41 protein-coding genes, 1 tRNA gene, 1 pseudogene and 1 riboswitch (1 of these 44 only partly in view) are annotated in these 50,855 nt (G+C 72.6%); of the genes and pseudogenes, 18 read left to right on the top strand and 25 right to left on the bottom strand.

All coding sequences use genetic code 11. The features are described from left to right. The first annotated feature begins 120 nt into the window (after positions 1 to 120). Together dxs and IE313_RS27940 are read left to right on the top strand one after the other, a co-directional pair. A complete protein-coding gene (dxs, locus tag IE313_RS27945) occupies positions 121 to 2,034 on the top strand; it encodes a 1-deoxy-D-xylulose-5-phosphate synthase (protein WP_229925015.1) in 1,914 nt (637 codons plus the stop codon). After that, the gene (locus tag IE313_RS27940; protein WP_189937036.1) at positions 2,031 to 3,473 is read left to right on the top strand and encodes an aspartate aminotransferase family protein; all 1,443 of its coding nucleotides are present in this window, start codon (positions 2,031 to 2,033) and stop codon (positions 3,471 to 3,473) included. Before dxs ends, IE313_RS27940 begins: the two co-directional genes overlap by 4 nt. A 28-nt stretch (positions 3,474 to 3,501) precedes the next feature. Here the strand turns inward: IE313_RS27940 and IE313_RS27935 are convergent, their stop codons facing one another. The 3 genes from IE313_RS27935 to IE313_RS27925 all read right to left on the bottom strand — a co-directional run bounded on the left by IE313_RS27935 (position 3,502) and on the right by IE313_RS27925 (position 5,290). Beyond that, positions 3,502 to 3,669: a DUF6126 family protein gene (locus IE313_RS27935; protein ID WP_189937034.1), complete on the bottom strand. Its 168-nt coding sequence runs from the start codon at positions 3,667 to 3,669 to the stop codon at positions 3,502 to 3,504. After that, positions 3,662 to 4,279 (bottom strand): helix-turn-helix domain-containing protein, encoded by a 618-nt coding sequence (locus IE313_RS27930; protein ID WP_189937032.1) that lies wholly within the window; start codon positions 4,277 to 4,279, stop codon positions 3,662 to 3,664. Before IE313_RS27930 ends, IE313_RS27935 begins: the two co-directional genes overlap by 8 nt. A 213-nt stretch (positions 4,280 to 4,492) precedes the next feature. Beyond that, positions 4,493 to 5,290: a tyrosine-protein phosphatase gene (locus IE313_RS27925; protein WP_189937031.1), complete on the bottom strand. Its 798-nt coding sequence runs from the start codon at positions 5,288 to 5,290 to the stop codon at positions 4,493 to 4,495. 479 nt (positions 5,291 to 5,769) lie between these two features. Next, positions 5,770 to 5,926: riboswitch (cyclic di-AMP (ydaO/yuaA leader) on the top strand. 2 nt (positions 5,927 to 5,928) lie between these two features. On the opposite strand from IE313_RS27925, the gene IE313_RS27920 reads away from it, so the two are divergent. Next, on the top strand, positions 5,929 to 6,771 hold the full coding sequence (locus tag IE313_RS27920) for a M23 family metallopeptidase (protein ID WP_189937030.1): 843 nt from the start codon (positions 5,929 to 5,931) through the stop codon (positions 6,769 to 6,771). Positions 6,772 to 7,084: 313 nt separating this feature from the next. Next, on the top strand, positions 7,085 to 7,888 hold the full coding sequence (locus IE313_RS27915; protein WP_229925014.1) for an SGNH/GDSL hydrolase family protein: 804 nt from the start codon (positions 7,085 to 7,087) through the stop codon (positions 7,886 to 7,888). Positions 7,889 to 8,135: 247 nt separating this feature from the next. Here the strand turns inward: IE313_RS27915 and IE313_RS27910 are convergent, their stop codons facing one another. Both IE313_RS27910 and IE313_RS27905 read right to left on the bottom strand, forming a co-directional pair. After that, positions 8,136 to 8,762 carry a TetR/AcrR family transcriptional regulator gene (locus tag IE313_RS27910; protein ID WP_189937028.1) on the bottom strand — a complete coding sequence of 209 codons (627 nt, stop codon included), beginning with the start codon at positions 8,760 to 8,762 and terminating at the stop codon, positions 8,136 to 8,138. A 126-nt stretch (positions 8,763 to 8,888) separates the two neighbouring features. Then, the gene (locus IE313_RS27905) at positions 8,889 to 9,506 is read right to left on the bottom strand and encodes a carboxymuconolactone decarboxylase family protein (protein WP_189937027.1); all 618 of its coding nucleotides are present in this window, start codon (positions 9,504 to 9,506) and stop codon (positions 8,889 to 8,891) included. A gap of 298 nt (positions 9,507 to 9,804) precedes the next feature. On the opposite strand from IE313_RS27905, the gene IE313_RS27900 reads away from it, so the two are divergent. The 5 genes from IE313_RS27900 (at position 9,805) to IE313_RS27880 (ending at position 17,114) form a co-directional block, all read left to right on the top strand. Beyond that, entirely contained in the window at positions 9,805 to 11,010 is a 1,206-nt protein-coding gene (locus IE313_RS27900; protein WP_189937025.1) for an MBL fold metallo-hydrolase, read from the top strand. Positions 11,011 to 11,668: 658 nt separating this feature from the next. Beyond that, complete coding sequence (locus IE313_RS35620; protein ID WP_229925013.1) at positions 11,669 to 14,071, top strand: sensor histidine kinase; 2,403 nt, start codon at positions 11,669 to 11,671, stop codon at positions 14,069 to 14,071. Positions 14,072 to 14,173: 102 nt separating this feature from the next. Then, positions 14,174 to 14,608, top strand: coding sequence for a roadblock/LC7 domain-containing protein (locus IE313_RS27890; protein ID WP_189937023.1), 435 nt, complete (start codon positions 14,174 to 14,176; stop codon positions 14,606 to 14,608). Positions 14,609 to 15,004: 396 nt separating this feature from the next. Beyond that, positions 15,005 to 15,364 carry an MmcQ/YjbR family DNA-binding protein gene (locus IE313_RS27885; protein WP_189937022.1) on the top strand — a complete coding sequence of 120 codons (360 nt, stop codon included), beginning with the start codon at positions 15,005 to 15,007 and terminating at the stop codon, positions 15,362 to 15,364. A 112-nt stretch (positions 15,365 to 15,476) separates the two neighbouring features. Continuing rightward, positions 15,477 to 17,114, top strand: a complete 1,638-nt coding sequence (locus IE313_RS27880; RefSeq protein WP_189937020.1) for an MFS transporter — start codon at positions 15,477 to 15,479, stop codon at positions 17,112 to 17,114. On the opposite strand, the gene IE313_RS27875 is transcribed toward IE313_RS27880, so the two are convergent. Both IE313_RS27875 and IE313_RS27870 read right to left on the bottom strand, forming a co-directional pair. Next, positions 17,080 to 17,991 carry a transketolase family protein gene (locus IE313_RS27875; protein WP_189937018.1) on the bottom strand — a complete coding sequence of 304 codons (912 nt, stop codon included), beginning with the start codon at positions 17,989 to 17,991 and terminating at the stop codon, positions 17,080 to 17,082. The two genes, IE313_RS27880 and IE313_RS27875, sit on opposite strands and share 35 nt — an antisense overlap. Positions 17,992 to 18,152: 161 nt before the next feature. Further along, on the bottom strand, positions 18,153 to 18,866 hold the full coding sequence (locus IE313_RS27870) for a thiamine pyrophosphate-binding protein (RefSeq protein WP_189937017.1): 714 nt from the start codon (positions 18,864 to 18,866) through the stop codon (positions 18,153 to 18,155). Positions 18,867 to 19,015: 149 nt separating this feature from the next. Between IE313_RS27870 and IE313_RS27865 the strand changes: the two genes are divergently transcribed. Next, positions 19,016 to 19,089 (top strand) — tRNA-Pro (locus IE313_RS27865). A 638-nt stretch (positions 19,090 to 19,727) separates the two neighbouring features. Here IE313_RS27865 and IE313_RS27860 read toward each other — a convergent pair. From IE313_RS27860 to IE313_RS27835, 6 genes are read right to left on the bottom strand one after another with little or no spacing between them, the layout of a single operon-like run. Then, positions 19,728 to 21,092 carry an MFS transporter gene (locus tag IE313_RS27860; RefSeq protein ID WP_189937015.1) on the bottom strand — a complete coding sequence of 455 codons (1,365 nt, stop codon included), beginning with the start codon at positions 21,090 to 21,092 and terminating at the stop codon, positions 19,728 to 19,730. Between the two features lie 50 nt (positions 21,093 to 21,142). Continuing rightward, entirely contained in the window at positions 21,143 to 22,825 is a 1,683-nt protein-coding gene (locus IE313_RS27855) for a thiamine pyrophosphate-binding protein (RefSeq protein ID WP_189937013.1), read from the bottom strand. After that, on the bottom strand, positions 22,822 to 24,342 hold the full coding sequence (locus IE313_RS27850; protein ID WP_189937011.1) for an aldehyde dehydrogenase family protein: 1,521 nt from the start codon (positions 24,340 to 24,342) through the stop codon (positions 22,822 to 22,824). Before IE313_RS27850 ends, IE313_RS27855 begins: the two co-directional genes overlap by 4 nt. Next, a complete protein-coding gene (locus tag IE313_RS27845; RefSeq protein ID WP_189937010.1) occupies positions 24,339 to 25,217 on the bottom strand; it encodes a fumarylacetoacetate hydrolase family protein in 879 nt (292 codons plus the stop codon). Before IE313_RS27845 ends, IE313_RS27850 begins: the two co-directional genes overlap by 4 nt. Then, positions 25,214 to 26,326, bottom strand: coding sequence for a cupin domain-containing protein (locus IE313_RS27840; protein ID WP_189937008.1), 1,113 nt, complete (start codon positions 26,324 to 26,326; stop codon positions 25,214 to 25,216). Before IE313_RS27840 ends, IE313_RS27845 begins: the two co-directional genes overlap by 4 nt. Further along, positions 26,323 to 27,561, bottom strand: coding sequence for an FAD-dependent oxidoreductase (locus IE313_RS27835; protein ID WP_189937005.1), 1,239 nt, complete (start codon positions 27,559 to 27,561; stop codon positions 26,323 to 26,325). Before IE313_RS27835 ends, IE313_RS27840 begins: the two co-directional genes overlap by 4 nt. A 69-nt stretch (positions 27,562 to 27,630) precedes the next feature. Here IE313_RS27835 and IE313_RS27830 point away from each other — a divergent pair, with 69 nt between their 5' ends. Then, positions 27,631 to 28,401 (top strand): IclR family transcriptional regulator, encoded by a 771-nt coding sequence (locus tag IE313_RS27830; RefSeq protein WP_189937001.1) that lies wholly within the window; start codon positions 27,631 to 27,633, stop codon positions 28,399 to 28,401. Between the two features lie 336 nt (positions 28,402 to 28,737). Here IE313_RS27830 and IE313_RS27825 read toward each other — a convergent pair whose 3' ends face one another. From IE313_RS27825 to IE313_RS27800, 6 genes are all read right to left on the bottom strand, one after another. Further along, on the bottom strand, positions 28,738 to 29,379 hold the full coding sequence (locus IE313_RS27825; protein WP_189937000.1) for a GNAT family N-acetyltransferase: 642 nt from the start codon (positions 29,377 to 29,379) through the stop codon (positions 28,738 to 28,740). Between the two features lie 373 nt (positions 29,380 to 29,752). Beyond that, complete coding sequence (locus tag IE313_RS27820) at positions 29,753 to 33,166, bottom strand: protein kinase domain-containing protein (protein WP_229925012.1); 3,414 nt, start codon at positions 33,164 to 33,166, stop codon at positions 29,753 to 29,755. Between the two features lie 395 nt (positions 33,167 to 33,561). Next, positions 33,562 to 34,527 carry an aa3-type cytochrome oxidase subunit II gene (gene ctaC / locus IE313_RS27815; protein WP_189936996.1) on the bottom strand — a complete coding sequence of 322 codons (966 nt, stop codon included), beginning with the start codon at positions 34,525 to 34,527 and terminating at the stop codon, positions 33,562 to 33,564. Between the two features lie 758 nt (positions 34,528 to 35,285). After that, entirely contained in the window at positions 35,286 to 36,110 is an 825-nt protein-coding gene (locus tag IE313_RS27810; protein ID WP_229925011.1) for an enoyl-CoA hydratase/isomerase family protein, read from the bottom strand. A 399-nt stretch (positions 36,111 to 36,509) separates the two neighbouring features. Further along, positions 36,510 to 37,421 carry an alpha/beta hydrolase gene (locus tag IE313_RS27805; protein ID WP_189936992.1) on the bottom strand — a complete coding sequence of 304 codons (912 nt, stop codon included), beginning with the start codon at positions 37,419 to 37,421 and terminating at the stop codon, positions 36,510 to 36,512. Positions 37,422 to 37,601: 180 nt separating this feature from the next. Next, positions 37,602 to 38,456: an enoyl-CoA hydratase/isomerase family protein gene (locus tag IE313_RS27800; protein WP_189936990.1), complete on the bottom strand. Its 855-nt coding sequence runs from the start codon at positions 38,454 to 38,456 to the stop codon at positions 37,602 to 37,604. Between the two features lie 198 nt (positions 38,457 to 38,654). On the opposite strand from IE313_RS27800, the gene IE313_RS27795 reads away from it, so the two are divergent. Further along, positions 38,655 to 39,107: a winged helix-turn-helix transcriptional regulator gene (locus tag IE313_RS27795; RefSeq protein WP_189936988.1), complete on the top strand. Its 453-nt coding sequence runs from the start codon at positions 38,655 to 38,657 to the stop codon at positions 39,105 to 39,107. 435 nt (positions 39,108 to 39,542) lie between these two features. Here the strand turns inward: IE313_RS27795 and IE313_RS27790 are convergent, their stop codons facing one another. Together IE313_RS27790 and IE313_RS27785 are read right to left on the bottom strand one after the other, a co-directional pair. Next, on the bottom strand, positions 39,543 to 39,683 hold the full coding sequence (locus IE313_RS27790; protein ID WP_189936986.1) for a hypothetical protein: 141 nt from the start codon (positions 39,681 to 39,683) through the stop codon (positions 39,543 to 39,545). Positions 39,684 to 39,927: 244 nt separating this feature from the next. Beyond that, the gene (locus IE313_RS27785; protein WP_229925010.1) at positions 39,928 to 40,311 is read right to left on the bottom strand and encodes a winged helix-turn-helix transcriptional regulator; all 384 of its coding nucleotides are present in this window, start codon (positions 40,309 to 40,311) and stop codon (positions 39,928 to 39,930) included. 87 nt (positions 40,312 to 40,398) lie between these two features. Between IE313_RS27785 and IE313_RS27780 the strand changes: the two genes are divergently transcribed. Further along, the gene (locus tag IE313_RS27780; protein ID WP_189936983.1) at positions 40,399 to 41,046 is read left to right on the top strand and encodes an NAD(P)-dependent oxidoreductase; all 648 of its coding nucleotides are present in this window, start codon (positions 40,399 to 40,401) and stop codon (positions 41,044 to 41,046) included. Positions 41,047 to 41,203: 157 nt separating this feature from the next. On the opposite strand, the gene IE313_RS27775 is transcribed toward IE313_RS27780, so the two are convergent. Further along, entirely contained in the window at positions 41,204 to 42,139 is a 936-nt protein-coding gene (locus IE313_RS27775) for a LysR family transcriptional regulator (protein ID WP_189936981.1), read from the bottom strand. A 101-nt stretch (positions 42,140 to 42,240) separates the two neighbouring features. Here IE313_RS27775 and IE313_RS27770 point away from each other — a divergent pair, with 101 nt between their 5' ends. Both IE313_RS27770 and IE313_RS36495 read left to right on the top strand, forming a co-directional pair. Continuing rightward, positions 42,241 to 43,329 carry an alcohol dehydrogenase catalytic domain-containing protein gene (locus IE313_RS27770; protein WP_189936979.1) on the top strand — a complete coding sequence of 363 codons (1,089 nt, stop codon included), beginning with the start codon at positions 42,241 to 42,243 and terminating at the stop codon, positions 43,327 to 43,329. Then, positions 43,320 to 43,575: pseudogene (locus IE313_RS36495) on the top strand (hypothetical protein); the annotation flags it as partial. The gene IE313_RS27770 and the pseudogene IE313_RS36495, both read left to right, overlap by 10 nt. Before the next feature lie 397 nt (positions 43,576 to 43,972). On the opposite strand, the gene IE313_RS27765 reads toward IE313_RS36495, so the two are convergent. Next, the gene (locus tag IE313_RS27765) at positions 43,973 to 44,842 is read right to left on the bottom strand and encodes an SDR family NAD(P)-dependent oxidoreductase (RefSeq protein ID WP_189936977.1); all 870 of its coding nucleotides are present in this window, start codon (positions 44,840 to 44,842) and stop codon (positions 43,973 to 43,975) included. 122 nt (positions 44,843 to 44,964) lie between these two features. Between IE313_RS27765 and IE313_RS36070 the strand changes: the two genes are divergently transcribed. Beyond that, positions 44,965 to 45,516, top strand: a complete 552-nt coding sequence (locus IE313_RS36070; protein WP_268256791.1) for a TetR/AcrR family transcriptional regulator — start codon at positions 44,965 to 44,967, stop codon at positions 45,514 to 45,516. 264 nt (positions 45,517 to 45,780) lie between these two features. Here the strand turns inward: IE313_RS36070 and IE313_RS35610 are convergent, their stop codons facing one another. Then, the gene (locus IE313_RS35610; protein WP_229925009.1) at positions 45,781 to 46,122 is read right to left on the bottom strand and encodes an RICIN domain-containing protein; all 342 of its coding nucleotides are present in this window, start codon (positions 46,120 to 46,122) and stop codon (positions 45,781 to 45,783) included. Next, positions 46,119 to 46,838 carry a glycoside hydrolase family 5 protein gene (locus IE313_RS35605; protein ID WP_229925008.1) on the bottom strand — a complete coding sequence of 240 codons (720 nt, stop codon included), beginning with the start codon at positions 46,836 to 46,838 and terminating at the stop codon, positions 46,119 to 46,121. Before IE313_RS35605 ends, IE313_RS35610 begins: the two co-directional genes overlap by 4 nt. Positions 46,839 to 48,326: 1,488 nt before the next feature. Here IE313_RS35605 and IE313_RS27750 point away from each other — a divergent pair. Together IE313_RS27750 and IE313_RS27745 are read left to right on the top strand one after the other, a co-directional pair. Next, positions 48,327 to 49,298 carry a glycoside hydrolase family 6 protein gene (locus IE313_RS27750; RefSeq protein ID WP_189936975.1) on the top strand — a complete coding sequence of 324 codons (972 nt, stop codon included), beginning with the start codon at positions 48,327 to 48,329 and terminating at the stop codon, positions 49,296 to 49,298. A 678-nt stretch (positions 49,299 to 49,976) separates the two neighbouring features. Then, a protein-coding gene (locus tag IE313_RS27745; protein WP_189936973.1) for an alpha/beta hydrolase family protein crosses the window boundary here: on the top strand, positions 49,977 to 50,855 show its 5' portion. The gene runs 75 nt beyond the window's last position; only the first 879 of its 954 coding nucleotides appear in the window; the start codon lies at positions 49,977 to 49,979; the stop codon falls past the right edge of the window.

Raw genomic sequence — 50,855 nt, 5'->3', positions numbered from 1 at the left:
GAGGCGATGAAGATCGCCGAGCAGATGGAGAAGGACGGCATCGCCTCGGGGGAGCCCGCCGTCACCGTGAGCTGACCACAGGAACGGAAATCCGAGCAGGCACAGAGAGGGGGCCCGAGCATGACGATTCTGGAGGGCATCCGGGGGCCGCGCGATCTGAAGGCGCTGTCCGAGGAGGAACTCGGCGTACTGTCCGGGGAGATCCGCGAGTTCCTGGTGCAGGCGGTCGCCAGGACCGGAGGGCACCTCGGACCCAACCTGGGCGTGGTCGAGCTGACCATCGCCCTGCACAGGGTCTTCGACTCACCCGTCGACCGCATCCTGTGGGACACGGGCCACCAGAGCTACGTCCACAAACTCCTCACCGGCCGGCAGGACTTCTCCAAGCTGCGCGGCAAGGGCGGTCTGTCCGGCTACCCCTCGCGCGAGGAGTCCGAGCACGACGTCATCGAGAACAGCCACGCCTCCACCGCCCTGGGCTGGGCGGACGGTCTCGCCAAGGCGCGCGAGGTGCGCGGCGGGAGCGGCCATGTCGTCGCCGTGATCGGCGACGGCGCGCTGACCGGAGGCATGGCCTGGGAGGCGCTGAACAACATCGCCGCGGCCAAGGACCGCCCCCTGATCATCGTCGTCAACGACAACGAACGCTCCTACGCACCCACCATCGGCGGCCTCGCCCACCACCTCGCCACCCTGCGCATCACCGACGGCTACGAGAAGGTGCTGGCCTGGGGCAAGGACGTGCTGCAACGCACCCCGGTGGTGGGTCAGCCGCTCTACGACTCGCTGCACGGTGCCAAGAAGGGCTTCAAGGACGCATTCGCCCCGCAGGGCATGTTCGAGGACCTGGGCCTCAAGTACCTCGGTCCGATCGACGGCCACGACACCGCCGCCGTCGAGTCGGCGCTCAGGCGCGCCAAGCGCTTCCACGGCCCGGTCCTGGTGCACTGCCTCACCGAGAAGGGCCGCGGCTACGAACCCGCGCTCGCCGACGAGGCCGACCGCTTCCACACCGTCGGCGTCATGGACCCGCTCACCTGCGAGCCGCTGAAACCCGCCGGCGGTCCCTCCTGGACGTCGGTGTTCGGCGACGAGATCGCCCGGCTCGGTGCCGAGCGCGAGGACATCGTGGCGGTCACCGCGGCGATGCTCGACCCGGTGGGGCTCACCGAGTTCGCCGAGCGGTTCCCGGACCGGGTGTGGGACGTCGGGATCGCGGAGCAGCACGCCGCCGTCTCCGCGGCGGGCCTGGCCACCGGCGGTCTGCACCCGGTGGTGGCCGTCTACGCCACCTTCCTCAACCGTGCCTTCGACCAGCTACTGATGGACGTCGCGCTGCACAGGTGCGGTGTCACCTTCGTCCTGGACCGGGCAGGTGTCACCGGAGTCGACGGGCCCTCGCACAACGGCATGTGGGACATGTCGGTCCTCCAGGTGGTGCCCGGCCTGCGGATCGCCGCCCCGCGCGACGCCGACCAGTTGCGCGCCCTGCTGCGCGAGGCAGTCGACGTGGACGACGCCCCGACCGTGCTGAGGTTCCCGAAGGAGTCGGTGGGTCCCTCGATCGCCGCCGTCGACCGGATCGGCGGCCTCGACGTGCTGCACCGCGCGGAGCGGCCCGAGGTGCTGCTGGTCGCCGTGGGCGTGATGGCTCCGGTGTGCCTCCAGGTGGCCGAGCTGCTTCAGGCCCGGGGCCTGGGCTGCACGGTCGTCGACCCGCGGTGGGTCAAACCCGTCGACCCGGCCCTCGTCCCGCTGGCCGCCGAGCACCGCATCGTGGCCGTCGTCGAGGACAACAGCCGGGCCGCGGGCGTCGGCGCCGCGGTGGCGCTGGCGCTCGGCGACGCCGAGGTCGACGTCCCCGTGCGGCGGTTCGGCATCCCCGAGCAGTTCCTCGCGCACGCCAAGCGCGGCGAGGTGCTTGCCGACATCGGGCTCACGCCCGTCGAGATCGCCGGCCGGATCGGCGGGACACCCGCCGCCCCGGAAAGGCAGGCAGCAGGCCGGCCGGCAGCCAAGGAGAAACAGGCATGACCACCCCACCACCGGCCCACGAGACCGACGACCGCGCACCCGGGCGGACCGGCGGCGGCGAGTCGTTCGACCTCGGCAGGCTCCTCGCCGAGCGCGGCGCCGAACGCTACGACCTGCATGCCCGCTACCTCAACCACCAACTGCCGCGGATGCTCCACACCATCGGCTTCGACAAGGTCTACGAGCGGGCCGAGGGCGCGTACTTCTGGGACACCGACGGCAACGACTACCTGGACATGCTCGCCGGGTTCGGCGTGATGGGCCTGGGCCGCCACCACCCCGTCGTCCGCAAGGCCCTGCACGACGTGCTCGACGCCTCGCTCGCCGACCTGACCCGCTTCGACTGCCAGCCGCTGCCCGGGCTGCTGGCCGAGAAGCTGCTCACCCACAGCCCCCACCTGGAGCGGGTGTTCTTCGGCAACAGCGGTACGGAGGCCGTCGAGACCGCGCTGAAGTTCGCCCGCTACGCCACCGGCAGGCCCAGGGTGCTGTACTGCACGCACGCCTTCCACGGGCTCACCACGGGCTCCCTGTCGGTCAACGGCGAGAGCGGCTTCCGCGACGGGTTCGCACCCCTGCTGCCCGACACGCCGATACCGCTGGGTGATCTCGACGCACTGGCGAAGGAGCTCAGGAAGGGAGACGTCGCCGCCCTGATCGTGGAGCCGATCCAGGGCAAGGGCGTGCACGAGACACCGCCGGGCTACCTCAGGGCCGCCCAGGAGCTGCTGCACCGGCACAAGGCACTGCTCATCGCCGACGAGGTGCAGACCGGTCTCGGCCGTACCGGGGACTTCTACGCCTATCAGCACGAGGACGGCGTGGAACCGGACCTGGTGTGCGTGGCCAAGGCGCTCTCCGGCGGCTACGTGCCGGTCAGCGCCACGCTCGGCAAGGAGTGGATCTTCAGGAAGGTCTACTCGTCGATGGACCGCGTGCTGGTCCACTCGGCGAGCTTCGGGGCCAACGCCCAGGCCATGGCGGCCGGGCTCGCGGTGCTCACGGTGATGGAGGACGAGCAGGTCGTCGCGAACGCCAGGGCCACCGGTGACCTGCTGAAGTCCCGCCTCGGCGCGCTCGTCGACCGCTACGAGCTGCTCAGCGACGTGCGGGGCCGGGGCCTGATGGTCGGTATCGAGTTCGGCAGGCCCACCTCCCTGAAGCTGCGCAGCCGCTGGACGATGCTCCAGGCGGCCCGCAAGGGCCTCTTCGCCCAGATGGTCGTGGTGCCGCTGCTGCAGAGGCACCGGATCCTCACCCAGGTCTCCGGTGACCACCTGGAGGTCATCAAGCTGATCCCCCCGCTGATCGTGGGGGAGGAGGAGGTGGACCGCTTCGTGACCGCCTTCACCGCCGTGATGGACGACGCGCACAGCGGCGGCGGGCTCATGTGGGACTTCGGCAGGACGCTCGTCAAGCAGGCCATGGCCAACCGGTAGCGGTGGCGGCCGCCCGCCCGGGTGGCCGTCAGCCCTTGCCGCCGATGGTGAAGAGGAGGAAGAGGAAGGCCGCCAGGATGTGCCCGGCGCACACGTAGATCAGCACGCGCACCCAGATCCCCCGGGGGATGCGGTCCTCGATCGGGTGGGTCGGGTCGACGAGGGAGCCCGTGGCGTCCCGTTCGCGGTCAGGCATGTCCGCCTCCTGGATGTCGGCCGCCGGCCGTGTCACCGAGGCACAGCGCCTCGGCCGGGCTCTGCAGCAGTGTGTGGACGAAGAGCAGTTCCGCCCCGCCCGGGTCCGCGGCGGCCAGTCGGTGTGGTGTGAGCGAGTCGAAGTGGGCGCTGTCCCCGGGCGCCAGTACGTGCTCGGTGTCGCCGAGGCGCAGCCGCAACCGGCCCTGGAGCGCGTACAGCCACTCCTCACCCGGGTGCACCCGGACGATGTCGCCCTGGGAGCCGTGCGGGATGCGCAGGCGCAGCGCCTGCATCCCGCGACCGGGCGCGCCGGCCTGCCAGTAGGTCCAGCCCCCGGTGCGGCGCGGACCGGCCTCGGCACCGCGGACGACGGCGCCGGGCCCCGGTGCCGTCTCGCCGAGCAGCTCCGAGACGGTGGTGCCGTAGGAGCGCGCGAGGGTGAGCAGCAGGGGCAGCGAGGGCTGGCGCCGTCCGGTCTCCAGCCGTGACAGGTGGGCCGGGGAGAGACCGGCCGTCCGGGCCGCGGCCTCCAGGGTCAGGCCCGCGCGGCGGCGCAGCTCTCGCAGCCGCACCGCGACGGAGGGCATCGTCTCGTCGGCGGGACTCATACCCCTGATGGAGCCAGACGGGGTGCCTTGGAGGCAAGTTCTTTGCCTCCAAGGCAAATCCTTTGAGGGTCTCCGTAGGGCCGCGCGGTGGACTCGGGTGGACTCGGGCGGGCGGTTACCCCGCCCGGGCCCGGCCGGGCGGCTGCGCGGAGGCGGGAACGGGGGGCTCCGCCCGGGCCCGGGCCGGGGACGGGCGGGCTCGCGTGGGCAGGATCAGTCGAGCAGCTTCGCCCGGAGGCTCTCGCGCAGTTCGGGGGTGACGCCCAGACCGTCCGCGAGGTAGCGCTCCACGCTGCCCCAGTTCTTCTCCATCTCGTCGAAGGCGGCCGCCAGGTACTCGGCGCGGGCGTCGAAGAGCGGGCTGAGCAGCTCCATGACCTCGGGGGACATCGCGTCCGGCGAGGAACTGCTGCGGTGCACCTTGTAACGGCGGTGCGCGGCGTTCGACTTCAGGTAGTCCGCCTCGATCGCGTCCCGCTCCACCCCCAGTGCCAGCAGGGTCACCGCGATCGACAGACCGGCGCGGTCCTTGCCCGCCGCACAGTGCATCAGCGCGGGCACGCTGCCGTCCGCCAGGGCGCGCAGCACCCGGCCGTGGTCCTGGGTGCGGGTCCTGACGATCATGCGGTACGAGGCGAGCATCCGGCCCGCGGCCCTGCCGCCGGCCAGCAGGCCGCGCAGCTCGTCCAGGCTGCCCTCGCGGACCATCGTCCAGAACTCGGCGCCGTGCGCGGGGTCCGTCAGCGGGATGCTCACGTTGCGCACCCCGTCCAGCGGTACGTCGAGGCCCTCCAGCTCGCGGTCGGCGGCATTGCGGAAGTCGAAGATCGTGGACAGGCCCAGCGAGGCCAGGAAGCGCGCGTCGTCCTCGGTGGCATGCGCCAGGTGGCCGCTGCGGAACAACCGCCCGTACGCCACGCGCCGGCCGTCGACGGTCGGCAGCCCTCCCACGTCGCGGAAATTGCGCACACCGGACAGCTCGGGCTCGGTCGACGGGACCTGCTGCGTCACGGGTGCTCCTCCCGGTCGTACCGCCGGCGCTGCTCGCCGGCAGGGCGCGCTGCCGACGATACGGCACGGGTCCGCCACGATCGAGAGAGCCGATCTTCCCCGCCGAACGCGCAGTGGGCCACCTGGTGATGCCCGAGCGGATTCGCCTGTATGTCCGTTGATGGGGTGTCTGTGGATATCAGAGGTATTTGTCGAACTGGCCCGAGAATGGGGCTGTCTGGCCCTGACGGTCGTGAGCAGGATCATAATCGTGACGGTGGGTGGCCGGCAGCGGTGGGCCGACTCCCCACCGGTTGACGCCTGTTGGGAGCCCGGTGGAGATCATCGCGCCACGGAGCGTCACCGCGAACCGTGCGATGGATCTAGGAAACCGGTCCACACCGGCCCATCGCGGCAGATGGCCGCTTGTGGTCGCCGATCCGGTTCGCTTAGCGTCACGCTCACTCCGGGCGGACGCCGAGTCCTGCCACCGCCCGGGAACCGCACACCCACCCATGCCTGGCAGGAGCGGGGGAACCGCACGCAGTTCGCCGGTCCGGGAGTTCCGGAACGGCTAGGGGTGAAGCCGCACAGCGCGGCCGGGCATCTCCAGTCCGAACCCGACAGCTCACCTCGTAGGCGCCGGAGAGGAATGTCCCATGCCCGCGAAGGGTAAGCACCGTCGTCCCAAGTCCCAGCGTCTGACCCGCAAGCTCGCCGTCGCAGGAACCGGCAGCGCCGCGCTCGCACTGCCCCTGATGGCCGCCACCGGCGCCCACGCGGCCGCCCCGGTGGCCGCCCACACGCAGCAGGCGGACGCCAAGAAGCACGCGCACGGCACGTACACGGTCAAGCCGCACGACACCCTGTCCAAGATCGCTCACGAGAAGCACGTGCGCGGCGGCTGGAAGCACCTGTACCGCATCAACCACAAGGTCATCGGCGACGACCCGGCGCTGATCCACCCCGGCCAGAAGCTGGTGCTCGGCGGCGCGTCCGCCGCCGCGGCGGACGGCAGGGCGTCCGGTGCCAAGGCTCCCGCCGCCCAGTCCTCCGCCGGCAAGGCCACCGACGCAGCCGCCCCGAGCACCGGCTCCGGCTACACGCTGCCGGTCGAGGGCGCGACGCTGGGCACGCCGTGGCACCAGGCGGGCAGCATGTGGTCCAGCGGCTACCACACCGGTCAGGACTTCATCGTGCCGACCGGTACCTCCGTGCACGCCGTGGCCGACGGCACCGTCGTCACCGCGGGCTGGGGCGGCGCCTACGGCAACCAGGTCGTGATCAAGCACAGCGACGGCAAGTACTCCCAGTACGCGCACATGTCGGCGCTGAAGGTCACGGCGGGGCAGACGGTGAAGGAGGGGCAGGAGATCGGCATCTCCGGCGCGACGGGCAACGTGACGGGACCGCACCTGCACTTCGAGATCCGCACGACGCCCGACTACGGCTCCGACATAGACCCGGTGGCGTACTTGCGCTCGCACGGCGTCAACGTCTGACCGGCGGTCCCGGGACGTCCGGGACCGGAAGAACCCCGGGGCCCCGCGTGGTCCCCGGGTCCGCGGACTCCATGACTGCGGACTCCCCGAGCAGGGGCCCACCAGGGGACGGTGGGCCCCTGCTCTGCTCTTCGTTGCCCGTTGCCCGTTGCCCGTTGCCTGTTTGCCCCGACCGGCCGTCTGCCGTCGGCCGTGTCGCGTCCGGTGCTCGCGGGCCGCGGCCGGGGCGTACGGCACGGTGGCGCATCTCACCTGCCGTCAACCCCTGGCTACGGTCGCGTAGGTCGGGGGACGAGGCGGAGGATGATGCGACGTGGCAGAGACGTCGACATCTTTCAGACCTTCCGGTACCGGGGTGATCCGCTCCTACGCGGCCCTCGGCGACAGCTTCACCGAGGGCGTGGGGGACCCGGGACCCGGCGGCCGCTTCATCGGCTGGGCCGACCGGCTGGCGGTCATGCTCGACGAGCGTGTGCCGGGACACGGCCTTCGGTACGCCAATCTCGCCGTGCGCGGCAAGCTCCTGGACCAGATCGTCGCGGACCAGGTTCCGCGGGCCAGGGAACTCGCCCCCGACCTCGTGACCTTCTGCGCGGGCGGCAACGACATCATCCGCCCCGGCACCGACCCGGACGACGTCGCCGAGCGCTTCGAGAAGGCCGTCGCCGAGCTGGCCTCCGCGGTCGGCACGGTCATGGTGACCACCGGGTTCGACACCCGGGGCGTGCCCGTCCTGCGCCGGCTGCGCGGCAAGATCGCCACCTACAACGGCCATGTCCGCGCCATAGCCGACCGGTACGGATGCCCCGTCCTCGACCTGTGGTCGTTCAAGTCCGTCCAGGACCGGCGGGCCTGGGTCGACGACCGGCTGCACCTGTCGACCGAGGGCCATGTCCGGGTGGCGCTGCGGGCGGGCCAGATCCTCGGCCTGGAGGTGCCGGGCGACCCGGACCGGCCCTGGCCCCCGCAGCCGCCGCGCGGCGTCATCGAACTGCGCCGCGACGACCTCCACTGGGCGCGCGAGTACCTGGTGCCGTGGATAGGGCGCCGCCTGCGCGGCGAGTCGTCGGGAGACCACGCGAGGGCGAAGCGGCCGGACCTGCTGCCGCTTCCGTAGGCGACCTGCGGGGCGGTACCGGACGGGGACGGCGCGGGCGCGGACGACGGCTGCGCGGTCCCGGACGACGGCCCGGGACAGAGGGGCGGCGGCGGGCGGCGGAGGGTATGCGGACACGCGACGGGCGAGCGGGGCGGGCGCGCAGCGGGACGGCGGCGTGCGCCGCGGGCGCTCGGGTGGCGGCCTGCGCCGGACCGGGGCCGGGCGCACGGGGCCGGCGGCACGGGCCCGGCCCCGGTCCGGCGGCTCAGCGCCTGGCGGCCGCGGCCGTGAGCGCCGTGCGGTCCAGGTCCAGCTCCCTGGCGAGGGCCTCGTCCGCCCACTGGCGCACCCGCGCCTGCGACAGCGCGCCGCCGTAGGCCGTCACCTGCACGGCGAGACCGTCCAGCAGGGCCGTCAGCCGCTGCGCGGCGATCGTGGGGTCCGGGCAGCGGAACTCGCCCGCCGCCACGCCCTGGGCGATCACCTCCGTCAGGGCGGCCTTCCACTGCCGGTCCAGGTCCCGGGCCACGGCCCGCAGGGCGGGCTCGCGCAGCGCCGCCGCCCACGCCTCGATCCACAGCCGCCAGCCATCGGCGGGCCGGATCGGCGCGTACCAGCGCACCGCTGCCCGCAGCCGCCGCACCGCGGTGGTGCGCCGCCGCATCAGCCTGCCGAGCCGTTCCAGGTCCCGCTCCGCCGCGTGCGCGAACGCCGCGGCGACCAGCTTCTCCTTGGTCGAGAAGTGGTACAGCACGAGTGCGTTGCTGACACCGAGGGCCGCGGCGATGTCACCGATGCGCACGGAGTCCACCCCGCGCGCCTCGATCTGCTCCACGGTGGCGCACAGCAGCTCCTGGCGCCGCTCCGCCACACTCAACCGCTCTCTCGCCACCCGGTCACCCTAGTTGCTTGGCGGTGACCCCAGGTAGCCGAGCCCGCGCCCCCGCCGCCCCGGGTCGGGACGGGCGGGAACCGCGGGGCGGGACCTGGCCCGGGGAGCGCGGGGTCGGGACCGCGGTCATCCGGCGGTGCCCCGCCCGGAGCCCGCGGACGGGCCGCCGCCCGCGGCTGCGCCTGCGCCCGCGGCGCGGTCCCGCAGGTCGCAGGTGTCCTTGAAGCCCTGGCTGGTCAGCCCGAGCGCCGCGTTCGTCCGCGAGCGCAGGTTCTCCACCGCGACCATCGCCGTGAGCTCGACGAACGCCGGCTCGCCGAGCCGCCCGCGCAGCCGGTCCGCCAGCTCGTCCGTCACCTGCGGCGGCGTGGCGCTCACGGCCTCCGCGTAGGCCATGACGTCGCGCTCCAGCGGCGAGTACGCCTCGCTGTCCCGCCACACCGGCACCGAGCGAAGCTTCTCGGGAGCAATTCCCCTGCCGTGGCCGACCCAGTACCCGAAGTCCATGCACCAGGAGCAGCCGATCGCCGCCGCCGACGCCATCTCCGCGAGCGTCTTGAGGTCCGGATCGAGCCTGTTCCACTTCCCGAGGGACTGCTCGAAACGGAGCTGGCTCCAGAGCACCCGCGGGTTGTGCGCCATGGCCTTGCCGGGGTCGAGGACCTTTCCGTAGGCGCGCCGCGAGTACCACTCCATGATGCGGAAGAAGACGGTGCGGCGCGGAGTGAGCGATATGCGGGCCATGAAGGTCCACCTCCTGGGCATACGGTGCGTTGTCACCGTTACGACGGACCTGGCCGCCGTGGATGTGACATCCGCCGGGACGGTGCGGCGTCCGCCGGGACGCGGGCCGGACATCCACCGCCCCCGGGTGTCCGCTCACCCGGCACAGGAACCTCCGCACCGAGGCGCTGTCACCCGAGCAACACATAATGGAAGTACCGCTGCCGTGCGGACGCCGCAGGCGACGAGCGGCGGCGCACAGGAGGTCCGCAATGGACGAGTTCCCCCCGAGGGCCGTTCCGATCGATCAGGAGGCGCTGTGACCGGTTCCCGTTCCCTGAGCTCCGGGCTACGCGCGCTGAGGCCCGCCGCCTTCGGCGCGGATCCGGCCGGTTCCCGGCTCGAGCGCATCCGCAGCTCGCCCAACTTCGCGGACGGCTCGTTCCGCAATCCCGTCGGAGCGCGGACCCGCCCCTCCGCTTCGGTCCTGGAGCTGGCGCGTACCTATGTCGACAAGGAGAAGCGGTCCCGCCGCGCGCCCCGCGGCCCGGTGCCCGTGCACGACGGCACGGCCGCCGCCCTCGCCGCCCCGCCGGTGTCGGGCCTGCGGCTGACGTGGATGGGCCACTCCAGCGTTCTCGCCGAGATCGACGGAGGCCGGGTGCTCTTCGACCCGGTCTGGGGCGATCGCTGCTCACCGTTCTCGTTCATCGGCCCCAAACGGCTGCACCCGGTGCCGCTGCCGCTGGCCGCGCTGGGCCCGGTGGACGCCGTGGTGATCTCGCACGACCACTACGACCACCTGGACCTGCCCACAATAAAGGCGCTGGCCGGCACCGGCACGGTCTTCGCGGTGCCGCTCGGGGTGGGTGCGCACCTGGAGCGCTGGGGGGTGCCCGAGGACCGGCTGCGGGAACTGGACTGGCAGGAGTCCACCAAGGTCGCGGGCCTGACGCTCACCGCCACCCCGGCCCGGCACTTCTGCGGCCGCGGCCTGCGCAACCAGCAGCACGCCCTCTGGGCGTCGTGGACCGTCGTGGGCGACGAGCACCGGATCTACCACAGCGGCGACACGGGCTACTTCCCCGGCTTCAGGGACATCGGCGCCGAACAGGGCCCCTTCGACGCCACCATGATCCAGATCGGCGCCTACAGCGAGTTCTGGCCCGACATCCACATGACGCCGCAGGAGGGGATGCAGGCGCACCTCGACCTCCAGGGCGGCCACCCGGCCGGTGTCATGCTGCCGATCCACTGGGGCACCTTCAATCTGGCGCCGCACCCGTGGGCCGAGCCGGGCGAGGGCACGCTCGCGGCGGCGCGTGCGGCCGGCGCACGTGCGGCGCTGCCGCGGCCGGGTGAGCCCTTCGAGCCCACTGCCGCGGGGCTGCCGTCCGAGCCCTGGTGGCGGAAGGTCGCCAAGGCGCCGGAAGGCGGCTGGCCCACCACCGAGGGCGCCCCGGACCGGGCGGGCAGCCCGACCGAGGGCACCGGCGAGCCGGAGGCGGCCCCGGCCGTCGGCTGAGCGGAGGCGGATCCCGGTCCGCTCCCGCGGACCGGACCGGAAGCGGACCCCGGCCCGGGTCCGCGGCGCGGCCGGGAACCCGGGTCTGCGGGGGCGGCGCCAGGAGCCGGTCCGCGGTGCGGTTGCGCGGCATGGTCCGCGGTGCGGTTGCGAGGCATGCTGCCCGGTGTGGGGAGCGGGGCTCGGCACGGGGTGCGGTAGTGAGGACTGGCCCGCGGCGGGGCTGCGGGTCCCGGCCTGCACGACCCGGGCTGCGGGTCCCGGCCCGTACGACCTGGGCCGCGGACCGGGCGGGTGTGCGCCTTCGGGGCGCAGGCGTGCGCCTCCCGGGGTGGGGAGGCACGCATTTCGAGGCCCTTGTCGACCTGTGTTGCCTCTGATGCGCAGGATGCCGCCGTTTTCGATGATGCCTTCGATACGGGCATCGGCCTGATGTACGAGGACTCATACCACAGGGGGGCGTTATGCACCGGACTTCGTGAACAGTGCGCCATGGGAGCGGCACATCCAACTACCGTGAGTGGTCGCCGGATTGCGCAGGGTCGCACAGCGTGCCTGCCTGCCGGCACAGACGGCGCAGTACGCCCGCACTGCGCCGTGCGAGCACCGATGCTCCGCCACCGCCGACCTGGCGTGGACCACTCACAGAAGGACCGCGATGCCGCACGTTCCCGCCCCGGCCCGACCCGCCGACCGCCGTGAGGGCGGCGGCAGGCACGGCAGGCCCGGTTGGCGCGCCGGAAGGCCGCCCCTGGCCATACGCGCCCGCCTGCTCTGCCTCGCCGTGCTGCCGGCCACTGCCGTCGCGCTCGGCGGCCTTCTCGTCGCCCTGGCCGCCGCCCGTGCCACAGGGAGCGGCGGCGCACTCCGGGGCGTGCTCATCGGGGCGGCCGCCGTGACCCTGGCCGCGCCGGCCGTCGCAGCGGTGGCCGCGCACCGGGTGGCGGCGGCCCTCACCGGCCGTATCGTCGCGCTGCGCCGGGTCACCGCGCGCGGCCAGGCCGAGCTGCACGAGCTGGTCGAGTCGCTGCGGCACGGCGCTTCCCCGTCCGCTCCCGCGCCGTCCGGGACGGCCCTGCCGGGCCGCTCGATCGACGAGCTCGACCGGCTGGCCGGGGAACTGGATCGCGCACACGGCGCCGCCCTCGCCGCCGTGCTGCGGGCCGCCCGGACTGCCCGCACCGCGGGGGGCGGCCCCGGCACCAACGGCGCGGACGGAGCACCGGCCGACCGCGGTACGAGGGCCCTGCCCGGCGCGGTCGGCGGCAGGGCGCCGGTGGCCGCCGACGCGGCGCAGCTCGCGCACACCGTCGACGTCTCCGTCCACCTGGCCCGGCGCATGCAGTCCCTCCTGCACCGGGAGATCTCGGTCCTCGACACCCTGGAGCACGACATCGAGGACCCCGACCTGCTCGGCGGCCTCTTCCAGGTGGACCACCTGGCCACGCGGATGCGGCGGCACGCCGAGAACCTCGCCGTGCTCGGCGGCGCCGCTCCCCGCCGCCGGTGGAGCAGGCCGGTGCCCGTCGTCGAGGTGCTGCGCTCGGCCGTGGCGGAGGTCGAACAGTACCCGCGGGTCATGCTGGTACCGCCGACGGACGGCTCGGTGCGCGGTCACGCCGTCGCCGACGTGGCCCACCTGCTCGCCGAACTCGTCGAGAACGCCACGGTGTTCTCCGCGCCCGGCACCCCCGTCCTGCTGCGCGTCGCCGCCGTCACCGCCGGCCTCGCCATCGAGGTGGAGGACCGCGGCCTCGGCATGCCCGCTCCCGAGCAGGTCAGGATGAACCTGCTGCTCTCCGACCCCGTACGTGCCGACGCGACCCGGCTGCTGCGCAGCGGACGCACCGGCCTCTACGTGGTCTCCAGGCTGGCCCGCAGGCACGGCATCTCGGTCCGCCTGCAGAGCAACATCTACGGCGGTATCCAGGCCGTCCTGGTCCTGCCGTGCGCCCTCCTGGGCACGGAGTCACCCCGGGCGGCCGGGCCCAGGGCCGTCCAGGACCCGCTGACGGCCGCGCCGGCCGCGCCGGCCGTCACCGGTGGCGGCACGGGCACGTCCGGGCCCGGCCCCCGGCGTGGCGGGGCCGGGCAGGGCGGAGCAGGGCAGGCGGATGCCGACCGGGCCGCGCACACGCGTACCGGCGTTCCGGCGGCGGACGACACCGCGCGCGAACACGGCGCCGAGGCATCCGCACCGCTGCACGGCGCAGCGCCGTCACAGGGACCGGCGCGCGGGGGCTCGGGAACGGCGGCGCGTCCCCGCGCCACGTCCGAGGCCGTGTCGACGTCCGGGGTTGCGGCTACGTCCGGGGTTCCGTCGGCGTCCGGGGCCGTGTCGACGTTCGGGGTTGCGGCTACGTCCGGGGTTGCGTCGGCGTCCGGGGCTGCGGCCGCGCGCGCGGCTGTGTCGGCGTCCGGGGCTGCGGCTGCGTTCGCGGCCACCTGCGCGGCTGTGTCGACGTCCGAGGCTGCGTCCGCGTCTCTGTCCGCACCCGTACCCGTATCGCCGTCCACGCCGGTGTCCGGGTCCGCACCCGCACCCGTATCGCCTTCCACGCCGGAGTCCGGGGCCGTGCCCGCGTCCGGGTCTACACGCGGGTCCCTGCCCGCGTCCGTGCCCGCGCCCGCCCCTGCGCCCGCATGCGTGTACGGAGCCGCGCCCGGGCACCGGCCGGGGCCTGTTCCGAGGTCGGCCGGGCCTGTGCCGGGGCCGGAGGAGGGCGCGCAGGGGCCCGTCGGGTGGCAGCAGGGTCCCGTGCCGCCGGCGCCGACCGCACCGCCGCCGGCGCCCGCACGGGGGCCGGCGGTCCCCGCCTCCGGCCCGGCCGGAGGGGGGACCACGGGCGAGAGCCGCCCCGGCCACCCGCGGTTGCCCCGGCGCCGAGCCCAGGAGCACCTGGCACCGCAGTTGCGGAGCGGGCCGTCCGATCGGTCGGCCACCGTGGGCGGTACCGGGCCCAACCCGGAGCTGATGGCCGCCTTCCGGCGGGGCATCGGCCTCGGCACGGCGCGCAGGGAGGCCGGCCGGCCCTCCGGCGCGCGGTCGGACGGGGCCTGACGGCCCGTCCACCCCCTTTCCCGCACCGCGGTCAGCGAGCCCCCTGCCGCCCCTTCCCCGCCCACCCGCTCACGCGGTCCTTCGCACCCGAGGAGTTCCCCCATGCCGAGCGACGCGCCGACCGGCCGTACCCGTGCCCTCGACCGGCTGATGGCCGACCTGGTCCAGCGTGTGCCGCACACCCGCAGTGCGGTGCTGCTGTCCTCGGACGGGCTGGTGAAGGCCGCGCACGGGATCGACACCGACCGCGCCGACCACCTGGCCGCGGTGGCCTGCGGGCTCTACTGGCTCGGCCGCGGCGCGGGCACGCGGCTCTGCGGCGGCGACACGGTCCGCCAGGTGGTCGTGGAGCTCGACTCCACGCTGCTCTTCGTCTCAACCGCCGACCCCGGCGCCTGCCTGGCCGTCCTCGCCGGGCAGGCGGCCGACCCCACCGCACTGGGATACGAGATGACGACCGTGGCCACCGCCGTCCGGCCGCACCTGGCGGCCCCACCGCGGCCGGCCGCCGCCCGGCCCGCGGCGGTGCGGCCGTGAGTGGTGCCGTCGTGAGCGGGTGGTCGTGAGTGGTGCGGTCGTGAGTGGTGCGGCCCTGGGCGTGGCGGCGGCACGGGCCCGGACCCGCAGCCCGGGGCCGCGGTGCGTCCTGGCGCCGGGCTTCCGGCCCGTTGCCTCGCCGGGTTCTGGCCCGCCCGCCGACGCCGCGCCGCCCATGCCGCCTCAGCCGCCTCCGCCGGGTCCTGGCCCGCCGGCACGTGCATGCGGCCCCCGCACAGGCGGCGCGGCCCCCGCATGGGCGGCGCGGCCCCGGCACGGTGCCCGCGCGCCGACCGGCCCCCGCAGCCCGGCATGACGCCGGTCCACGGCAGGGGCACAACCACCGGAACCTGCCTGGCAATGTCAATGTCAGTGGCGTTGGCTACGGTTCGTCGCATGCCAGACGCCGACGACGTACGCCATATCGCCCTCTCCCTGCCGGACACGGCGGAGAAGACGGCGTGGAGCATGCCCACCTTCCGGGTCGCGGGAAAGATGTTCGCCACCCTGCCCGAGGACGAGACGTCCATAGCGGTGCGCTGCCCCAAGGAGGAACGGGGCGAACTCGTCCTCGCCGAACCGGAGAAGTTCTGGGTCGCCGGTCACGAGGCCGGCTTCGCCTGGGTGCGGGTGCGCCTCGCGGCGCTGGAGAACCGGGCAGAGCTGCGCGACATCCTCGCCGACTCCTGGCGCCAGGCGGCCCCGCCCCGTCTGCTTGACGCCCACCCGGAGTTGGGCGTGCCGGGCAGCGCCTGAGGCCGGTGGTCCGGATGCGTTGTCAGTGCCGCATGGCATGATCCGCAGAGCAGGTGCAGAGCGCGGCACGCGCAGGGCGGCCGGGGCTCACGGGGGGAGGGCACCGCAGGTCATGACGGGACAGGGAGCGGCACACCGGGGGACACCGCGCCCGGACGATCCGGGCTCCGGCAGCACCCGGCCGGCCCGGGCCAGGACCGGCGGCGGGTCGCAGCCCGGGGGGCGGCCGGAAGGCAGTCGGCCGGGTGGCGGCCTGCCGGCAGGCAGGAGCTCCCGCACAAGCGGTGCCTCCGGCTCGCGGCGTGAGGAGCACGCCGACCACCCGAGGCGGCTCTGGTCGCGGGATTTCGGGCTGTTCTTCGCCGCACGCGCCCTGGCCAAGCTCGGGGAGACCATGCTGCCGGTGGCCCTCGCGGCGGGCCTGCTCGAACACGGCTACGGCGCAAGCGCGGTCGGCCTCGCGATGGCCTCCTCGGTGGCCTGCTTCGCCGGGCTCGTGATCTTCGGCGGCGTCCTCGCCGACCGGCTCGGCGCCCGCGGTCTGATGATCGGCGCGGATCTGGTCCGTCTGGTCAGCCAGTCGCTCGCGGCCGTCTTCTTCTTCACCGGCCATGTCGTCCTCTGGCAGGTCTGCGCCATCGGCGCGGTCAACGGCGCGGCCTCCGCCGTCTTCCAGCCCGGCGTGGCCAGCACCGTGCCCCGCCTCGCCGCCGACGTTCAGGCGGCCAACGGCGCCATACGCATCGCCGAGTCCACCTCCCAACTCGCGGGCCCGGCGCTCGCGGGCCTGCTGGTCGCGTTCGCCTCACCCGGCGGCGTCTTCGCCGCCCACGCCGCCACCTACGCCCTCAGCGCACTGTGCCTGATGCTGCTCCGGCTGCCTTCGACCGCGCCCGGCACCCCGGAGCGCACCACCGGGTTCCGGGCGGATCTCGTCGAGGGCTGGCGGGAGTTCGGATCGCGCACCTGGCTCTGGGGAGTCATCGCCATCTGGTGCGTGCTGATGATCGGCGCCTCGGGGCCCACGGTCCCCCTGGTCGCCACCCAGGTCGTCCAGGAGCACGGGCCGCGGGCCTACGGCCTGATCAACTCCGCCCTCGGCGCGGGCACCGTGGTAGGCGGTCTGGCCGCGCTCCGGGCCCGCCCGCGCCGGATGCTGCGCGCCGGATCGCTCGCCCTGTTCCTCTACGCGCTCTTCCCGGCCGCCGTCGGCGCCCAGCTCGGAGTCGCCGCCATGGCGGCCGGCGCCGCCGTCGCGGGCATCGGCATGTCGTTCTGGGGCGTGATGTGGGCGACCAGCGTCCAGACGCAGGTGTCGCCCGCCGTCCTCAACCGCATCCACGCCTACGACGTCGCGGGCTCCCTGGCGATGATGCCGGTCGGCCAGGCCCTCGCCGGCCCCGCGGCCGGGGTCTTCGGCACCGGTCACGTACTGCTCGCCGGCGGCCTGGTGACCCTGCTCGTCGCCGTCGCACTGCTCTCGGTACCGGCGATACGCAACCTGGTCCGCGTGGACCAGTCCTTGTCGCACTACGCACCCGGGCCCGGTGCCGCACGGCCCCGTGGCGCGGGTGACGCGGACGACGCGGGCACCACCGCGCCGCGCCGCGCCCCCGGCGCCCGGGGCACGACCGCGGTCCCCGCGCGGCCCGCGGCACCCGGCGCACTGGCGGTCCGCGGTACGGAGCCGGCCGGTGCGGGCACCACCGGGCCCGTCACACCCGAGCCGCCGGGCCCAGGAAGCCGGTGATCCGCTCCCGCAGCGGTCCGGCGGTGAGGCCGTGCGCGGCCAGGTGCTCCTCGATCCCGCCGTAGCGGCGCAGCTCACGCCGTCCCACACCAAGGCCGAGCACCCGGTGTGGCAGGTCGGCCAGCGCGTCGTTGACCGCGGCCGTGGAGGTACCCGCCAGACAGGGCTCCACGACCACCACGTCGGTGCCCGCCGACTCCGTCGCACGGCGCACCGCCTGCGCGTCGAAGGGCCGTATGGTCGTGGCGTACAGGACGGTCGTGTCGAGCCCGTCCGTGGCGGCCAGAACCTGGTCCAGCATCGGTCCGACCGCGATCACCACCCCCCGCCCACCGGTACGGACAGGCAGGAAGCGGGCCCCGTCCACGTCCCGTCCCGATGTGTTCTGCTGCACCGACAGCCGGACGTAGACCTTCTCGTCGCCCGCCGCCACCGCATGCCCGAGCAGGGTCTCCGCCTCGTCGGGATGACCGGGCACATGCACGGTCCAGCCGTCCAGCGTGTCCATCAGCGCCACATCGCCCGGTGACATGTGGGTGAAGCCGCCCGCGGGCCAGTCGAACGACGCCGCCGCGCTGACCAGCACCCCACCGAGGCCCTGGTGGCCGAAGTCGAGCTTCACCTGTTCGAAGGGCCGCTCCACCAGGAAGCTGGCGAAGGTGTGGACGACCGGCCGCAGCCCCGCGAGCGCCAGGCCCGCACCGGCGCCGACCAGCAACTGCTCACGGATGCCGACATTGATCACACGATCGGGGTGGGCGCGGGCGGCCTCCGTGAAACCGTCCCTGCCGATCTCGGCGAGAACGACGACGACCCGTGGATCCTCGTCCAGGATCCGGGACATGGTGGGAGCGAACCGGTCACGCATGGTGTCCATGGCGGGAGGTGTCCTTCCGAAACGGTCGGGTGGCGGAGGAGGAGCGGGAAACGAGCGGAGCGGACTCGGACGACCGGAGCCGCGGACCCGGGGCGAAGAGCCGGAGCAGCCGGGGCCGGGGGAGCGGCGGCGCGCACCGGCCCGCCGCCGGTATCACCGGATCAGCCGTCCTTCGGCTCGACCCGGGCGATGACCGCAAGCGGGCGCCCGGGGTGCGGCGCGGTGAAGGCCGCGTACAGCGCCGCGTGGTCCCGTCCGTCCACGAGCCGCGTCGACCACCCGGCGGCCTCGAAACGGGCTGCGCTGCCGCCGCTTGTGCCGTGGCTGGCGGAGGCGTTGTCGATCAGGACCGTGTGCAGGCGTTCCAGGCCCGCGGGGGCCGCGAAGGCGATCGCCTCGTGGTTGCTGCCCTCGTCCAGTTCCGCGTCGCCCACCAGCACCCACACCGCCGGGTCGGTACGGCCCTGTACCCGCAGCCCCAGCGCCGTACCGACGGCGATCGGCAACCCGTGTCCCAGGGAACCGCTGGCGATCTCCACACCGGGCACCAGCACCCGGTCCGGATGGTGGCCGAGCGGCGAGTCGTACGAGCCGAAGCCGGGCAGCCAGGCCACGGGCACGAAGCCCTTGGCGGCGAGCACCGCGTAGTAGGCCATCGGGCCGTGGCCCTTGGAGAGCAGGAACCGGTCGCGGCCCGGGTCGTCGACCGCGGCGGGGGAGACCCGCAGCACCCGGTCGTAGAGAACCCACAGGGCATCGAGGGTGGAGGTGGCCGCAGGGCCGTGCTTCTCGTCACCCGTCATCAGCCCCATCAGGGCGGACAGATCCTCGTACCCGTACGCTTTCGGGCCGTGCTCTTCCGCTGTCGTCGTCATACGGGGAGCGTGCAACCTCAACAGCACTTCAAGTCAAGCGGCGACTGCGGAGCGCTTCCACCCCTGGAAAGGGATGCGCGACCACGGTCGTGAGTGCGGTATGGTTTCCGTGCGCGTTCGGCACGGGGAAGCCCAGGTCAGACGAGCAACGGGACGTGGCGCAGCTTGGTAGCGCACTTGACTGGGGGTCAAGGGGTCGCAGGTTCAAATCCTGTCGTCCCGACTTTTCGAACAATCGAAAGTCGCAGGTGAGGGGCCGTTCTTTGAACGGCCCTCGCTGTTTTTCGCTCGCTCCCGGGCGGGAGCGGGGGAGTAGGGGTGTGCTCCCGGTGTCCCCTTGACCGGTTGCCCCCGCTCCGGGGCTGATGCGGGCATATTCAGTTTCTTGCTTACGTATTCACGTTTGCGCCCGGTTTGTGGTCTCGTGGTCGCCGCTGGTCCCCGTCGTTCGGGTGGGGTTCTGGTCATGGGCTTGCGCTGTCCGTGCTGGTCGGGGTCGCTCCCCAGGGGAGTGGGGTGCGGGGTGGTGCCCAGGATCCGGACGCGGCGGGTGGTGTGACGGATGTCCCCCACCTGCCCGAAGCGGTGGCACGGCCAGCACTCCTTCACCGCGTTCTTCGACGCCGCCCACGCACCACCGGCCCGCTGACCGACCCTGACCACCTCGCCCGGCGAGGACCCGACCGGTCACTGACGTGGAAGAGCTGGGCCGACCAGCGGATACCTCACGCCCTCGGACTGGGCCTCATCCCTGACCCACCAGAACGATCAAGCCGGGACCGGACCGGTGGATTCGGGGTGAGGTGCCACATGGGCCCGGCCCGCCGCTCCTCAGCGGCGGACCGGGCCCGTAGCGCGGGGTCATGCGGGAACGGTCTGCGCTGCGCGGCTGGACGCGGCGGCGTCCTTCGGGGGCGCCATGACCGAGCTGGTCGCCACGGTGAGGGCGCCCGCGACGGCGATCACGATGAAGGTCGCGTCGGTCCCCCAGGCGCCGTGCACGGCTCCGCCGATCCAGGGGCCGAGGATGCCGCCGAGTCGTCCGAAGCCGAGCATGTACCCGGTTCCGGTGCCGCGCGCCCGGACGGGGTAGGACATGGCGCACGTGTTGTTCAGCATGAACTGGCTGCCGATCAGGAAGAACCCGGATGCGGTGGTCACCGCGACGATGACGAACGGGTTGTGCGTGAGGATGACGCTCACCGTCGCCAGGGCGCCCACCGTGCACCACACCGCGAGGCTGCCCCGCCGTCCGAGCCGGCGGTCGGCGACGTAGCCGCAGAGGATGCCGCCGAGGAACGGCAGGCTGTGCAGTGCGGCGCCGGTGCCGAAGCCCAGCGAGAAGCTGTCGCCCCGCTCCACCAGCAGGTTGGGCGTCCAGGTGGACAGTCCGTAGTTGACGAAGAGCAGCAGGAACGCCGACAGCCACAGCCCGACGGTGGTGCGCAGGTACGGCGGGCGGAGCGGCAGCAACCAGTCCTCGCGCGACCGCGCAGCGCGCCCGGCTTCCGGACGGACCACCGCGAAGACGCCCTCGCGGTAGGCGGCCGCGCGCTCCGGCCGCACCCGGCTCAGCAGCCGGGCCGCCTCGGCGGTGCGGCCGCGCGCCGCGAGGTACTCGGCGGACTCCGGGAACACGGCGAGGAACGCCAGGCCGACCACGCCCGCCCCGGAGCCCACGTAGAACAGCACCTGCCAGCCGTGGTGCACGGTGAACAGCACCCCGATGACCGAGGCGCCCACGGCGCCGAGCGAGAACCCGGCGGCGGCGAGGGACGCCAGCCGGAACCGGCTCTTGCTGGGCAGGTACTCGTTGATGTACGCGGTGCCCAGCGGCATGACCACGCCGAGGCCAAGGCCGGTGACCACCCGGATCGCGAGGAAGCCGCTGTAGGAGTCCACGAACACCGCGGTGAGCAGGCTGAAGGCGCCGGAGACCAGCAGTCCGCCGATCATGGTGGGTCGGCGGCCGAACCGGTCCGCGATGATGCCCTGCACCAGCGCCCCGAGCATCACGCCGACCAGTCCCGCGGAGACCAGGAGCCCGGACTGGGCGGAGTCCAGGTGCCAGGCAGGGGCGACGTAGTGGATGACGTAGGAGGGGGCCAGCACGTCGTAGCCGTCGAACCAGATGGCCAGCAGGACGAGGCCCACCAGCATCCAGTGGAACGGGCGTAGTGGGGCCTCGTCCAGTTCGGCCCGGACATCGATCACTTCGTCGTCCATGGTCAGGCTCCTTCGGCTGCACGGGGAGAGGGCGGGGCGGGGCGGAGGTGCTAGCGGGCGGGGCCCAGGTCGTCCGGGTCGGTGAGGATCTCGATCAGGGCGGGCCGGCCGGCCAGTTGCCTGACGGCGGCCGGAATCTCGGCGGGGTCGTGCAGTCGCCGTGCGTCCAGGCCGAAGCCGTGGGCGACGGCGGCGATGTCCACGCCGGAGATGTCCTTGCCGGGGTAGTCGCCGGTGCGTTCCGCGAGCCCGCCGTAGCGGCGCAGGGCGGCTGCCACGGCGGCGTAGGAGCCGTTGTTGATGACGACGAAGGTGACCGGGATGCGGTACCGGGCGGCGACCCACAGGGCCTGCGGGCCGAACTGGAACACCCCGTCGCCGAGGACCGCGACGACGCGGCGGTCCGGAGCGCCGAGCTGGTAGCCGAGCGCGGCGCCGAGGCCCCACCCCAGCGATCCGGAGGACGAGGTGAGGAAGGAGTGGGGGGAGGTCTGCGGCAGGGCGCCCAGCAGGGCGACCTCGGAGGTGGTCGCGTCCTCGACCACCGTGGTGCGGGAGTCCACCACCTCGGCGAGGGCGGCGGCGACCTCGGCCACGGTGGCCGGACGGCCCTCCTCCAATGCCTCAAGGGCGTGGGTGGCACCCCCACCGCGGGGCGGCGGGGCCGGCTGTGACGGTGCGGTGCCGGCGGCCGGCGCGGGCCGCGCCGCTGCTGCGGGGCGTTCGGGGAGCAGGGCGAGCAGTCCCCGCGCGATCAGCGACTCGTCCCCGACGAGCGCCTCGTCGACGCCCTGCACCCGGGCGAGTTCGGCCGGGTCGGTGTGCGTCTGCACGAGGGCGGCACCGGGCGGCACGGCGGCTGGGCGCCCGGTCTCGAACTCCACGAAGCACCGACAGCCGAGGAAGAGCAGCAGGTCGCTCCCTGCCACGGCGGGGTTGCCGGGCGCGTAGGAGCCCGCGAACCGGGGGTGGTCCGTGGGGACGACGGACCGCTCGAAGCCGGTGCGGTCCTCGTGGCAGACCGCGGCGCCGATCCGCTCGGCCAGCGCCAGCACGTCCGCGGTGGCGCGGTGCCGGCCCGTCTCCGCACCGGCCACGATCACCGGCGTGCGGGCCTGCGACAGCAGCTCGGCCACGGCCTTCAGGCGGTCCGGATCGGGGGCGGCGCGGGCCGTGACGCGGTGCCTGGCGGGCGGCGGCACCGGTGTGGTGCAGGGGGCATCCATCAGGTCCTGGTTCAGACCGAGCCAGACCGGTCCTGAGGGCTCGGCGGTGGCCAGCCGCAGGGCCTGGGTGAGGTCCTCGAGGATGGTGTCCGCGGTCGGCGACTGCCAGGCGCACTTGACGAACGGCCGGGCCAGGTCGCCGGTCGACGGGAGGGTGGTGAACCCGCCGTGGGCCTGGATCGTGGAGGGCTTGAGGCCGGTGAGGACGACGACCGGGGAGTGCGCCAGCCGCGCGGCGTCCAGATGGGCGAGGCCGTTGGCGAGCCCGAGGTGGGTGTGCAGGTACGCGACCGCAGGCTCGCCGGTCGCCCGCGTGTACCCGTCGGCCATGGCGACGGCCACGGATTCGTGGGTGGTCAGCACCACCTCGAACCCCGGATGGCGCAGGGTGGCGTCCAGGAAGGCCGCCTCGGTGCTTCCGGGGCAGATGAAGACCCGCCGGATGTCCCAGGCCAGCAGGGTCTCCAGCACGGCGTCGGCCGCCGTGCGGTCGGGATGGTCGGTCATCTCGGCTCCACGGGGGTGCGGGCCCGCGCGGGTGCGGGGCCGGGTAGTCCGCTGGTGTCGGTCCAGTCGGCGACGGTCTGCGGTTCGGTGCAGGCCTCCAGGGCGGGGAGCCCGTGTCCGCGACCCAGGCCGCTGCTGTTGAACCCGCCGAACGGCATGTCGACGCTGGAGGCCCCGACGCGGTGGACGTTCAGGAAGACGCTGCCGGAGCGGATGCGGCCGGCGAGCTGCCGGGCGTGTGCTCGGTCCTCGCTCCAGACGGAGGCGGCCAGTCCGTACTCGGTGTCGTTGGCCATGGCCACCGCCTCGTCCTCGGTGTCGAAGGGCAGCACGGGGACCGCTGGACCGAACTGCTCCCGGGTCACCAGGTCGGCACGTGGATCGATGTCGGTGACCACATGGGGCAGCAGGAAGTGCCCGTGCTGCCAGGTCGCCGGGTCCAGTTTGCGTCCCAGTTCGTGGACGGTGGCGCCGGTGGCCCGGGCGTCCGCGACCAGGGCGGCGACCTTGTCGAGCTGGGCCCGGTTGTTGAGCGGCCCCATGGTGGAGCGCTCGTCGAGGCCGTCGCCGACGGTGATCTCGTCCACGGCTGCCCGGAAGCGGTCGGTGAAGTCCCGGTAGTGGCTGCGGTGCACATAGATCCGCTTGACGTTGAAGCAGACCTGCCCGCTCATCCCGTAGACGCCCTGGACGAGTTCGGAGACCAGTTGGTCGGTGATCCGCGCGCTGTCCAGGACCAGCGCCGGATCATTGCCGCCGAGTTCCGGGCTGACCCGCTTGAGGGTGCCTGCGGCACCGGCCAGCACCCGCCGCCCGGTCTCGATGGAGCCGGTGAAGAAGACCTTGCGGACCAGGGGGTGCTCGACCAGCGCCGCTCCCGCGGAGCCGGTACCGGGTACCGAGTTGAGCACGCCGTCGGGCAGTTTCGCGGCGAGCGTGCGCAGCACCCGGTGCAGGGCCAGCGGAGCGAGCTCGGAGGGCTTGACCACGACGGTGTTACCGGCCATCAGGGCCGGGGCGATGCCGAGGAAGCCCAAGTAGACCGGAGAGTTCCAGGGCACGATGACGCCTGTGACGCCCATCGGGCGACGGGCGAGCCAGACCGCCCCGCGGGAGTCGGAGCGCAGCAGGCGCTCCTCGGCGAGCTCGGCGGCGAGTGAGGTGTAGTACTCCAGGATGTGGGCGGCTCCGCCCACGTCCAGCCGTGACTCCCAGCGGAGCTTGCCCTGTTCGCGGGTGAGCAGTTGGTCCAGCTCCGCGGCGAGCGGGCGGAGTTCGGCGACGGCGTCGAGCAGGACAGCGGCCCGCTCGTGCGGGGACGTCGTGGACCACGGGCCGAAGGCGTCGTGTGCCGCGCCTACGGCGGCGTCGACGTCGGCGGATGTGCCGAGCGCGGCCTCGCCGACGACCTCGGCGGTGCGGGCCGGGTTGCGGACGGTGGTGCGGGCCGAGGCGGTGAGCGGGGTGACGCGGTTGCCGATGAGGACCTCGGCGCCTGCGACTGCGGTGCCGGTCATCGGGCGACCCGCAGGGTCATGGCGCCCAGCCGGCTGATCCGCGTCTCCAGGCTGTCGCCGGCCTGGATCGGGCCGACCCCGGGGGGAGCGCCGGTGAAGACCACGTCGCCCGGGAGCAGGGTCATCATCCGAGAGGCGTAGGAGACGATGGCGGCGACGGGGGTGATGAAGTCGCGGGTGTTCACGTGCTGGCGGTGGTCGTCGCCGTTGCGTACCAGGTCGATCTGGAAGTCCGCGGGGTCGCCCGCCTCGTCCGCGGTGGTGACCCAGGGGCCGATGGGGGAGAAGGTGTCGTAGCTCTTGCGGCGCGAGCGGTCGGCGGCGCTGCGGACGGTGATGTCCAGGCCCACGGTGTAGCCGAGGACGTGGTCGAGCGCGGTGTCCTCGGGGATGTCCCGGCCGCCGGAGCCGATCACGATCACGAGTTCGGACTCGTGGTGGATCTCCTGGCCGGCGGCGACCACCTCCGCCGGCAACACGATGTCGTCCGCAGGGCCGCTGATCGACGACGGCGCCTTGAGGAAGACGTCGAAGTCCATCATCCAGGACTCGACGTGGCCGAGGGTGCGCTGCTGCACGTCGTGCATCTCGGTCACGTGGTCGCGGTAGTTGCACGCACAGGCGATGATCTTGGACGGGTTGAGCACGGGTGCCCGGAGCCGCACCCCGTCCAGCGGCAGTGCGGGGCCGGCCTTCGCGGCGGCCTCCAGTTGGGCGCGTAGCGCGTGGAAGTCCCGGCACAGGGCGCGCCACCAGCCCGCGGTGACGGGGTCGGGGTCGTGCGCGGGCAGTACCGCGGTCACATCGACGAGACCGCCGGCACCGTCGTCGGTCACCACGCCGAGGCGGTTCTCCCCGAAGAGCGCGAGCTTCACTGGTGGTCCTTTCGGGAGGTGGAGCGCGGGGCGAAGACGCCGGTGACCAACTGCGGCGTGTCGAGCTGCTGCTCGCGGTGGATGCCGAGGGCGCGCAGCACCGGGGTGTCGGCGAGGGTGAACAGGTCGGACCGGTCGTCGGCGTGGTGCTCGACGGCGGACCAGGAGGGCACGACGAAGGCGTCTCCCGGCACCCAGTCGAAGCGGACGCCGTCGATGACGCTGTGTCCGGTCCCGTCCCGGACCACGTGGATGCGGTTGCCCGTGCGGCGCACCGGCAGCGTGCCCCGGCCGGCCAGGATGCGCTCCACCCCGCAGGCCAGCGTCGGCAGGACGCTCGCTCCCGACTCGGGATTGGTGTACTCGACCGCGATGGAGGGTGCGTCGGGGGCCGCGGCGGAGGCGCGGCGCAGGCGGGCGTCGGTGTCGGCCCAGCGGTACACAAGGAGCGGGGAGTGGGCGGGGTCGAGCGCGGTGGAGACCGCTCCGTCGGTGTGGCGGTGCGCATCCCCCGCGTAACGCTGCTCGGAGCGGTTGTGCTCCCCGGCAGCGGGCTGGGTGAACTCCGGGTGGGGCTCGAAGAACACGCCGTCGAGCGCCTCGATCATCGGCAGGTCCAGGCCGTCGAACCAGAGCATGTCGCCGTCGCCGGTGTTGGTGTGGTCGTGCCAGTTCCAGCCGGGCGTCAGGACGAGGTCCCCGGGGTGCATGTCGCAGGGGTCGCCGTCGACGGTGGTGAACACGCCCGTGCCGGACAGTACGAACCGGATGGCACCGGGCGTGTGCCGGTGGGCCGGAGCGCTCTCGCGCGGGCCGAGGCACTGGATGGCCCCCCAGAGCGTTCCGGCGGCGTAGGGCCGGCCGCCGAGGCCGGGGTTGCGCAGGCTCAGCACCCGGCGCTCCCCGCCGCGTTCGACGGGGACAAGATCGATGGCGCGGGTGGCGAGCGGGCGATAGGTGCGGGCCGACCAGAGCCAGGGGACGGCGGCGGGCTGCGGGTGCGGGGTGAGCAGTTGCTCGGTGATGGTCCACAGCGGGGCCAGGTCCACCGCGTCCAGGTCCTGGTAGAAGGAGGCGAGTGCGCTCGTCTCGTCGTGGCGGACGGTCATGCCGGTGTCCCTTCGAGCTCGGTGTGCGGGGTGCCGATGCCGAACCGCTGCACGCTCTCCAGGAGGGACACCCGGCGCAGCCAGGCGCGGGCGCGGTCCGGGTCGGCGGCCAGGGCCCGCAGCTCGCGCTGGTTGGTGAGCCGGGTCTCCTCGTCCGTCTCGCGCAGCCGGTCCGTGTTGCGCTGGGTGTCGGCCTGGACGTACTCCAGCGCGATACGGCGGCGGCACCGGGCGAAGCCGTCGAGTTCCGCGTCCGCGTCGGCTCCCTCGGTGAGGATCCGCACCAGGCGCCGGGTGAGGTCCATGGCGTCGTGGATTCCGCTGTTGAGCCCCACACCGCCGACGGGGCTGTTGACGTGGGCGGCGTCGCCGATCAGCAGGGCCCGTCCGCTGCGGAACGTCGCGGCCACCCGCTGGTGCACGTGGTAGATCTGGTGGTCGATGATCGGGTAGCCGCCGGCGAGCGGCGCGACGCTCTGAAGCTGGCGCTGCATCCCCTCGGGCGCCGTGGCCTCCTCGTCGCCGACGCCGGACGGCACCGGCCAGAGCACCCGCCAGGCCTCGGGAGTGCGCAGGATGAACAGCCACTGCTCGGGGTCGGAGATGTAGTTGACCTCGGCGATGCCGGGCACCTGCGCGCTCATGTCGACCGGGGTGCTGACGATGAGGAAGCGCTCGGGGTAGGTGAACCCCTCGAAGGGAATGCCGAGTTGCCTGCGCACCGTGCTCCGTGCGCCGTCCGCGCCGATGACGTACGCGCCCCGGAGCCGCTCGGTGCCCTCGGGCGTCTCCACGGTGGCCTCGACGCCGTCGGCGTCGGTGCTGAGGTCGATGAGCCGGGTGCCGAAACGCAGCCGGACCAGGGGGTCCGCGAGCAGCCGGTCGTGCAGGAAGCGGACCAGCCGCTGCTGGTTGAGCTGCAGGCGGTACGGGAAGGGGGTCTCGTCGCGGAGCAGCCCGAGGTCGAACTCGGCGACCAGGCCCTCCCGGCGGTCGCGGAACTGGTACCGGGGCACGACCAGGCCCTCGGCGTGCATCTGCTCGGTGATGCCGATGTCTTTCAGCAGTTCGAGGGTGGCGGCGTGGAAGGTCGAGGCGCGCCAGTCGGGCTGGGGTTCCGGAGCGGACTCCACGACGGCGGTCGGGATGCCCGCCTGCGCGAGAACGGCGGCGGCGGTCATGCCGACCGGACCCGCTCCGACGACGATGACGGGAGGAGTGCTGGGGTCGATCATGCAGGCGACTGTAGGAAGAAATTCCAGTACTGGGAAGACTCGCGAGAAACTCGGGAGTAGAATTCCCCTATGTCGAATACCTTGCATGGTTCGAGTTCCCTCAGTTCGGTCGACAACGCCCTCCGGCTGCTCGCTCTGCTCAGCGACCGCCGGGTGCTGCGGGTCGCCGAGGCGGCGGACCTGCTGGGGGTCGCCAGATCCACCGCGCACCGACTGCTCTCCTCGCTGCGCGCCCACGGGTTCGCGGTGCAGGACAAGGCCAACGGCGCCTACCGCCCCGGGCCGGTCCTCATCGAGTCGGGCCTCGCGGCGACCGGGCGCATCGACATCCGGCAACTGGCCCAGCCGGCCCTCGAGGAACTGCGTGACCGCACCCGGGAGACGGTCAGCCTGTCCATCCTCGAAGGGCGGGACGTGCGCTTCGCCGACTGCATCGAGGGCACCCGGTCGGTACGGGTCGGTCTGCGCACCGGCAAGGTCATGCGCGCCCACTGCACGGCCGCCGGCAAGGCCCTGCTCGCCGCACTGCCCCTGGTCGAACTGCACCGCCGCTACCCGGACGGGGAGCTGGAGGGGCAGACCGAGGCGTCGGTCACCTCGTGGGCGGCCCTGGAGGCGGAGCTGGCGGAGATCCGCGCCGGCGGGCTCGCCTACAACCGCGAGGAGGGGGAGCTGGGGATCTGCGCCGTGGCCGCCGCGGTGCGCGACGTCACCGGTGCGCCCGTCGCCGCGCTGGCCGTGGTGGTCCCGTCGGGCCGGATGGGCACCTCCCCGGGCCTGGGTGCCGCCACGCTCGACGCGGTCCGCACCTTCGAGGAGCGGCTGCACACCGTCTGCTGACCGGGCATCGACCGCCGCTGCGGCTGTGCGGGTGCCGATATGACATCCGCACAGCTCAGGCCGCTCGCTGGTACTCGTGGAGTTCCGCCGAGTCGATCTCGTCTGGCGACTCGCAAGTCGGCGAGGGTGGCTCGTGGGGCGAGGGATGCGGGTGGCGGGCAGCAGGTGGAAACGGTGATCCGGCACCGGCGACCACTACGGTTCCCGCCGTTGGGGCTCCAGCCGACCTCGGCGGCGCCTGCCTCCGAGACCGACGCAGCACAGCAGGAAACGTTCCTCGAAGTGCGGCTGCTCCAGGGCTTCGGGCGTCCGGTCAGGGGCGCCCCGGAGCCCGGCTCAGGCCAGTCCGAACAGCGGCCGGCAGGCGTCCAGGCCCTCGACCCGGAGGCCGTCGGGGGTGGCGCGTTCCCTGTGGCGCTCCGCGGACAGCCGCAGCCTGACCATCGGCACCACCTCGTCCTCCGCGAGGACACGCTCCGTGCCGTCCCGCTCGTAGCCGAGCTTCTCGGACACACGCAGCGACGCCGCGTTGCCCACCGCCGTCGTGGACAGCGCGTACCGGGCCCCGAGCCCCTCGAAGACCAGATGCAGAAGCGCCGCCCTGGCCCGAGAGCCGAGCCCCGCGCCGCGCCGGTCCCCGAAGATCCAGGAGCCCGTCGCCACCTCCCGCACCTGCGCGAAGTCCCGGGCACGCACGTTGAGGGAGCCGACCGGCTCTCCTTCGTGGAGCACGGTGAGCGACAGGGCCCAGTGCCCGGGACGCCAGGAGGCGAACTCCTGCCAGAAGTACTGGAGCGTGCGGCGTCCCCGCTCCTCCGGTGTGTCGGACCGGACCGCGAACATCGGCACGGACGGCAGGTACGGTTCCCGGGCACCCGCCGCCGCGAACCGCGCGAGGTCGGAGGGGACCGGGTAGCGCAGTTCCACGGGACCGCCGACGACGCGCAGCCCCTCCAGGGGCCAGTACGGGGAGAGCATGACCGCACGGTAACCTCTGCCGCCCCGTCCGCCCGGACCGGGGCGCGCATCGCGCCCGGATCTCGCCGCGCGCCCGGTTCCGCGCACGCGGCACGCCGTCGGCCGGATCGGCGGATGCCGCCGTTGCGGCCGGGGCGGTCAGCCCGCGGTGACGATCCGCTTGACCTCGGGGAAGTCGGTGACCGCGCCGACCAGGCCCAGCGCCGTGGCCCCGGTGCAGTCCCGGGAGGTTCGCGCTGTTCGGCCGCCGGTTTCACCAGTGCCCCAGCCAAGGGCACTGGGCCTGTTACGTCGAAGGAACCACCCGTCGGGGCTTCGCCGCCGATGGTGGCCCAGTGCGCCGGGGCGCGCGGCCTCACGCATCCCGCTCCGCTCAGTCGGCCGCCAGCTCCCAGTCGAGGTCCCAGAGCCGGATGCCGTCGTCTCCCGCCGAGACCAAGTTGCGCAGGTCGGGGGTGAGTTCGAGGTGCCGGATGCGTTGTCGGTGGCCTTCGAGCACGTGCAGGCATCGGCCGGTGGCGACGTCCCACATCCGTACGGATCCGTCGTGGCCGGCCGAGAAGGCGAACCGGGCGTCGGGTGTGAACCGCACGGCGGAGACCCAGCCCTCGTGCCCCGCGAACTCGCGTACGGGCCGCTCGGCACCGGCGTCCCACAGCCGGATCGGTTCGTCCTTGGCACCCGAGGACATGACCTGGTGTGTGGACATGGCCAGGCGGCCGTCGGCGCTCAGGCACGCGGACAGGATCGGTTCCCGGGGGCCGGTCCAGGTCCGCAGGCAGGCTCCGGTGCCGAGATCCCGCAGCCGGACCACGCCGTTGCAGTCGCCGACCGCCGCGAGCCGTCCGTCCGCGGACGTGGAGATCGCGTTGACCGGCCCGTTCGAGCCGATCGTCGCGACGCAGCAGTCGTCGTCCAGGTCCCATCGGCGCAGGACACCGTCGCCGCTGCCGAACCATGCGTACCTTCCGTCGCCGGTGAACCTGATGGTCCGCCTCATGTCCCAGTCCGGGGTCAGCCGACGGCACTCGCCGTCCGCCAGTCGCCGCCGAATGATCGCGAGTGGCCTGGTGCCCTCGCACAGGACGTGCCGGCCGTCGTCGCTCAACGCCACCCCGCCCACCCTGCCCGGGTGATCGTCGAGGACGTGCGTGCACGCGCCGCTGTCCAGGTCCCAGATCCGTACGGTGCCGTCGCTCTGCCCGCTGACGGCGAGCCGGACACCCCCGGCGACACCGATCGCCGTGATGGCGCCGAAGGAGAGGTGGCCGGCGTCCAGTGGCCGCGACCAGGCGGAGCGCAGCCGTACGTGGCGCGCCGAGCGGCCCAGTTCGTGCCAGGCGGCCAGGACCTGGGGCGCGCGCTCGTATCCCGGTATCTCTCGTGCGCGGCTCAACAGCCCGAACGCTGACCGGCGTCGGCCGTCCGACAACGCCTGGCGTGCGTCGGCGAGCAGCTCGTCGGCCAGTCCGCCGAGCCGGCTGACCTCCGCGTGCTCGCGCGGCCTGATCACGTGCGGCTCGGCAGCGTACTCGGTGTCAGGCAACCGCCAACGGTGCATGGCGAGTTCGGGATGCCCGCCGACGGAACAGCCGAACCGGTCGTCGTCGTCCGGGAATCCGACGTGGTGCATTCCGTACGCGTGGGCGGTGAAGGTCCGCAGACACCGGCCGCTGCTCAGCTCCCAGACCTGAACGGTGTGGTCGCCGGTCGTTCCGGACAGCAGCAGCCGCCCGCTGGCGCCGAAGGCCAGGTGACCGGCCGCGGCGGTCAGTCCCGTCAACGTACGCGACTGACGGACCTGCCGGCCGTCCCCCACCTCCCACAACCGGATCACCCGGTCCTCGCCGGCCACCGCGACCATCCGCCCGTCGGGACTGAAGCACAGGGCATGCGTCGCCGAGCCGGCGGCCAGCACCCGGCACCGGCCATCGGCCACGTTCCACAGCCGCGCCCCGTCCTCCTCGGCGGTGAGCACATGGTGCCCGTCGGCGCTCACCTCGTACTGCGAGCCGTCCAGGGCGCCGTCCTCGAGTGCTGCCCCGAGCGACCACCGGCAGGTCCCGGTCCGTGGTTCCCAGATCTGGACGCGCCCGTCCACGCCCTGCCACACACCGATGCGCCCGTCGGCACTCAACCTGACCGGGCACCCCGTGGCGCGTGCGGCGGAGCGGATGACGCGGGTGCACCTGCCCGCCCTGAGATCCCAGAACCGCACCGTGCCGCCGCGGCTCGTGGACAGTGCGTACGAGCCGTCAGGGGCGAGATCGACGCCGAGCACCTGTGTGCCGTGGCCCTCGACCGCCAACCGCTGTGCGCGGGTCGCCGTGTCCCACAGCCGGAGTACGCCGTCCCAGTGACCGCTCAGTGCGAGGCGTCCGTCGGGAGTGAACCGGATCGGCAGGTAGCCCGTCACCTCGTGCCGGGCGAGCAGTTCCACCGGCGCGAACGGCAACGCGAACGGCTCGCGAAACACACGGGTACCGGTGTGGCGGGCATCGACCACGGTTCCGGAGGCCGCCACCCGCAGCGCCGCCCGTACGTCGGTGTCGTCGGGCCGTTCGCGCGCGAGGGCGTCGAGCAGGTCGCTTGCCGCCGCGAGGTCGCCGCGTTCGAGGTGGACCCGGGCCAGAAACAGCGGCACCTGCCAGGACGACGCGCCGGACCCGCGCGGGACCGCCTCCAACCGGGCGACGAGTTCCCCATCGGTGATCGCCCCCGTACGCCACCGGAACAGGCCACCGTTGTACACGGCCCCGACGTGGTGCGGGTCGACCGCGAGCGCCTGGCCGAAGGCCTGCTCGGCGTCGGCGGCCCGGTTCAGGTCGAGGAGCGACAGGCCACGGTTGCTGAGCTCGTCGGCGCGCAGGTCGGCGGCCTGCGGCGTGGGACGAGGATACGCCGAGCCGATGGCCTGCTCGTAGATCCCGGTCAGTACATCCGCGATGTCCGCCATCGAGGCCGGCCGGTGGGCCGGGTTCTGCCGCAGGCAGCGCCGGAGCAGGTGGGCGACTTCCGGTGGCGCCGCAACCGGATTCGAGGGGTCGGCCAGGTACTCCTCCAGCGCCAGACCCGCGACCGAACCAGCGGCCCAGTACACACCGCCGGTGAACATCTCCAGGATCGAGACCGCGAAACTGTAGACATCGCTGCGCCGCCCCACCCGCTCGCCCGCGAGCTGCTCCGGGGACGCGTAGCCGACCGTCATGCCGCCGGACGGAACCAGCACGCTGACACCCGGCGTCACCTGGCGACCAGCCGGGGCCGTGGTGGCTCTGGACCGGGCAAGACCGAAGTCGGTGATCTTCGCGGCGCCCGTGCCGTCGAGCAGGATGTTGGCCGGCTTCACGTCCTGGTGCACCAGGTCTGCGCGGTGAGCGTGCTCAAGCCCACGGGCCACTTGGACTGCCGTGTCGAGCACACGGGCAAGGGCCTGCCGCGCATCCCCGGCGTGGAGCCGCCCGTCGCCGATCCACTCGGCCAGGCTCCCGCCGTCGACGTACTCGGCGAACACGCGGGGGACACCGTCGAGCACCCGCACGTAATGGCAGGCGCAGACGTTCGGATGGAGCCCGAGGGACACCCACGCCTCCGCCTCCCTGACGAACAGCTCCTGATCGCCGGGGCTCCGGAACAGCGCCGGCTGCGCACTCTTCACCGCCATGTCGATGCCCCAGGCGAGATGACGTACCCGGTGCACGACGCCCATCCCGCCGCGGCCGAGCTCACCGATCACCCGGTAGCGGCCGTCGACGGTCTCGCCGGTCGCCCAAACGGCCGGCGGCATAGGTGCGTGCACTGCGATTCCCTCTCGTGACGGCAGAAGTCGCTGTCCTGGAAGGCATGGAGGCAGCAGACCCCGTTGCCAGAGTCGAACGGGGATCAGTATGTGACGGCGTCGATCCTGGTGTCGACGTTTCAGGATCGCCGCGGGGGTGCGGGAGCGCGCCGTTCAGTCCTTCGCCGAGATGATGCGCTGCCTGATCGCCGCCGTGTGCGTGAAGGACCCGGCCATGCGTGCGCACCTGGTCCTGCGGCCCCCGGCGGAGCCCGCTGAAGGAGATCGCCGTCTTGGTGACCAACCGGGATGCAAGCAGCAGTTACCGTCGCAGACGGACCGGCCCACCGCCGTCCGGCAGGCCGTCCGCGTCTGCCGCAAGGGGCGGTGCTCACGGACGGTGTTCACAGTTTGCGTGGTTCGTCGTTCCTGGCCGCGTCGCTGGTCTCGATGCCGGCGGGGTTGTAGCCGCGCTGCCCCCGGGCGGCCAGCTCCCTCAGGTGCTGGCGGTAGCGTGCCGGGGAGACGACCTTGACATTGAAGAGCATCCGGGCGTGGTCGAGGCCGCAGAGCTCGGCGCACTTGCCCCGGAAGGTCCCCTCCCGGTTGGGCGTCACCTCGAAGACGTTGATGTTCTGGCCGGGGAAGACATCCTGCTTCATCAGGAACGGCAGGACCCAGAAGGAGTGGATGACGTCACGTGAGGTGAGGATGAAGCGGACCTTCTGGCCCTCGGCAAGCCACAGGGTCGGGCCGGGGTTGCCGGTCTGCGGGTTGCGGGTGGCCGGGGTGCCGATGTCGTAGACGCCTTCGGCGCCCGCGGGAAAGGCACGGCTGAACCTGTCCGGAACGATGCGCAGGTTCGGGTCGGCTCTCGCGTCGCCCGTATCGGCCCTGCCGTCCACGTTCTCGATGTAGTTGAAGTTCCAGCTCCACTGGAAGCCGACCACGTTGATGGTGTGAGCCGGCTTCTCCGAGAGTGCGAGCAGCTTCGACTCGTCCCGGGCCGTGAAGTAGAAGAGCACCGCGACGACGAGCAGCGGAGCCATCGTGTACAGCGCCTCGAGGGGCAGGTTGTACCGGGTCTGGTTGGGGACCTCCACCTTGGTCCTGCCGCGCCGGTAGAAGATGACCGCCCACAGGATCAGGCCCCACACCAGAACGCCCACGGCGAGCGCGGCCGCCCACGATCCCTGCCACAGGGAGAGGATCCGCGGCGCCTCTTCCGTGGCCGGGGTGGGCATCCCGAGGCGCGGGAAGTCCTGCCATGTGCAACCGGTGGTCGCCAGTACCGGACCCGCGGCCACAGCCTGGAGCAACTTCCGGCGCATCCGGCGCCGCGGTGAGCGGTCACAGCCGTTGGGACTCACGTTGCGCCTTCCCGAGTCTCGGCCCGCGGTACAAGGTCGGCCGCTACCGTCTCGCTGTGGTCGCCGACCTTGACGCGAACTGTATATACAGGTACTTATATGGACAGATGCTACTGAGGTCGACGCCAGAAGGGCGCCCAACGCGCCGTGTCCGCGGGGTAAGCAGAAGCGCGCCTTTCCCTTGCGCCGCCGGGGCGAGCAGGGGCCCCGGGTGGTGTGGATGAGCAGGGCGTCGAGGCGCTGGGCCGGGCAGGAACCGGTTCCGCATGTCGCGGGTCGCCGATACGGCTGGAGGAGGCCGCATCTGTAGGCCCGGTACACCTCGACCACCGTCCGGTTCGGAGTGTGCCAGGTCGAGCTCCGCGCGGATCGCTTCCATGATCGTGCGGCGGGTCGCGGTGTCTGCGACGGGTGGCGGTACGTAACGTCGCGGGTCGCCGAACAGGGGGGTTCATGCCGCCAGGAACGCGGGGTCGGCCTGCGGTTCCATGGGCCACCTCTGTGACGACAGCGTCGGCGACGTGTCCCGTTGGCGCCTCGCCGACGTGCCCGCCCACCCCTTCCGCTCCGCTGGTGCGCCGTGAGACGGGCCGACCCCGCGAGAGGTGGCGCTCCCCGCCGCGGCGACGCCGCAGCCGTTGCCGCCACCCGTGGCCGGCCGGCCGCGGAGGGCCGCATCGGGCCGCCGGCCGCCCCGCCCGGCGGGGTCCGGCGGCGGCTGCCGCAAGGTCCGCCGCCGGTACGCATCCGGCGGGTGGTCAGAGGTTGCCGAGTTCGTGGGCGAGGTCCAGTTCGCACTGGCTGCGGGACTGGAACCCACGCTCCGTCAGCCGGGCGATGCGCTCCTGGACGGTGGCGCCGCGGATCAGGCCGTGGAAGATGCGCTTCTCGTTCATGATGGTATTGGTGTCGGCGAGGGTCACCTCGTTGATCGCCTGTTTGTTGGCGATCACGGCGTCCGCCGGGAATCGAGCGATCCGGTGCGCCAGCTCGTCCACGACGGTGTCGAGTTCGGCGTCCGGGAGGGCCCGGTTCACCCACCCGTAGCGTTCGGCCAGGTCGGCGTCCACGTCGACGGAGCCGAGGACGACCTCCATCGCGCGGTGCCGGCCGAGCAGCCGGGCCAGGTGCTGGAGGCCGCCTGCGCCCGGTATGAGTCCGAGGCCGGCTTCCGGCTGACCGAAGACGGCGTTCTCACGGGCGGCGAAGCTCATGTCACAGGCGAGGACGAACTCGCTGCCCGCGCCGCGCGTCCGGCCGCGGACCTTGGCGATGGTGACCGCGGGCGCGGTGCTCAGCAGGTTGTAGAGGGCGCCCAGCCCGGAGTGGTACGGGCCCGTCGCCCTCTCCAACTCGGCGGTGTACTGGCGGACCTTCGCCACGTCGAGATGGGCCAGGAAGAAGTCCGGGTCGGCGCTGTCGAAGACGATGACCCGGATGTCAGGTGACTGGGCCGCGTCGAGCAGGGCCACGATGTCGTGCACCACCTCGGGGCCGACCAGGTTGAGCGGCGGCGCGTTGAACGTGACGGTGAGGACGCCGTCGTCCAGTTCACTGGTGCCTGCCTCCAGCGCGAGCTCCACGGGTACCCTCCTCAGGGCGTAAACAGGTGTTGGTGGTGAGTGGTTCGGTTCGGGCGTTTCCATGCGGGGTGGGTGAGCGCCGCGTCAGGAGTGGAGGCGGTCGTCGCGCTCCCCGGGAGCGGTGTCGGCCGTGCGCTTCTCCACAGCGGCACGGACATCCGTCATATGCGGTGCGGCTGAGGAACCTTCGGCGCCAGGGCTGACCGAGCGGGCGGCGGGCGACGACGGGGCCGGTGCGCACACCACGGGCCGTCCCCCAGGGCGAGCCGGGGCCGGTGCGGCGAGGGTGGCGGGCGAGCACCGCCTCGGGGAACTCGAACACGCTCGCCGTGGTGGAGATGGCCGCCCCGACGCCCGAGGGGCGGTCGATCGACTCCTGTGTGGCGCCTGCCCTTGCTGCTACTGCTTGTGCGTGGTCTTGAGGTGGGTGTCGAACCAGTCGATGGCGACCGAGGTGGTGAATTCGAACTGCTGGACGTAGGGCGAGAAGTGGTTGCCCTCCAGGAAGACAAGCTTCTTGGGCTCACGAGCGCGTTCGAAGCCGGCGAGTGCGATGTCGGTGGGAGCGACGTCGTCGTCGGTGGCCACGAGCATCAGCAGCGGGGTGGGGGCGATGCGCGGCAGCCACAGGCCGGGCTCGTAGGCGCGGGCGCGGCGGTTGGACTGGAGCGTGACCTCGTTGGCCCACTTGTCCTCGGGGGCCCAGTTCAGATAGAAGTCGACCGCTTCCCGCTGGCGGTAGGAGGCCTGGTTGGCGGGGTCGGCGTCGACGAACGGCACGTAGACGGGTGGCTTGCCGGTCAGTTGGTCGCGCTCGTCCTGGTTGAACCGCTCTTCCAGGGCGCGTACCTCGTGCGGTGGGACGCGGCGCAGGCCGGTCTCGTAGCCGCTGACGGTGGGGACCTGCGCGTAGACGGCCTTGATGCGGCGGTCGGTGGCGGCCAGGACGAGTGTGTGTCCGCCCGCGTAGCTGGAGCCCCAGATGCCGATGCGCTGCTCGTCGACTTCCTCGTGGGTGCCGAGGTGGGTGATCACCCAACGCCAGTCGGAGATCTGCTGGTGGGGATCGATGTCCTGGCGGGGAGCACCCTCGCTGTCGCCGAAGTTGCGATGGTCGTGCAGGAGGACGGCGTAGCCGGCTTCGCTGATGCGGCGGGCGATGGGTTCGAGGGCGTGGTAGCGGGTGCCGCCGAAACCGTGGGCCATGGTGATGGCGGGCAGCGGCCGCTCGGTTTCGTCGGGCAGGAACAACCAGGCGGCCAGCTTCGTACCGTCCGGCAGGGGGATGCGCACATCGATGCGCTGGGTCATGGTGAGGTCCTTTTCCAGGCTTGCGGCCAGGGCGCTGTCATGCCGCGACCTGGCCAGGGGAGATGACTCCCGTGGCGCCGTGCCCGGCGAGCGGTTGCGGGAGCACGGCGGTCCGAGGTGGGTGGGGGGTCTCGCGATGATGCGGCCGCGGGGGCCGGCAGGGGCGGAGAACGGTGTGCGTCAGGGCTGGTGGGGGCCGATGGCGGCGATCGCTTCGCCCAGCTCCAGCTCGGTCGTACCGCGGGTCTGCAGGCCCTGCTGCAGTAGCCAAGCTGTGCGGGGGGCGACCGAGCCTTCGCGAATCAGGTGCTGGAAGACGACGGCTGCGGCGCGGATCTCCTCGTCGGAGGGCCCGGTGATGCGGGTGACGGCCGTCTTGGTGACGGCGATGGCGTCCGCGGGGAAGCCGGCGACGCGGCGGGCGAAGCGTTCGACGAACGCGTCGAGTTCGTCGTCGGGCACGGCGCGATTGATCCAGCCGTAACGCTCGGCGGTGTCGGCGGTGAAGTCGTCGGCCCCCAGGAGGACCTCCAGGGCGCGGCCGGCGCCCAGGAGGCGGGACAGGCGTTCTACGGCGCCGGCGCCGGGCGGGGCCCCGAGGCCGACCTCGGGCTGGCCGAGGATCGCGTTCTCCCGTGAGGCGAAGCGGATGTCGCAGGCGAGCAGGAACTCGCTGCCCGCGCCGCGGGCACGGCCGCGCAGCTTGCCGATGGTCACGACCGGCAGTCGGCTCAGACGCTGGTAGAGCATGCCGAGCGAGGCGTCGCCCGGGCCGCCGGCTTTGGCGGCTTCGGCGGTGTACTCGGGGATCTTGGTCATGTCCACGTGCGGGATGAAGAAGTCGGGGTCGGCGCTGTCGAACACCACCGCCTGGAACGGGGTGGGGCCGCTCAGGTAGCCGATGAGGCTGACCAGGTCGCGGACGAGTTCCGGTCCGACCAGGTTGAGGGGCGGGGCGTCGAGCGTCGCGTACAGGACGCCGCCGTCGGCACGCAGGAGGACGGACTCCGTCTGCGGGGGAAGATCGTCGGGCATGTCGGATTCCTCCGTCGGTGGGCCCTGGCGGGGCGCCGAGGGCCCCATCATGACCATGTGTGGTTTAAAAACGCAACTACCCGGCTGGAGGTGCCGGGCGGACCTGCGGCAAGGGGAGGGCGTGACGGCGGCCCTGTGGCGACCGCCCTGCATGGTTTAAAGTCGAAACCCTCATACGGGTGAGGGAGGGATGCGCCCATGCGGAAGACGGATCTCAGTGGGGCGACCTGCCCGGTCGCCCGGTCGCTCGGCGAGATCGGCGACTGGTGGTCGCTGCTCATAGTCCGGGACGCCATGAACGGGGTGAGCCGGTTCGGCGACTTCCAGCGCAGCCTGGGATGTGCGCGCAACATCCTCAGTGCCCGGCTGGCCAAGCTGGTGGAGACCGGGGTCATGGCGACCGGTCCGGCCTCCGACGGGAGCCCGTACCGCGAGTACCGCCTGACGGAGAAGGGCAAGGCCCTCCGGATCGTCCTGACGGCGCTGCGCCAGTGGGGGGAGGGGTATCTCTTCGACGACGAGGAGGAGCGGGTCCAACTGGTCGACATCCGGGACGGCGAGCCCGTGGCCCCACTGGAGATGCGCGCCCACGACGGGCGCGTCCTCTCGGTCGACGACGTGGAGATCCAGACCACCTCTGGAGCCGCCTGACCTCGTTCGGCGGCCGAGTCGTGCGTCCGCATCGCTGTGAGGCGTGCCGGTCCGGTCCAGCACATCCAGCTCCGTCACGAGCCGTACGGTGGTGCTGGGGACCTGTTGGAGTGCGGATGCCGTGCATGAACTCCGTCACCGGACGGTGGGCGCGGACCTGTGGGCGCGCCTCGCTCGACGGCGCCGGCGGACCGGCCGGGTGCGGAGGTGCGTCGCCTGCTCGCGCCGGCCGGGTCCGATCGACTTCTCGGAGGAATCGCCGGCGTCATGGACGACGCCGTTGTTCGACGGGGCGAGCACCATTCCGAAACCGGTGGGCTCGCCGACCGGCGGCCGCAGTCCTCTGAGCGGCCGGCCTTGGCCCACCGGGTCGGTCCGCCAGGACAGCGCCCTGCGGCGGAAGGCGCCCTGCGGACTCGCCGGCTCCGCGAGCCGTCAGCAGGGCACGGTGTCAGGACGCACCACCAGCACCGTGTCAACGGCCGGCGTGTCGAGCGGGTGCACGACCGGTGCGGGTCGTGCCGCGAGCGCTGCGGCCCGGGCCCGGCCGACGACCCGCTCCAGCCAGGCGGCCACCTCAGGAGCGAAGAGTGCCCCTCCTCCGGTCGCCCCGGAGGGCGACCGCGCCACTGCTTGGTCAGCGGCGCCACCATGTCTGGGCTTGTCGTTCAACGTCCACCACCGCCAGGGACGGGGGCCGGGGTCCGGCAACGGCTGGACGAGCTGGTGCTTTTCGAGCTGCGCGGCGCGGGACTGCCGGACTTCACCCGTGCCGCAGCCGACTCCTGCCACCTGCGGGCCATGGCGGGCCGGGAGCGGGTCAATGCGTACGGTCGTAGGCTTCCTGCGACGCTGACACTTCGCCGAGGTGTGCGACCGACCACTCCTCCAGCGCGCGCAGCGGCTCGCGCAGGGTGCGGCCCGCCTCGGTGAGCGCGTACTCGACGCGGACCGGCACTTCGGGATGGACGGTGCGGCTTACGAGCCCGTCCCGTTCGAGCCCGCGGAGGGTCTGGGTGAGCATCTTCTGCGAGACGCCCTCGATGCGTCGGCGCAACTCCGAGAAGCGGGCGCTGCCGTCCGAGAGGGCAACCACTATGAGCACCGTCCAACGGTCGCCAATGCGATCGAGGATGCGGCGGGTCGGGCAGTCCGCGCGGTAGGGGCTGCCGCGGAGCACCGACTCGTCCCGGGTGGTTACCACAAAGTGCCTTCTTCCGAAAGGGAGGCTGCGCTCATACGGTAATCGCGGCGCGTCGTTCGACGCCACCCGTCCCGTGAAAGGCATCCCGTGTCCCGTATTACCGTCATCGGCGGTACCGGCTACGCCGGCTCGGCCATCGTCGCGGAGGCCGCTGGCCGCGGTCACCAGGTCACCGCACTGAGCCGCTCGCTCCCCGAAGGGCCAATCCCGAACGTGACCTATGTCCAAGGCGACGCCACCGACGAAGCAACGCTCTCGGCATCCGTTGAGGGCGCGGACGCCGTAGTGGGCGCGCTGGCCCCACGCGGACCACTGGCCGGCACCTTCCGCCAGGTCTACGGCACCCTGGCGCGTCTGGCCGATGCCGCAGGCGCAACCCTGTTCATCGTCGGCGGCTACTCGTCGCTGCGCCCCGCGCCCGGGGCGGCTCGCTTCGTCACCGACCTCGGCGACATCCCCGCGGAGTTCCACGACGAGATCCGCGCCGGGGCGGCGCTCATCATCGAGGACCTCCCGGCCACGCCCGCGACACTCGACTGGGTCTTCGTGAGCCCGGCGCTCAGGTTCGGCGCACATATGCCCGGCGAACGACTCGGCCGCTATCGGCTCGGCGACGACGTCGCGGTGCAGCCCGAGGACGGCGGCGCGATCTCCGCCGCGGACTACGCCCTCGGGCTCGTCGACCTGATCGAGAAGGGCGACCACCACAGGGCACAGGTCAACCTCGGCCACTGAGCCCCCCACACAACGGCGTCTTCGGCCTTGCACATGCGTGCCCGATGGCACGTCGGCCCGGACGTGAGGAGGGGTGGGCAACCCGCCGCGAATCGTGTCGGACGAGCTGGGAACGCGAGTGGAGCCGGTTGCATCCGGTCGTGCCGCGCCGCACCGATCACCCGGGGCGCGGCCGTCCGGACGACCGGAAGGTGCTGTCGGGCATGGTCGAAGCAATCGCTCGGGTGACGGCCGTGATCGCCGGGGCGGGGTGGCCGGGGAGGCGTGCCACGAGCACCCGGCGGATCTCGGGGGGTGCGCCGTCGACGCGCAGCAGGCTCACCCCGCGCGGCAGCACCGGTGAGAGCCGGGACGGCACCGTCGTCACGCCGAAGCCGCCGGCGACCAGTTGGAGCTTCGTCAGCCAGTCGCGTGCGGAGTGGATGACGCGAGGCCGTCCGGGCAGCCCGGGCCAGACGCCGAGCAGCGGCTCGGAGTCCGATGACGGGGTGGCGATCCACGCGGCGTCGACCAGCTCGTCGACGTGCACCGTGGTGCGTCCGGCGAACTCCGCGGTCGCGGGCACCGCCACCACCAGTTCGGTGTCCGCGACGGTCTGGACGTGCAGGCGCGGCGAGTCGCCGTCGAAGGGCCGGTGGGGTGGGCGGGACGTCAGCACGGCGAGGTCGAGCGCGCCCGCGCGCAACGCCCGCATCAGGGTGGGCGTGTTGCCCTCGCTGGTGGTGACCGTGATCTGCGGGTCGGCCGCCGCGAGGTGTGCGAGTGCGGCGGGAAGGATCACCGCGCCCGCGCTCGCGACTACCCCGAGCCGCACCAGTTCGGTCCGCGGGACGGTGTCGGTGAGCTCGCGCTCGGCCGCTGCGAGCGAGGCGAGGACCGTGTGGGCGTGCCGCAGCAGTATCAATCCGGAGCGCGTGAGCCGTACCCCGTCCGGGCGGCGTTCGAACAGGGTGGCGTCGGCGCTGCGTTCGAGGGCGGCGGCCTGGCGTGAGACGGCCGACTGCGTGTAGCCGAGTCGGGCGGCTGCCGCGGTGAAGCTGCCGGACTCGGCGATCTGCCGCAGGACCCGCAGCCCCGCGCTGGAGATGTCCATGCGGTATACGCATACCACAGATGTCAGATCATCGCTTCCCGCATGCTCGCCCGGCTCCTAGTGTCGATCGCACGAGCAAGGACGAACACGGAGGTCATCACGTGCGAGCAGCAGTTCTGACGCAGTTCGGCGCCCCCCTCACGGTGCGGGAGGTGCCCGACCCCGAGGCGGGGAGCGGTGAGGCGGTGGTCGAGGTCCTCGCCGCCGGCGTGGCGCCCTACGCGGCCGAAGTCCTCAGCGGCAAGCGGAACTACCCGCTCGTTCCTCCTGTCGTGCCCGGTGTCGGCGGCGTGGGGCGGATCATCCACGTCGGCCCGGACGCGACCCGGCTGCGCCTCGGCGACCTGGTGTGGTGCGACCCGACGGTGCGCTCGCGGGACGACGCCCTGACGCCCGACATCACGCTCCAGGGCTGGAGCTCGCGCGGCGAGGGCGGCGCGCGGCTCGCCCGGTACCTGCACGACGGCTCGTTCGCCGAGCTGATGCGGGTCCCGACGGAGAACGTCTTCCCGCTGCCCACCGCGGCAGGGGACGATCCGGCCCGCTGGGCCGCACTCACCGTGCACGCCATCTCCTACGGCGGGCTGCTGGCAGGTGGGCTCGCGGCCGGCGAGACGCTGCTCGTCAGCGGGGCCACCGGCAACCTCGGCAGCAGCGCGGTCGCGGTCGCGTTCGCGATGGGAGCGGGCCGCGTGGTCGCCCCGGGCCGCAACCGTTCGGCGCTCGACCTGCTCGCCGACCGGTTCGGTCCGCGGCTGCGCCCGGTCCCGCTGACCGGGGACGAGGCCACCGACCGCGCGGCGATGTCCGCGGCGGCCGACGGCCCGATCGACATGGTGATCGACCTGCTCCCGCCGAGCGCACCCAGCTCGGTGTCGCGCGCGGCGGCCATGACCGTGCGCGAGTACGGCCGCGTCGTCCTCATGGGCGGTGTCGGCATGCTCGGTGGCGACGACCTCGCACTCCCGTACCCATGGATCATGCGCAACTCGATCACCGTGCGCGGGCAGTGGATGTACCCGCGCACCGCCAACGTGGGCATCATCCGGCTCCTCGCCGCGGGCACGCTGGACCTCGCCCCCGAACGGGTCAGGTCGTTCGGCCTCGATGCCGTCAACGACGCCGTCGCGTACGCCGCCGCGCACGGTGGCCCGTTCGACCGCACGAGCCTCACCCCGTCCGCCGGCTGACGAGGTGCTTTGGGACATCGAAGTCCACCGCGCATCGCCGGTCCCCGATCCGGTCCAGAGCCGGCCCGTGGGGAGGGCCGCACGATGCCTTGCTCGACCGGATCAAACGAGACACGACCCGGGAACGGCCGGCGCCGAAAGGCCCGCAAACTCCACGCCGACCAGGCATACGACCATACTGACCTTCGACGATGGCCATGCGGCGGGCGGATCGGCATCCGTGTCGCCCGCGAAGGCATCCAGTCGCGCGCCGGGGAACCCGCGTGCCCGCTCACTTCACGACCCGTCCGCGGGCGGGTTCCTGCCAAGGCACCCCTCGGGCCCCGCGAACCCGCTGGCCTCCGTCTGCGGCCACGGCCACGTGCCTACGGCACGTCGGACACGCCCCGGGACACAGCCGTCGCACCGGATGCACCAGCGGCTTCGCGGAGGTGTACGTGCCGGGTCCGCAGGGCGGGGCGTGCGGAGCCCCGGAGGCGGATCGCGCCCCGGCCGCGCGGTTCCGTCCCGCCGAGACGCATGGCACCGTCCTCGGTGAACAGTGCCCGGACGGTGACCGCGTGTCCGGTGCCGATGCGCCGCGCGGTCTCCGTGAGGAGCTGCGCCGGCGCGAAGTGGTCGGAGAAGCCCGCCGGGCGTGGGGTCATGACGCCTGCGGCCGCAGGCTGTGGTGGAGTTCCGGCGGGCCGCCCAGGTCGTGCCGCCGGGAGCGCGGCCGGCTGCCGTCGATATCGGTGACGTCGAGATAGGCGCCGAGTTCCGCACCGATGACCGCGCGTCCTGAGAACTCCATCAGCGCCTCGCAGGCGTAGAGCGCCGCGATCACGCGCCCGGTGAACTGCGGCGACTCGCTCGGCGGGAGCGCGGCGCGCTGCTGCGGTGCCAGCGTCTCCAGATGGGCACGGACGCGTTCGGTGTCGAGACTGCCCATCCAGACCGACAGCGCGGCGACGCCGTACGGGCGCAGTTCCCTCGCCATGTCGGCGGCCATCTTGTCGGCGCCCGCCTTCTGCGCGCCGTACGCAGGGCCCTGGTGGTACGAGACGGCTCCGTAGTGGCCGGTGTTGACGATCAGGCCCCGCTCGTTGGCGATGAGCAGCGGCGCGGCGTGCCAGGCGGCGGCGTAATGCGAACGCAGGCCGACGGTGAGCAGGTCGGCGGCGGACAGCGGGCGCTCCCAGAAGCCGCCGGGAGCCGGGGCGGCGACGAGTGCCGCGTTGTTCACCAGGATGTCCAGGCGCCCGTGCTCCGAGCGGATCCGCGCGAACAGCTCCCCGACGGCCGCGTCGTCCGCGTGGTCGACGACGACAGGAACGCCGGTGCCGCCCGCGCGGGTGATCCCCTCGGCGGTCGCCCGCACGGACCCGCCGTACGGCGAGTCCTCGTCGCGCCGCGAGCGTCCGGTCACGTAGACCGTCGCTCCGGTCTCGCCGAGCGCTTCGGCGATGCCCTTGCCCGCGCCCCGGCTGGCGCCGGTGACGACGGCGACCAGTTTCCTGCCGGCTGATGCCACGGCATGACTCCTCACGGTGATAACACAGCGCCGAACTGTAGGAACGGTAAGCGGACACAATGTCCGTTTACTGTCCCGGACGATATGGACACCGTGTCCGGTTGTCAATTAGGTTCGGAGGCATGAACGCAGCACCCAACGCCACCTCCCGCCGCGCCGACGCGGTGCACAACCGCTCGGCGCTGCTCGCGGCGGGTGAGCGCGTCTTCGCCCGGTCCGGCGTGGACGTGCCCATGGAGGAAGTCGCCCGCGAGGCCGGTGTCGGCCGCGGCACGCTCTACCGGCACTTCCCGAGCCGCGAACACCTGCTCGGCGCCCTCATGGAGGAGCAGGCCGCCTGTCTCGCCGCCGAGGCCCGCCGCCTGCTGGACGAGGAGCCCGTCTGGGAGGGCCTGGTCTCCTGGCTGCGCCGGTACGACGAGGCCCTCGCCCGCTTCAGGGGCGCCGGCCACCACGTCGGCCCCGGTCTCACCGGCACCTCCCCGGTCGCCACCGCCTGCCACCCCATGCGCGTCGCCTTCGCCGCACTCCTCGACCACATGTCGGTCCTCGTGCGCCCCGGCATCACCGCCGAGCAGGTACTCGCCCTGGTCGCCGCCCTTCCCAAGGACCCGGACACGGGAGGCGCGCAGGCGCAGTGCCTGGACATCGTGGTGCGGGGGCTGCGCGCCTGACGCCCGCAGCCCGCCCCCGGGGCCGGACGGCACGCCTTCGCTCCACCGCCTCCGGCGTCACGGAGCGGACGCCATCCACCAAGGGCCGGCCAACCGCCACGGTAAGCGCCCTTGCGGTAACAGCGGCCGCCCGGAGTGCTAGCGGGTCGCACCCTCTCGCCCGACGAGACCGCACAGGCGGTGGCGGGCTGCTTGGGGACCCGTGGCGGCAGGCCCCGGGGAGCCGAACGGTTACGCCTTCCGAGCCGCGGCATCGGCATCACGCTATTGCCGTGCCCACTTCTGATTGCCGCCGCCGGTGCAGTTCCACAGCTCGACGGGAGTTCCGTTGGCGGTGGCGGCTCCTGTGACGTCCAGGCACAGGCCGGACTTCACGTTGGTGACGGTGCCGTCGCTGTTGAGGTTCCACTGCTGGTCGGCTCCGCCGTTGCAGTCGTAGATGACCACCGCGGTGCCCGCGGTGGTCCCACCTCCGGAGGCGTCCAGGCACTTCGCGCCGTACACCACCAGTTGCTTCGACGAGTTCAGGGTCCAGGACTGGTTGCCTCCGGCGTTGCAGTCCCAGATCTCGGTGGGACTGTTGTTGGCGGTGCTGGCCCCCGTCACGTCCAGGCAGCGGTGGGAGGCGACACCGCGCAGCACGCCGCTGGTGCCGTCGCCGGGCCCCCCGCCGGGATTGGTGCCGGTGCCCCAGCCCCACTGGAGGCGGTCGAGCCCCGACCGGTTGGTGACGGCCAGGGAGAGGTCGGTGTTGCGCCCTTGAGGGAGGTGATGGCGCAGGAAGCGTTCTCGCAGGGGCCCGGGCCCTGCGTCTGGTTGGTCTCCTTGACGCCGGTCCAGAGGATCGAGCCCATGCCGAGGCCGCGTACGGTATCGGTGATCGCGTAGAGGTAGGAGAGGTCGTCCATGCCGTCACGAGGGCCGTTGTAGTCGACGCCGGTGTTCATCGGCACTCCGGACTCGGTCGGCACGGCGCGATCGGCATGGCCGCACAGGTTGTCGGTGAAGTCCTTGGCCCAGGCCGCCTCGGTGGAGTGCGAGTCACCGAACATGCCGTAGACGTGGATCGACAGCAGCGTGCCGGACAGCCGCGAGTCGGCGCCGACCTCGCACAGGTTCCCGTCGCTCCACAGGCCGGGCACGATCACGTGGTCGCGCGGAAGGCCGGGGTAGCGTGCCAGCCATGCTGCCTCGAAGTCGGTCAGATCGGTGGCGCCGTACGCGTACGGCTCGTTCATGATGTCGAAGTAGAAGTTGCCCTGGCCGCCGTACCTGTTGATGACGGTGTCCCACATCCGGTTGAAGGACGCCGTGTCGCCCACCTTGCCGTGCAACCACGGTGCGACGACCAGGCCGCGGCACCCGTCGTGCGGACGGCCCCCTTCCGTGCCGGTGCGATCGGCCGTCGCCGTTCGGGTGTCGCGGCAGGGCTCCGGGGCTTCGTTCGGTGTCCGCGGATGCGGGCGGCGGTGGGTCGACTGCTTCGGTTGCCGCGATCGGCTCGGCCGCGGGTGCGCGCTCCCTCGGCTGACGGCCGCGCGGGCATCCCCGTCGAGCGCTACCGCATGGCCACGGGGCGCCTGCCGCACGAGCCATCCCATGACATGGATGAATTTACACGTCCTTACCTGGATGTTGTCCAGAGTGCGTAGGGCGAGGATTTGAACCGGCAGGTCGAAAGGGGTCTACGGAAAACCCTGTCGGTCGTCTTCGTGGGGGGCGCCGTCAACTCTCTTGGCACATGGGATGTCCAGTGAAAGGGGTGCGCAGGGTGTGCACCGGTCAATGCCGCTGAACAGCAAGGGTCGTCATGCACATCAGCGAGCCGATCCCGTCGGGCGAGCGTGCGGCCGCGCAGGGCCGGCCTGGGCCTCCTGCGTCCCGCGGATCATCGCAACCCGCCTCCGTCCGAGGGCGAGCAGGTGCTCCGTAGCGTGGGGCGTGCCACCGAAGCGTGGGGCGTGCCGCCGACGTTGTCGACGTCCACGAACCACGGTGGCTCGGCATCCGTTGAGCGCCCGCGGAGGACCACGGCAGCTCCGTTCCGTCTCCCGGGCGATGCGGAGCAAGGGATCGTCTCCCGTGCCGTCCTGAGCATGATGCGCCGACATTCCGCGCGCGCGGCAGCTTCTCCACGTGCCGTCGGCGGCGGGCGGCGGCTGAGAGGCGCGGCGTGAGTTCGGGTCGGCTCCTCCCCGCCGGTGGACGCATCGACGATCACCGTCGTGAAGAACAGGTCTGCGAAGATCGGCGGTGTCCCTCCCGGTACGACGGGGGTGGCCGCGACTTGCCGACGGGGTGCCGGTGCTCGTGCCGTCGCGTTCGGCACGTGGCCGAGTCCCCTGATGGCCCGTCGGCCGGCCTCGCGCTCGCCGCGGGTGAGGCGGGGGGCGTTCCGTACTCGGGAGGCCCCGAACGGGGGACGTCGGCACGCTCGGCCACCTCGCCGGTGTGGGCTGTCGACGCGGCACGTGCGTAGTGGCCTGCGGACCCTTCTCCTCGCTGGTCGCGAAGATGCGTCGCGAGGAACGGTCGGGAGCGATTCCGGCTTCCTGACCTCAGCTTCTTCTTCGTTATCAAGGGGGGAGCGTCTGCGTGGTGCCTCTTGACAGCGTCCAGCGGCACACACACCATACCGAGAGTGCGCCCCAGGCTCTCGCCAGTGACTGGGAGCGCTCCCACAGCTCCTTCGGCGGCCGTTGTCGTGCAGCTCGTATCCGAGTGCCGCAGTCGGCGCCGTCGCATCCCCGCGTCGCGGGCTATGGACGAAAGCCGCGTGGCGCTTCCATCCCCATGAATGAGGTACGTTCATGCGCAAACTCATACGCGGGGCAGTCGCAGCCTGCCTTGCCCTGCCGCTGTTCCTGGCCTCGTCACCGTCCGCGCAGGCGGCACCCGATCCGCTCACCGCGACCAGCGGTTTCTATGTCGACCCGAACTCCAGTCCGGCGGCCTGGGCCGCCGCCAATCCCGGTGACGGGCGCGCCTCCGCGATCCGCAACTCCATCGCCAACGTCCCCGCTGCCCGCTGGTTCGGTTCCTGGAGCGGTGATATCGGCTCCGCCACCGGCTCCTTCGCCGGCGCGGCCGAGTCCGCCAACAAGCTGCCGATCCTCGTCGCCTACAACATCTACGGCCGGGACGCCTGCGGTGGGCAGTCCTCGGGCGGAGCCGCGTCGCCGTCCGAGTACGCCCGCTGGATCGGGGCCTTCGCCGGCGGCATCGGCAGCCGTCCTGCCGTCGTCGTACTCGAGCCCGATTCCCTCGGCGACTACGGCTGCATGAGTCAGGACAAGATCAACGAGCGCCAGAACATGATCATCAACGCCCTCTCGCAGTTCCAGTCCAAGGCGCCGAACGCCTGGGTCTACCTCGACGCGGGCAACCCCGGCTGGGCCGATGCCTCGACCATGGCCGAGCACCTCGACGCCGCCGGCCTCAGCCGTGCGAGGGGCTTCGCCCTCAACGTCTCGAACTACTTCACCACCTCCCAGAACGCGTCCTACGCCGGCAGCATCAACCAGGCACTGAGGCAGCGCCACGGCTACAGCAAGCCGTTCGTCGTGGACACCAGCCGCAACGGCAACGGCTCCAACGGTGCGTGGTGCAACCCTGCGGGCCGCAAGATCGGCACTCCTACCAAGGAGGGGGGCGACGGCGCCGAGATGCTCCTGTGGATCAAGACGCCGGGTGAGTCCGACGGTGACTGCGGCGTCGGATCGGGCTCCACGGCGGGGCAGTTCCTGCCGGAGGTCGCCTACAAGATGATCTACGGCTACTGACCTGGCCCGTCGGTCGTCTCGGCGCCGGAGCACCGCGCCGGCGCCGAGGCCGGTGGCCCTCCGCCTTCGGGCGTCGTGTCCCTGCCGGGGCAGGACCGGTCTGGGGATCCGCACCGCGGCGCCCACCGATCCGGCCTCGCGCCGCAGTGACCCGACGCGGCGCGGGGTCTCGATTCCCCTGGCGGGGCGTCGTCGTTCGCGGCCTCGTCCGCACCCGGCCTGCGCCGCGCGCAGACCGAGAGGGTCCTGGAGCCCGTCAGGCACCGGCTGCGCATGGCCGCCGTGGCCGACTGCCCGCCGGATCCTGGACGGTACCTCGTCCACCGGACCGGCGACCCCACGTACTCGGTCGGCAGTGACCCCGGTGACCCGGTACCCCGGGGAGCCGGTCCGCTGCGATGGACTTCCGGACCAGTGGCTCCGGCGGCGCGCCAGGGACGAGAGCCCGACTCCGGCGGTGACTATCCCCAACTGCCCCGCCGACTGGGCCTGCCTCCTCGTACACCCCACCCGCGAACCATCGTCAGGAAGCGGGCCGGGCCGCACGGGAGGGCGGTCCGGCCCGGCACAAGCAATCAGGACCGGGGGCGACTTCGCACGCCGTGTCGGGCCACGGAAGTGGCCGGACCCCGGTGCCTCAAGAGGCTCACCCCACCCCCTTCACACAAGGAGCCATCCATGTCCTTGCGCAGGCGCACGTTCCTGAGTTCGACCGCGGCCGGTGCGGTCGGTGCCGCCGCGTTGCTCGGTGCTGGTCCAGCCCCCGCAGCCGCCGCCGGAAACCCTTCGCAGGGGGCGCCGACCCATTCGCAGGGGGCGCCGACCCAGACGTTCGCCCTCGGTGTGCGGGAGTTCGCCTGGAACCGCGGTGGCCGCAGGCTGACCACCCGTGTCTGGTACCCGTCGGCCACGGGCGCCCCGGGCGGTACTCCGGTCCGGGACGCCCCGATCTTCGACGGTGTCTTTCCGGTCGCCGAGTTCAGCCACGGCCTCGGCGGCAACCCCGAGGTCTACCTCGCCGAGATCCTGCCGCTGGCCGCGGCCGGCTTCGTGGTCGCCGCTCCCGTCTTCCCCACCACCTCCACCGGTACGGAGGGCAACATCCAGGACGTCTACAACGGCAACCAGTCCAAGGACGTCTCCCAGGTCATCACCAACACGCTCGCCCTGAACACCACGTCCGGCGACCCGTTCGCGGGGCACCTGGACACCACGGTGGGCGTTGGTGCGGCCGGTCACTCGCTGGGCGGCATGACCACCCACGGCCTGCTCACCGCCTGGCCGGACACCCGGATCAGGGCCGCGGTCCCGTTCGCGTGCGTGGACATGGGCAACCCGACAGGCGCAGTGAGAGCCAACGTGCTGTTCATCCACGGTGACCGGGACCCCATCTGCGCGTACTCCTCGGCCCGTCAGGCCTACGCGGAGTCTGCCGCGCCGAAGGCGTTCCTGACCCACCTCGGGCAGAACCACGACTCCTACGTGTGGGACAACGGCGTGACCTATCCGCAGACCCGCGCCACCTTCGTGGACTGGATGCGCTGGGGCCTGTACGGC

Origin of the sequence: Streptomyces sulfonofaciens, assembly GCF_014656295.1 — a bacterium.
GTDB classification, from domain to species: domain Bacteria; phylum Actinomycetota; class Actinomycetes; order Streptomycetales; family Streptomycetaceae; genus Streptomyces; species Streptomyces sulfonofaciens.
Note: the sequence above shows the minus strand (reverse complement) of the source record. Positions and strands in the feature narration are given on the sequence as shown.

Bases quoted from the DNA above. Each gene is read 5' to 3' on its own strand.
- IE313_RS27885 (WP_189937022.1), top strand. From the start codon at position 15,005: ATGCCAGACGCCGACGACGTACGCCATATCGCCCTCTCCCTGCCGGAC.
- IE313_RS27825 (WP_189937000.1), bottom strand. From the start codon at position 29,379: ATGCTCTCCCCGTACTGGCCCCTGGAGGGGCTGCGCGTCGTCGGCGGT.
- IE313_RS35620 (WP_229925013.1), top strand. From the start codon at position 11,669: ATGCCGCACGTTCCCGCCCCGGCCCGACCCGCCGACCGCCGTGAGGGC.
- IE313_RS27830 (WP_189937001.1), top strand. From the start codon at position 27,631: ATGTCGAATACCTTGCATGGTTCGAGTTCCCTCAGTTCGGTCGACAAC.
- IE313_RS27880 (WP_189937020.1), top strand. From the start codon at position 15,477: ATGACGGGACAGGGAGCGGCACACCGGGGGACACCGCGCCCGGACGAT.
- dxs (WP_229925015.1), top strand. From the start codon at position 121: ATGACGATTCTGGAGGGCATCCGGGGGCCGCGCGATCTGAAGGCGCTG.
- IE313_RS27795 (WP_189936988.1), top strand. From the start codon at position 38,655: ATGCGGAAGACGGATCTCAGTGGGGCGACCTGCCCGGTCGCCCGGTCG.
- IE313_RS27860 (WP_189937015.1), bottom strand. From the start codon at position 21,092: ATGGACGACGAAGTGATCGATGTCCGGGCCGAACTGGACGAGGCCCCA.
- IE313_RS27920 (WP_189937030.1), top strand. From the start codon at position 5,929: ATGCCCGCGAAGGGTAAGCACCGTCGTCCCAAGTCCCAGCGTCTGACC.
- IE313_RS27940 (WP_189937036.1), top strand. From the start codon at position 2,031: ATGACCACCCCACCACCGGCCCACGAGACCGACGACCGCGCACCCGGG.
- IE313_RS36070 (WP_268256791.1), top strand. From the start codon at position 44,965: ATGAACGCAGCACCCAACGCCACCTCCCGCCGCGCCGACGCGGTGCAC.
- IE313_RS27930 (WP_189937032.1), bottom strand. From the start codon at position 4,279: ATGAGTCCCGCCGACGAGACGATGCCCTCCGTCGCGGTGCGGCTGCGA.
- IE313_RS27935 (WP_189937034.1), bottom strand. From the start codon at position 3,669: ATGCCTGACCGCGAACGGGACGCCACGGGCTCCCTCGTCGACCCGACC.
- IE313_RS27805 (WP_189936992.1), bottom strand. From the start codon at position 37,421: ATGACCCAGCGCATCGATGTGCGCATCCCCCTGCCGGACGGTACGAAG.
- IE313_RS27905 (WP_189937027.1), bottom strand. From the start codon at position 9,506: ATGGCCCGCATATCGCTCACTCCGCGCCGCACCGTCTTCTTCCGCATC.
- IE313_RS27870 (WP_189937017.1), bottom strand. From the start codon at position 18,866: ATGACGACGACAGCGGAAGAGCACGGCCCGAAAGCGTACGGGTACGAG.
- IE313_RS27850 (WP_189937011.1), bottom strand. From the start codon at position 24,342: ATGACCGGCACCGCAGTCGCAGGCGCCGAGGTCCTCATCGGCAACCGC.
- IE313_RS27875 (WP_189937018.1), bottom strand. From the start codon at position 17,991: ATGGACACCATGCGTGACCGGTTCGCTCCCACCATGTCCCGGATCCTG.
- IE313_RS27835 (WP_189937005.1), bottom strand. From the start codon at position 27,561: ATGATCGACCCCAGCACTCCTCCCGTCATCGTCGTCGGAGCGGGTCCG.
- IE313_RS27800 (WP_189936990.1), bottom strand. From the start codon at position 38,456: ATGCCCGACGATCTTCCCCCGCAGACGGAGTCCGTCCTCCTGCGTGCC.
- IE313_RS27890 (WP_189937023.1), top strand. From the start codon at position 14,174: ATGCCGAGCGACGCGCCGACCGGCCGTACCCGTGCCCTCGACCGGCTG.
- IE313_RS27820 (WP_229925012.1), bottom strand. From the start codon at position 33,166: ATGCCGCCGGCCGTTTGGGCGACCGGCGAGACCGTCGACGGCCGCTAC.
- IE313_RS27840 (WP_189937008.1), bottom strand. From the start codon at position 26,326: ATGACCGTCCGCCACGACGAGACGAGCGCACTCGCCTCCTTCTACCAG.
- IE313_RS27775 (WP_189936981.1), bottom strand. From the start codon at position 42,139: ATGGACATCTCCAGCGCGGGGCTGCGGGTCCTGCGGCAGATCGCCGAG.
- IE313_RS27750 (WP_189936975.1), top strand. From the start codon at position 48,327: ATGCGCAAACTCATACGCGGGGCAGTCGCAGCCTGCCTTGCCCTGCCG.
- IE313_RS27855 (WP_189937013.1), bottom strand. From the start codon at position 22,825: ATGACCGACCATCCCGACCGCACGGCGGCCGACGCCGTGCTGGAGACC.